The 55200-nt window shown below is 59.4% G+C and carries 57 protein-coding genes, 1 tRNA gene, 4 pseudogenes and 1 riboswitch (2 of these 63 only partly in view); of the genes and pseudogenes, 25 read left to right on the plus strand and 37 right to left on the minus strand.

Annotation, left to right across the window (positions count from 1 at the left end; all coding sequences use genetic code 11):
• The 3 genes from ACVBAU_RS08590 to ACVBAU_RS08600 form a co-directional block, all read left to right on the plus strand.
• Window positions 1-507, plus strand: partial view of a DctP family TRAP transporter solute-binding subunit gene (locus tag ACVBAU_RS08590; RefSeq protein WP_138923527.1) — the 3' portion only. Its footprint begins 495 nt before the window's first position; 507 of the gene's 1002 nt are visible here — the last part of the coding sequence; its start codon lies off the left edge, out of view; the stop codon is at window positions 505-507.
• Window positions 508-619: 112 nt separating this feature from the next.
• The gene (locus tag ACVBAU_RS08595; protein ID WP_335745276.1) at window positions 620-1300 is read left to right on the plus strand and encodes a TRAP transporter small permease; all 681 of its coding nucleotides are present in this window, start codon (window positions 620-622) and stop codon (window positions 1298-1300) included.
• Window positions 1301-1304: 4 nt separating this feature from the next.
• Entirely contained in the window at window positions 1305-2681 is a 1377-nt protein-coding gene (locus ACVBAU_RS08600; RefSeq protein WP_138923525.1) for a TRAP transporter large permease, read from the plus strand.
• A 103-nt stretch (window positions 2682-2784) separates the two neighbouring features.
• Here the strand turns inward: ACVBAU_RS08600 and tpiA are convergent, their stop codons facing one another.
• The 5 genes and pseudogenes from tpiA to rimK form a co-directional block, all read right to left on the minus strand.
• Window positions 2785-3534 (minus strand): triose-phosphate isomerase, encoded by a 750-nt coding sequence (tpiA, locus tag ACVBAU_RS08605; protein ID WP_448325709.1) that lies wholly within the window; start codon window positions 3532-3534, stop codon window positions 2785-2787.
• 99 nt (window positions 3535-3633) lie between these two features.
• Window positions 3634-3978, minus strand: coding sequence for a HesB/IscA family protein (locus ACVBAU_RS08610; protein WP_093733019.1), 345 nt, complete (start codon window positions 3976-3978; stop codon window positions 3634-3636).
• Between the two features lie 137 nt (window positions 3979-4115).
• Entirely contained in the window at window positions 4116-5327 is a 1212-nt protein-coding gene (locus tag ACVBAU_RS08615) for a glycerophosphodiester phosphodiesterase family protein (protein ID WP_254700537.1), read from the minus strand.
• A gap of 126 nt (window positions 5328-5453) precedes the next feature.
• A complete protein-coding gene (locus ACVBAU_RS08620) occupies window positions 5454-5816 on the minus strand; it encodes an SUF system Fe-S cluster assembly protein (RefSeq protein WP_093733017.1) in 363 nt (120 codons plus the stop codon).
• A gap of 86 nt (window positions 5817-5902) precedes the next feature.
• Window positions 5903-7284 (minus strand): annotated as a pseudogene (gene rimK, locus ACVBAU_RS08625) (30S ribosomal protein S6--L-glutamate ligase).
• A 230-nt stretch (window positions 7285-7514) separates the two neighbouring features.
• Here rimK and ACVBAU_RS08630 point away from each other — a divergent pair.
• From ACVBAU_RS08630 to ACVBAU_RS08650, 5 genes are all read left to right on the plus strand, one after another.
• Window positions 7515-7676, plus strand: a complete 162-nt coding sequence (locus ACVBAU_RS08630; RefSeq protein WP_448325711.1) for a hypothetical protein — start codon at window positions 7515-7517, stop codon at window positions 7674-7676.
• Window positions 7633-8640: a tRNA guanosine(34) transglycosylase Tgt gene (tgt, locus tag ACVBAU_RS08635; RefSeq protein WP_448328945.1), complete on the plus strand. Its 1008-nt coding sequence runs from the start codon at window positions 7633-7635 to the stop codon at window positions 8638-8640. Before ACVBAU_RS08630 ends, tgt begins: the two co-directional genes overlap by 44 nt.
• 105 nt (window positions 8641-8745) lie before the next feature.
• Window positions 8746-9843 (plus strand): alkene reductase, encoded by a 1098-nt coding sequence (locus tag ACVBAU_RS08640; RefSeq protein ID WP_448325713.1) that lies wholly within the window; start codon window positions 8746-8748, stop codon window positions 9841-9843.
• Between the two features lie 295 nt (window positions 9844-10138).
• Window positions 10139-12550 (plus strand): endopeptidase La, encoded by a 2412-nt coding sequence (gene lon / locus ACVBAU_RS08645; RefSeq protein ID WP_335745271.1) that lies wholly within the window; start codon window positions 10139-10141, stop codon window positions 12548-12550.
• Window positions 12551-12814: 264 nt separating this feature from the next.
• Entirely contained in the window at window positions 12815-13087 is a 273-nt protein-coding gene (locus ACVBAU_RS08650; protein ID WP_448325715.1) for an HU family DNA-binding protein, read from the plus strand.
• A 209-nt stretch (window positions 13088-13296) separates the two neighbouring features.
• Here the strand turns inward: ACVBAU_RS08650 and ACVBAU_RS08655 are convergent.
• Window positions 13297-13372, minus strand: a tRNA-Val gene (locus ACVBAU_RS08655).
• Window positions 13373-13741: 369 nt separating this feature from the next.
• Between ACVBAU_RS08655 and ACVBAU_RS08660 the strand changes: the two genes are divergently transcribed.
• Entirely contained in the window at window positions 13742-14554 is an 813-nt protein-coding gene (locus ACVBAU_RS08660; RefSeq protein ID WP_448325717.1) for a crotonase/enoyl-CoA hydratase family protein, read from the plus strand.
• A gap of 47 nt (window positions 14555-14601) precedes the next feature.
• Here the strand turns inward: ACVBAU_RS08660 and ACVBAU_RS08665 are convergent, their stop codons facing one another.
• From ACVBAU_RS08665 to thiD, 10 genes are read right to left on the minus strand one after another with little or no spacing between them, the layout of a single operon-like run.
• On the minus strand, window positions 14602-15345 hold the full coding sequence (locus ACVBAU_RS08665; RefSeq protein WP_138923517.1) for an ABC transporter permease: 744 nt from the start codon (window positions 15343-15345) through the stop codon (window positions 14602-14604).
• Entirely contained in the window at window positions 15342-16067 is a 726-nt protein-coding gene (locus ACVBAU_RS08670; protein WP_335745268.1) for an ABC transporter ATP-binding protein, read from the minus strand. Before ACVBAU_RS08670 ends, ACVBAU_RS08665 begins: the two co-directional genes overlap by 4 nt.
• Window positions 16064-16747: a thiaminase II gene (gene tenA, locus ACVBAU_RS08675; protein ID WP_448325719.1), complete on the minus strand. Its 684-nt coding sequence runs from the start codon at window positions 16745-16747 to the stop codon at window positions 16064-16066. The genes ACVBAU_RS08670 and tenA overlap by 4 nt, the downstream gene beginning before the upstream one ends.
• Window positions 16744-17682, minus strand: coding sequence for an ABC transporter substrate-binding protein (locus ACVBAU_RS08680; RefSeq protein WP_335745266.1), 939 nt, complete (start codon window positions 17680-17682; stop codon window positions 16744-16746). The genes tenA and ACVBAU_RS08680 overlap by 4 nt, the downstream gene beginning before the upstream one ends.
• On the minus strand, window positions 17669-18673 hold the full coding sequence (locus ACVBAU_RS08685; RefSeq protein ID WP_448325722.1) for a ThiF family adenylyltransferase: 1005 nt from the start codon (window positions 18671-18673) through the stop codon (window positions 17669-17671). The genes ACVBAU_RS08680 and ACVBAU_RS08685 overlap by 14 nt, the downstream gene beginning before the upstream one ends.
• Window positions 18670-19266, minus strand: a complete 597-nt coding sequence (locus tag ACVBAU_RS08690; RefSeq protein WP_448325724.1) for a thiamine phosphate synthase — start codon at window positions 19264-19266, stop codon at window positions 18670-18672. The genes ACVBAU_RS08685 and ACVBAU_RS08690 overlap by 4 nt, the downstream gene beginning before the upstream one ends.
• Window positions 19263-20036, minus strand: a complete 774-nt coding sequence (locus ACVBAU_RS08695) for a thiazole synthase (RefSeq protein ID WP_448325726.1) — start codon at window positions 20034-20036, stop codon at window positions 19263-19265. Before ACVBAU_RS08695 ends, ACVBAU_RS08690 begins: the two co-directional genes overlap by 4 nt.
• A 1-nt stretch (window position 20037) precedes the next feature.
• Window positions 20038-20235, minus strand: coding sequence for a sulfur carrier protein ThiS (thiS, locus tag ACVBAU_RS08700; protein WP_448325728.1), 198 nt, complete (start codon window positions 20233-20235; stop codon window positions 20038-20040).
• Complete coding sequence (locus ACVBAU_RS08705; protein ID WP_448325730.1) at window positions 20219-21214, minus strand: FAD-dependent oxidoreductase; 996 nt, start codon at window positions 21212-21214, stop codon at window positions 20219-20221. Before ACVBAU_RS08705 ends, thiS begins: the two co-directional genes overlap by 17 nt.
• Window positions 21211-22017, minus strand: coding sequence for a bifunctional hydroxymethylpyrimidine kinase/phosphomethylpyrimidine kinase (thiD, locus tag ACVBAU_RS08710; protein ID WP_448325732.1), 807 nt, complete (start codon window positions 22015-22017; stop codon window positions 21211-21213). The genes ACVBAU_RS08705 and thiD overlap by 4 nt, the downstream gene beginning before the upstream one ends.
• A 67-nt stretch (window positions 22018-22084) precedes the next feature.
• Window positions 22085-22185: riboswitch (TPP riboswitch) on the minus strand.
• 526 nt (window positions 22186-22711) lie between these two features.
• Between thiD and ACVBAU_RS08715 the strand changes: the two genes are divergently transcribed.
• Both ACVBAU_RS08715 and ACVBAU_RS08720 read left to right on the plus strand, forming a co-directional pair.
• On the plus strand, window positions 22712-23902 hold the full coding sequence (locus ACVBAU_RS08715) for a TAXI family TRAP transporter solute-binding subunit (RefSeq protein WP_448325734.1): 1191 nt from the start codon (window positions 22712-22714) through the stop codon (window positions 23900-23902).
• A gap of 89 nt (window positions 23903-23991) precedes the next feature.
• Window positions 23992-25929, plus strand: a complete 1938-nt coding sequence (locus ACVBAU_RS08720) for a TRAP transporter permease (protein ID WP_335745259.1) — start codon at window positions 23992-23994, stop codon at window positions 25927-25929.
• 37 nt (window positions 25930-25966) lie between these two features.
• Here the strand turns inward: ACVBAU_RS08720 and arsJ are convergent, their stop codons facing one another.
• The 3 genes from arsJ to ACVBAU_RS08735 are packed head-to-tail and all read right to left on the minus strand — an operon-like array spanning window position 25967 to window position 29065.
• Window positions 25967-27220 (minus strand): organoarsenical effux MFS transporter ArsJ, encoded by a 1254-nt coding sequence (gene arsJ, locus ACVBAU_RS08725; RefSeq protein WP_138923505.1) that lies wholly within the window; start codon window positions 27218-27220, stop codon window positions 25967-25969.
• Window positions 27217-28215, minus strand: a complete 999-nt coding sequence (locus ACVBAU_RS08730; RefSeq protein ID WP_448325737.1) for an ArsJ-associated glyceraldehyde-3-phosphate dehydrogenase — start codon at window positions 28213-28215, stop codon at window positions 27217-27219. Before ACVBAU_RS08730 ends, arsJ begins: the two co-directional genes overlap by 4 nt.
• A 7-nt stretch (window positions 28216-28222) precedes the next feature.
• Window positions 28223-29065: an arsenate reductase/protein-tyrosine-phosphatase family protein gene (locus ACVBAU_RS08735; protein WP_448325738.1), complete on the minus strand. Its 843-nt coding sequence runs from the start codon at window positions 29063-29065 to the stop codon at window positions 28223-28225.
• A gap of 194 nt (window positions 29066-29259) precedes the next feature.
• Here ACVBAU_RS08735 and ACVBAU_RS08740 point away from each other — a divergent pair, with 194 nt between their 5' ends.
• Together ACVBAU_RS08740 and ACVBAU_RS08745 are read left to right on the plus strand one after the other, a co-directional pair.
• Entirely contained in the window at window positions 29260-29715 is a 456-nt protein-coding gene (locus ACVBAU_RS08740) for a thioesterase family protein (protein WP_448325740.1), read from the plus strand.
• Window positions 29687-30064 carry a hypothetical protein gene (locus ACVBAU_RS08745; protein ID WP_448325742.1) on the plus strand — a complete coding sequence of 126 codons (378 nt, stop codon included), beginning with the start codon at window positions 29687-29689 and terminating at the stop codon, window positions 30062-30064. The genes ACVBAU_RS08740 and ACVBAU_RS08745 overlap by 29 nt, the downstream gene beginning before the upstream one ends.
• Window positions 30065-30140: 76 nt before the next feature.
• Here the strand turns inward: ACVBAU_RS08745 and bioB are convergent, their stop codons facing one another.
• From bioB to ACVBAU_RS08805, 12 genes and pseudogenes are all read right to left on the minus strand, one after another.
• A complete protein-coding gene (bioB, locus tag ACVBAU_RS08750; RefSeq protein WP_138923501.1) occupies window positions 30141-31124 on the minus strand; it encodes a biotin synthase BioB in 984 nt (327 codons plus the stop codon).
• Entirely contained in the window at window positions 31121-31678 is a 558-nt protein-coding gene (locus ACVBAU_RS08755; protein ID WP_448325744.1) for a biotin transporter BioY, read from the minus strand. The genes bioB and ACVBAU_RS08755 overlap by 4 nt, the downstream gene beginning before the upstream one ends.
• Window positions 31679-31762: 84 nt before the next feature.
• Window positions 31763-32434, minus strand: a complete 672-nt coding sequence (locus tag ACVBAU_RS08760; protein ID WP_448325746.1) for a GntR family transcriptional regulator — start codon at window positions 32432-32434, stop codon at window positions 31763-31765.
• 45 nt (window positions 32435-32479) lie between these two features.
• Complete coding sequence (locus tag ACVBAU_RS08765) at window positions 32480-33388, minus strand: nickel/cobalt transporter (protein ID WP_448325748.1); 909 nt, start codon at window positions 33386-33388, stop codon at window positions 32480-32482.
• A complete protein-coding gene (locus tag ACVBAU_RS08770) occupies window positions 33373-34023 on the minus strand; it encodes a DUF1007 family protein (RefSeq protein ID WP_448325750.1) in 651 nt (216 codons plus the stop codon). The genes ACVBAU_RS08765 and ACVBAU_RS08770 overlap by 16 nt, the downstream gene beginning before the upstream one ends.
• A gap of 88 nt (window positions 34024-34111) precedes the next feature.
• Window positions 34112-34846: an ABC transporter permease gene (locus ACVBAU_RS08775; protein ID WP_138923496.1), complete on the minus strand. Its 735-nt coding sequence runs from the start codon at window positions 34844-34846 to the stop codon at window positions 34112-34114.
• The gene (locus ACVBAU_RS08780; RefSeq protein ID WP_138923495.1) at window positions 34843-35778 is read right to left on the minus strand and encodes an ABC transporter ATP-binding protein; all 936 of its coding nucleotides are present in this window, start codon (window positions 35776-35778) and stop codon (window positions 34843-34845) included. Before ACVBAU_RS08780 ends, ACVBAU_RS08775 begins: the two co-directional genes overlap by 4 nt.
• Window positions 35775-36860, minus strand: coding sequence for an ABC transporter permease (locus ACVBAU_RS08785; protein WP_448325753.1), 1086 nt, complete (start codon window positions 36858-36860; stop codon window positions 35775-35777). Before ACVBAU_RS08785 ends, ACVBAU_RS08780 begins: the two co-directional genes overlap by 4 nt.
• A gap of 98 nt (window positions 36861-36958) precedes the next feature.
• Complete coding sequence (locus ACVBAU_RS08790; protein ID WP_448325755.1) at window positions 36959-37150, minus strand: glycine betaine ABC transporter substrate-binding protein; 192 nt, start codon at window positions 37148-37150, stop codon at window positions 36959-36961.
• Window positions 37071-37556, minus strand: a pseudogene (locus tag ACVBAU_RS08795) (glycine betaine ABC transporter substrate-binding protein); the annotation flags it as partial. The pseudogene ACVBAU_RS08795 and the gene ACVBAU_RS08790, both read right to left, overlap by 80 nt.
• Window positions 37523-37873, minus strand: a complete 351-nt coding sequence (locus ACVBAU_RS08800; RefSeq protein WP_448325757.1) for a glycine betaine ABC transporter substrate-binding protein — start codon at window positions 37871-37873, stop codon at window positions 37523-37525. The pseudogene ACVBAU_RS08795 and the gene ACVBAU_RS08800, both read right to left, overlap by 34 nt.
• A 240-nt stretch (window positions 37874-38113) precedes the next feature.
• Window positions 38114-38659: a YaeQ family protein gene (locus ACVBAU_RS08805; protein ID WP_448328947.1), complete on the minus strand. Its 546-nt coding sequence runs from the start codon at window positions 38657-38659 to the stop codon at window positions 38114-38116.
• Window positions 38660-38983: 324 nt separating this feature from the next.
• Here ACVBAU_RS08805 and ACVBAU_RS08810 point away from each other — a divergent pair, with 324 nt between their 5' ends.
• The 3 genes from ACVBAU_RS08810 to ACVBAU_RS08820 are packed head-to-tail and all read left to right on the plus strand — an operon-like array spanning window position 38984 to window position 41757.
• The gene (locus ACVBAU_RS08810) at window positions 38984-39454 is read left to right on the plus strand and encodes a (2Fe-2S)-binding protein (RefSeq protein WP_138923492.1); all 471 of its coding nucleotides are present in this window, start codon (window positions 38984-38986) and stop codon (window positions 39452-39454) included.
• Complete coding sequence (locus ACVBAU_RS08815; protein ID WP_448325759.1) at window positions 39447-40247, plus strand: molybdopterin cofactor-binding domain-containing protein; 801 nt, start codon at window positions 39447-39449, stop codon at window positions 40245-40247. The genes ACVBAU_RS08810 and ACVBAU_RS08815 overlap by 8 nt, the downstream gene beginning before the upstream one ends.
• Window positions 40135-41757 carry a xanthine dehydrogenase family protein molybdopterin-binding subunit gene (locus tag ACVBAU_RS08820; protein ID WP_448328948.1) on the plus strand — a complete coding sequence of 541 codons (1623 nt, stop codon included), beginning with the start codon at window positions 40135-40137 and terminating at the stop codon, window positions 41755-41757. Before ACVBAU_RS08815 ends, ACVBAU_RS08820 begins: the two co-directional genes overlap by 113 nt.
• 75 nt (window positions 41758-41832) lie before the next feature.
• On the opposite strand, the gene ACVBAU_RS08825 is transcribed toward ACVBAU_RS08820, so the two are convergent.
• Both ACVBAU_RS08825 and ACVBAU_RS08830 read right to left on the minus strand, forming a co-directional pair.
• The gene (locus ACVBAU_RS08825) at window positions 41833-42471 is read right to left on the minus strand and encodes a DUF998 domain-containing protein (RefSeq protein WP_448325761.1); all 639 of its coding nucleotides are present in this window, start codon (window positions 42469-42471) and stop codon (window positions 41833-41835) included.
• A 217-nt stretch (window positions 42472-42688) separates the two neighbouring features.
• The gene (locus ACVBAU_RS08830) at window positions 42689-43018 is read right to left on the minus strand and encodes an arsenate reductase family protein (protein ID WP_448325763.1); all 330 of its coding nucleotides are present in this window, start codon (window positions 43016-43018) and stop codon (window positions 42689-42691) included.
• Window positions 43019-43199: 181 nt separating this feature from the next.
• On the opposite strand from ACVBAU_RS08830, the gene rsgA reads away from it, so the two are divergent.
• On the plus strand, window positions 43200-44246 hold the full coding sequence (gene rsgA, locus ACVBAU_RS08835) for a ribosome small subunit-dependent GTPase A (RefSeq protein ID WP_448328950.1): 1047 nt from the start codon (window positions 43200-43202) through the stop codon (window positions 44244-44246).
• Window positions 44247-44311: 65 nt separating this feature from the next.
• On the opposite strand, the gene ACVBAU_RS08840 is transcribed toward rsgA, so the two are convergent.
• Window positions 44312-45730 (minus strand): MATE family efflux transporter, encoded by a 1419-nt coding sequence (locus ACVBAU_RS08840; RefSeq protein ID WP_448325765.1) that lies wholly within the window; start codon window positions 45728-45730, stop codon window positions 44312-44314.
• A 191-nt stretch (window positions 45731-45921) separates the two neighbouring features.
• On the opposite strand from ACVBAU_RS08840, the gene ACVBAU_RS08845 reads away from it, so the two are divergent.
• Window positions 45922-46365: a winged helix-turn-helix transcriptional regulator gene (locus ACVBAU_RS08845; protein ID WP_448325767.1), complete on the plus strand. Its 444-nt coding sequence runs from the start codon at window positions 45922-45924 to the stop codon at window positions 46363-46365.
• Between the two features lie 76 nt (window positions 46366-46441).
• Here ACVBAU_RS08845 and ACVBAU_RS08850 read toward each other — a convergent pair whose 3' ends face one another.
• On the minus strand, window positions 46442-46981 hold the full coding sequence (locus ACVBAU_RS08850; protein ID WP_138923485.1) for an acyltransferase: 540 nt from the start codon (window positions 46979-46981) through the stop codon (window positions 46442-46444).
• A gap of 291 nt (window positions 46982-47272) precedes the next feature.
• On the opposite strand from ACVBAU_RS08850, the gene ACVBAU_RS08855 reads away from it, so the two are divergent.
• Complete coding sequence (locus ACVBAU_RS08855) at window positions 47273-47833, plus strand: hypothetical protein (protein ID WP_448325769.1); 561 nt, start codon at window positions 47273-47275, stop codon at window positions 47831-47833.
• Entirely contained in the window at window positions 47830-48090 is a 261-nt protein-coding gene (locus ACVBAU_RS08860) for a hypothetical protein (RefSeq protein ID WP_448325771.1), read from the plus strand. Before ACVBAU_RS08855 ends, ACVBAU_RS08860 begins: the two co-directional genes overlap by 4 nt.
• 69 nt (window positions 48091-48159) lie before the next feature.
• Here the strand turns inward: ACVBAU_RS08860 and ACVBAU_RS08865 are convergent, their stop codons facing one another.
• Window positions 48160-48387 carry a hypothetical protein gene (locus ACVBAU_RS08865; protein WP_448325773.1) on the minus strand — a complete coding sequence of 76 codons (228 nt, stop codon included), beginning with the start codon at window positions 48385-48387 and terminating at the stop codon, window positions 48160-48162.
• A 910-nt stretch (window positions 48388-49297) separates the two neighbouring features.
• Between ACVBAU_RS08865 and ACVBAU_RS08870 the strand changes: the two are divergent.
• Both ACVBAU_RS08870 and ACVBAU_RS08875 read left to right on the plus strand, forming a co-directional pair.
• A pseudogene (locus ACVBAU_RS08870) lies at window positions 49298-50151 on the plus strand (ATP-binding protein).
• A gap of 749 nt (window positions 50152-50900) precedes the next feature.
• Window positions 50901-51911: a purine-nucleoside phosphorylase gene (locus tag ACVBAU_RS08875; RefSeq protein ID WP_448328952.1), complete on the plus strand. Its 1011-nt coding sequence runs from the start codon at window positions 50901-50903 to the stop codon at window positions 51909-51911.
• Between the two features lie 734 nt (window positions 51912-52645).
• Here the strand turns inward: ACVBAU_RS08875 and ACVBAU_RS08880 are convergent.
• Complete coding sequence (locus ACVBAU_RS08880; protein ID WP_206338727.1) at window positions 52646-53017, minus strand: SHOCT domain-containing protein; 372 nt, start codon at window positions 53015-53017, stop codon at window positions 52646-52648.
• Between the two features lie 240 nt (window positions 53018-53257).
• Between ACVBAU_RS08880 and ACVBAU_RS08885 the strand changes: the two genes are divergently transcribed.
• The 3 genes and pseudogenes from ACVBAU_RS08885 to ACVBAU_RS08895 all read left to right on the plus strand — a co-directional run.
• Window positions 53258-53644 (plus strand): DUF302 domain-containing protein, encoded by a 387-nt coding sequence (locus ACVBAU_RS08885; RefSeq protein WP_138923460.1) that lies wholly within the window; start codon window positions 53258-53260, stop codon window positions 53642-53644.
• 1 nt (window position 53645) lies between these two features.
• Window positions 53646-54317 (plus strand): TVP38/TMEM64 family protein, encoded by a 672-nt coding sequence (locus tag ACVBAU_RS08890; protein WP_448325776.1) that lies wholly within the window; start codon window positions 53646-53648, stop codon window positions 54315-54317.
• Between the two features lie 233 nt (window positions 54318-54550).
• Window positions 54551-55200 (plus strand): annotated as a pseudogene (locus ACVBAU_RS08895) (heavy metal translocating P-type ATPase); it runs 1685 nt beyond the window's last position.

Here is a 55200-nt window from a genome sequence, read left to right on the forward strand (position 1 = left end):
GCAAACGGGCTGAAATTCCGCGTTCAAAACTCTGACGTGTTGAAAGCACAGATGGCAGCAATGGGTGCGTCACCGCAGCCGATGGCCTTCTCCGAAGTCTATGGCGCGCTGCAAACCGGCGTTGTTGACGGTCAGGAGAACACCTGGTCCAACATCTATGGCCAGAAGTTCTTTGAGGTGCAGGACGGGACAACTGAAACCAACCACGGTGTTCTGGACTATATGCTCGTGACGTCCACCGACTGGTGGGACAGCCTGGACGCCGATGTGCGCGACCAGCTGGCGACAATCGTTCAAGAAGTGACCGAGACCCGCAACGCGGAATCGTCCAAAGTGAACGCCGAAGCCAAGCAGGCGATCATCGACGCCGGTGGTGTTGTGCGTGAACTGGACGCAGCGCAGCGCGAAGAGTGGGTCTCTGCTATGAAGCCCGTTTGGGAAGAGTTCACAGCGGACGTCGGTCAGGAAAACATCGACGAAGCCCAAGCGATCAACGCCAAGCACTAAGACCTGTTCTGCCCCGTCTGACTGCAGGCGGGGCATATCACTTGCGTCAGGCCCCGACATGCCCCGCGGCGTGCGGGCCTGATCCACTCTCCTCTCACAGCGGAGCATTTCCATGTCACATGGTGTTCAATCTCATTCTGCGCTCGGGCGCATCGTCAACGAGCTTGAGGAAACGGCGATTGCCCTCATCCTTGGCCTGATGACCCTCATCACCTTTATCAACGTCGTCCTGCGCTATGGTTTTAACACCGGCATCATCTGGGGATTGGAGGCCGTGACGTTTCTGTTCGCCTGGCTGGTCCTGTTCGGCATGAGCTATGCGGTAAAGGTCACGGCGCATCTGGGGGTCGACGCGGTCGTAAACCTGTTTTCGCTGCCCAAACGTCGGATTCTGGCGCTGGTCGTAGCGGTGATCTGTGTGGTCTATGCCGCGTTGCTGATGAAGGGCGCGTGGGATTACTGGGCACCGTTCGCGGGGCTGGATGCCACCACCGGCCGCTGGTTCCCCACAGGTTTTGCCGATAGCCGCGATCAGGCGTGGTATGAAACCGTCGATATCCCAATGCCGGACTGGCTGCGCTTTATCGAGCCGATCATGAACGAGGGCGAAACCTACGGCAAACTGCCACGGTTCATCCCCTATTTCATGCTGCCCTTCGGCATGGCGCTGTTGCTGTTCCGTTTCATTCAGGCCGGTTTGCGTGTCCTTAACGGGCAGGCCACAGCGCTGATCGTTAGTCACGAGGCCGAAGATGATATCGAAGCCGTCAAACACATGAACGCGGAGTCCTAAACGCATGGAAGTCCTTATCCTCTTTACCATGATCGTCGGGCTGATGTTGCTGGGCGTTCCGATTGCCGTCAGCCTCGGCTTCTCGTCGATCGTCTTTCTGCTGGTGCTGTCCGACAGCTCTCTTGCGTCTATCGCGCAGACGTTCTTTCAGGCAATGGCGGGGCATTATACGCTGCTGGCGATCCCGTTCTTTGTTCTGGCGTCTTCCTTCATGTCGACCGGCGGCGTGGCCAAGCGGATCATCCGTTTCTCTATCGCGCTGGTCGGGCATTTTCCCGGTGGTCTGGCGATTGCGGGTGTCTTTGCCTGTATGCTTTTCGCGGCCCTGTCCGGGTCTTCGCCTGCAACGGTCGTTGCCATCGGCTCCATCGTGATCGCGGGGATGCGTGAAACTGGCTATACCAAGGAATTCGCCGCAGGTGTCATCGCCAACGCGGGCACCTTGGGCATCCTGATCCCGCCGTCCATCGTGATGGTTGTCTATGCCTCTGCCACGGATGTCTCTGTCGGGCGTATGTTCCTTGCAGGCGTTATTCCGGGTCTCATGGCGGGCACCATGCTGATGCTGACCATCTACGTCATGGCGCGGGTTAAAAAGCTGCCCCAAGGCGAATGGCGCGGCTGGGGCGAGGTCTTTGCCTCGGGGCGTGAAGCAGGCTGGGGTCTGATGCTGATCGTCATTATCCTTGGCGGTATCTATGGCGGTATCTTTACCCCCACTGAAGCCGCTGCGGTGGCCGCCGTCTACGCCTTCTTGATCGCGACCTTCGTCTATCGGGACATGGGGCCACTGCACGTCGAAGGTGAGGGGCGCAACCTGTCGCTGATGCGCAAGCCGATGGCGCTGGTCACCGTGTTCTTCCACCGCGACACCCGCGACACCTTGTTCGACGCCGGTAAGCTGACCGTGACGCTGATGTTCATCATCGCCAATGCACTGATCCTCAAGCACGTGTTGACCGATGAACAGATCCCGCAGCAAATCTCTGCTGCGATGCTGAATGCCGGCTTTGGCCCGATTATGTTCCTTGTGATCGTCAACGTGATCCTGCTAATCGGTGGCCAGTTTATGGAGCCGTCGGGTCTGTTGATCATCGTCGCGCCGCTGGTCTTCCCGATTGCGATTGAACTGGGCATCGACCCGATCCATCTGGGGATCATCATGGTGGTCAACATGGAAATCGGGATGATTACTCCGCCGGTTGGTCTAAACCTCTTTGTGACCTCAGGCGTGGCGAATATGCCGATGATGAATGTGGTCAAAGCCGCACTGCCATTCACCGCAGTTCTGTTCGTCTTCCTGCTGATGGTGACCTATATTCCGGTCATTTCGACTTGGCTGCCGACATTGATGATGGGGCCCGAAATTATCACCCGCTAGGGGGATGAGGCCCAACACATAGAAGTAGAAAAGGCGGCGTATCCCAGTGGATGCGCCGCCTTTTGTTTATGTCCTGCAGTGAGTTTATTTGGCAAAATGAAGGTCAGGCGGCAGAGAGCGCTTTGAGGATGGGGACGAAATCAGCGGCCTTAAGGCTCGCGCCCCCGATCAGGGCACCGTCCACGTTTTCGACCTTGAAGATATCCGCCGCGTTGTCCGGCTTTACCGAGCCGCCATACAGCAGCCGCAGCGCGCCGCTGACATCGGAGCCAAAGCGTTTGGCAAGTTGGGCGCGGATGAAATCATGCACTTCGATGATCTGATCAAGCGTCGGGATTTTGCCAGTGCCAATCGCCCAGATGGGTTCGTAAGCGACGACGGTATTATCGCCCGTGCAGCCATCGGGCAGGGAGCCCGCGAGCTGCTTGGCGATGATATCCAATGTTGTACCTGCGCTGCGGTCTGCTTCGCTTTCGCCGATGCAAATGATGGCGGTCAGGTCTGCGGCCCAAGCGGCTTGCGCTTTGCGGGCGACGTCAGCGTCGCTTTCGGCATGAGCCTCGCGGCGTTCTGAATGCCCGACGATCACGTAAGTCGCGCCGATGTCCTTGATCATCGGGGCAGAGATATCGCCGGTGAACGCGCCTTTCGGTTCTGCGTGGCAATCCTGCGCGCCGATGCCGACGGAGGAACCTTGCGCAGCAGTGACAGCCGGCATCAGATAGGCGGAAGGCGGGCAGATCACGGCCTCTGCACTGTCGCTGTCCATCGCAGCGGCAACATCGGCCAGCATGTCCAGACCGGCCAGCGAGCCGTTCATCTTCCAGTTTCCAGCGGCAAGCTTGCGGCGCATGTGCATATCCTTCATGTGGTTTTACAAAGGGATACCAGCGCCACCCCGACAGGGCAACGTCAAGCTCACGTCACACGCAGCGCGAGCGGCCGGCTGCCGTTAGCCGAATTTAATGGATTCGCCACACCCGCAGGCTTCGGTCACATTGGGATTGCGGAACTTGAAGCCGGATTCCAGCAGCGAGGTTTCATAGTCGATTTCGGTGCCGAAAAGAAACATCTGTGCCATCGGCGCGATCATCACCCGCGCGCCGTCCTGTTCGACAACTTCGTCGTTGGTGTCGGCCTCGTTCACATACTCCATGGTATATTCCATGCCGGCGCAGCCCCCTTTTTTGATGCCGATGCGCAGACCGGCATGGCCTGCGGACGTCATCAGCTTGGTGATCTGATTGGCGGCTTTGGGGGTGATGGTGACGGCTTGCTTGCCTGGGATCGCGAACATGCTGAATACTCCTGTTACTGACAAGATAAGGCCTTTGGCGCGGTTTCTCAAGCGGGGGTCTGCACAATAGCAAAAGGCCGCCCCCGAAGGGACGGCCCTGTCGTCAAACGCTGCTGCGCACGGTCATATGCTGTTGTTCACAGCCCCATGCAGTTTGCGTAATAGGTTACGGTTGCGGGCCAGTCAGAGAAGACACCCTTTACGCCCGCTTCTTGCGCCAGAACATCAAGCGCAACCAGATAGTCGCTGTCGTCGGTGATGATGTCGCCGACCGACTGGAAGTACCATCCACCGCCTGTGGACAGCGGACCAGAGCGTTCCAGCGTCCAGGCAATCAGGTTCAGACCGGCTTCGCTTGCTTTCATCGCATAGTCAGAGGCGGCCAGTGTGCCGTCCTTGTTGGTCAGCAGCATGTTCAGCGAGGGGGCCAGATACTGCACGCCTTGCTCTTTCAACTGGGCGAAATCCTGCGTCCAGGTGCTGGGGTCCTGCTCGTCAAAACCTTCGCTCCATTCCACCAGATAAACGGCTTGCTTCCCGAACTCGGGCTCGGCCTTGATCCAGTAAAGCACATCATCCAGGTTAAACGACTGCGCCCACACGTCCGAGGCAGGGATGCCTGCGGATTTGTATTCGTCGATCATTTTTTGCGCGTAGTCTTCTTGGCTGAAGCCGTCATGCGGCATCTCGACCGAGGCGGACTTTAGTTCGGGGGTGAACTTTGCACCAAGGGATTTGAACAGCTCGATCGATTCCGCGTGGGTCATCAGATCGGCACCGTCGCTATAAAGCTGCGTGCGGAAGCTGGCGACGCCGCCCTGATACTCTTCGGCAGTCGTGGCTGTCGCATCGGCGCTGTCCATCTTGGGGGTCAGCGTTTCGAACTCGGCCAAGGTGATGTCAGAGGTGCGGCATTCGGCGCTGGCACCATTCTCGCCCGCAGCAGCGGTAAAGCCCGCGGTGCATTTATCAGCAAGATCGGTCAACAGGATGTTGGTGGTGGTGTGCAGATCGTTCTGGGCGTGGCGGCAGACCAGTTCGTGATCTGCTGTAAAGGTCACGTCACATTCTAGAATGCCGGCCCCCATGCGTACCGCAGCAACGTTGGATTGCACGGTATGTTCGGGGAACATCAGCGGCGCGCCGCGGTGTCCGATCGAGAAATCGGTTTTCGACGGCGTCTGGCCCATGCAGGAAGCCAGCTTGTCCTTAAGATCGCCATCGGGGAGCTTGTCTACCAGATAGGCGGGACGGGGGCCGTATTCGACGGGCGTGGGGGTGCTATGGGCATCGGCCAGCAGCGCGGTCGGGGCCAAGGCCAAAGCTGTAAGGGCAGTTGTTAGTCGCATGATCGCTCCAATATAAATCATCTGGCTGCGGTGTGGCTACCGGATGTTACAATGATGCGACCATTGCGTGAAAGTGATGTAAAATCAACCGGGACGTGAGTCACGCCCCGATGTTTGCCCATGAGCTTACATGAATCCCAGTTCAAGACGGGCTTCGTCAGACATCATGTCCATGCCCCATGGTGGTTCCCAAACCAATTCAACGTCGACGGTCTTGACGCCGGGCAGAGGTTCAACCGCATCGGCAACCCAGCCGGGCATCTCACCCGCGACAGGGCAGCCGGGCGCGGTCAGGGACATCTTGATGTTGACCTCGTTTTCCGCGTTGATATCGATCGTGTAGATCAACCCCAGCTCATAGATATTCACTGGAATCTCAGGGTCATATACCGTGCGGCAGGCCTCTGTGATCTGCTCGTACAGCGGATGATCCGTTGACGAGGGCGCGATCAAAGGGGTGCCTTCAAGAGATTGGGTACTGTCAGTCATCAGGGCCTCGCTGCGTTATCTTATCGTTTATATAGGGATTGCATCCAGCACCGTCCAGAGGACAGCCCCATGATCTATGGTTTGATCTATCCTTTGCGCTTGCGCACAGGCTGCGGCTTTACCCGCGCTTCGATCATGTCATAGATCATGCCGACGATATCCTTGCCGGTGGCTTTCTCGATTCCTTCGAATCCGGGCGAGCTGTTGACCTCAAGGACTTTGGGCCCGCTGTCAGAGCGTAGCAAATCCACACCCGCTTTGCCCAGACCAAAGGCCCGCGCCGCGCGCAGGGCGGTCTCGCGTTCAAGCTTGGTGATGCGCACAACTGCGCCGTCCCGCCGCGGTGCAGGTTGGACCGGAAGTCGCCATCCGCGCCCGTGCGCTTCATTGCGGCAACGACTTTGCCGTCGACCACAAGGCAGCGCAGATCCTCGCCCGCCGCCTCCTTGACGAAATCCTGCACCAGAAAGTTCGCCTTGAGCCCGCGGAACGCATCGATCACGGATTCAGCGGCCTTTTTGGTTTCAGCCAGCACGACGCCCTTGCCTTGGGTCGATTCCAGCAACTTGACGATCAGGGGCGCGGTGCCCACCAGCGCCATCAGGTTCGACGTGTCCTTGGGCGAGGCGGCAAAAGCGGTCGTGGGCATGCCGATTTTTTTCGAAGCCAGAACCTGATGCGCGTGCAGCTTGTCGCGGCTGGACAGAATGCCGGCAGAACCGTTGACACAATAGGTGCCGATGGTTTCGAACTGGCGAATGACGGCGCAGCCATAGGGTGTGACCGACGCCCCGATCCGCGGGATCACAGCGTCATAGCGCGGCAGACGTTTGCCGTCGTAATGCACTTCGGGCGCCATGGCGTTGATCGCCATATAGCAGCGGGTGGTGTCGATCACTTCGACTGTGTGGCCGCGGGCTTCGCCGACTTCGACTAGACGCGATGTGGAATAGTTACTGGCTTCACGGCTTAGCACGGCGACGCGCAAGGCCCGCTGCGGCGCTTTGTGACGTACGGCAGCGGTGTGGTAGACGTCATAGCTCAGGTCCGGCTGTAGCCGTTTTTCGGTGGGCGAGATGGTGATGTGATCGGTCAGCGCCTGACGCCCCAGCAACATACGGCTGGTCATGCCGGCACGGTTGGTGAGGGTCACGTCGATAGGCCAGCTTTGACCCGCAACATCCATCTTGGTCGAAATGACATAGCGCAGTTCGGCCTCGCCATTCGAAGAGGTGACTTCGCGCCGGTCGATGATCGGAGCAGAGCAGGTGATGGTGATGTCGTCGTTGCCTGCTACGGGGTGCACGGTGAAACGCACTTTTGGCTTGGACGCGGGTCCAAAGACTTCGATGTCATGGGCATGCAGCGCCGAGGTGCGCGCGCCGGTGTCGATCTTTGCCTTGATCGCAGGCAGGCCCAGATCAGGAAGGGCAATCCATTCTTCCCAGCCAAACGTCAATTCTTGCATGTCACACACTCCGGCACAGCTAAATGATCCCGCCGCCTAGCAGGTCGCCCGCGTCTACTCAAGCCACGACACCGGCTTCCAAATGGCATAAATCCCGGGGTCCGGGGCAGCGCCCCGGCGGTTCGCGCTGGATATAGCGCGGTTTTGCGGACCTTCCATGACAGCCGCCGTGATCGGGCAAATGAACTGCATGATTGCGCCTGTCTTGGTGACATCTTATAGCCGCAGTCATGAAAAAATTCTCGTTTGATCTTCAGGCCCGCGATGGCGCGGCGCGTACCGGTGTCATTTCTACCCCACGGGGCGATATTCGCACACCCGCCTTTATGCCCGTGGGCACCGCGGCCACTGTCAACTATGATGCCCGAAAGCGTCGCGGCCACGGGGGCTGATATCCTGCTGGGCAACACCTACCATCTGATGTTGCGTCCCACTGCTGAACGGATCGACCGTTTGGGCGGTCTGCATAAATTCATGAACTGGGATAAACCCATCCTCACGGATTCCGGCGGGTTTCAGGTCATGAGCCTATCGGATCTGCGCAAGCTGACCGAAAAGGGCGTGACCTTTAAAAGCCACATCGACGGATCAAAGCACGAGCTTACGCCTGAACGCTCGATGGAAATCCAAAAGCTGCTCGGCTCGGACATTGTGATGTGTTTCGACGAATGTCCTGCCTTGCCAGCGGATCGGGCGCGTATTGCTGAATCGATGCGCCTGTCGATGCGGTGGGCCAAACGCAGCCGCGACGCTTTTGGCGACCGTCCGGGCTATGCGCTGTTCGGTATCCAGCAAGGTGGTCTTGAACAGGATTTCCGCGAGGAAAGCGCCAAAGCGCTCATTGATGTGGGCTTTGACGGCTATGCCGTGGGCGGTCTGGCCGTGGGCGAGGGGCAGGAGGCGATGTTCGGCTGTCTGGATTTTGCCACAGATATGCTGCCGGTGGACCGGCCGCGATATCTGATGGGGGTGGGCAAACCCGACGATATTGTCGGTGCCGTTGCGCGTGGCATTGATATGATGGATTGCGTCTTGCCGTCGCGGTCCGGGCGTACGGGGCAGGTTTTCACCCGTCACGGTGTTGTGAATATCAAGAATGCACGCCACGCTGACGACCCGCGCCCGTTGGACGAAGCCTGCACGTGCCCGGCCTGTGCCAACTACAGCCGCGCCTATCTGAATCATGTATTCCGCAGTCAGGAAATGATCTCGGGAATGCTGCTGACATGGCATAACCTGCACTATTTCCAAGAGATCATGGCCGGTATGCGTGGTGCGATTGCGGCGGGCACATTTGATGCGTGGCAGGCTGATTTTCATAGCCAGCGGGCACAGGGCGACATCGACCCGCTTTAGGAAAACCTTCCTTTGATTGGAATAAACCTGCGCCCCGGTCCTTGTGATGACGGGGCGGAGGTTTAGGTGCTGTAGTCAAGAGACAACACCCCATAGGAGCTTTCCATGACTGAGGCATTATTCACCCCGTTGAAAACCGGCGCAATCGAGGCCGCGAACCGCATTGTTATGGCCCCGCTGACCCGCAGCCGCGCCAATGACGACACCGGCGAAGTCGGCGATATGCACGTCGAATACTACGCACAGCGCGCCGGGGCCGGGATCATCATCACCGAAGCGTCCCAGATCAGCGCCGAAGGCAAAGGGTACATCAAAACGCCGGGCATCTACACCGAAGGGCAGGTTGCCGCATGGAAAAAGGTAACCGATGCGGTGCACGCCAAAGGCGGCAAGATCGTGATCCAGCTGTGGCATGTGGGCCGGATCAGCCATGTTGATATCCAGCCGGATGGTCAGAAACCCGTCGCCCCGTCGGCCATCGCGGCGGATGTTAAAACCTTTACCAAGAACGGGATGTCCCCCACATCCGAACCCCGTGCGCTGGAACTCGACGAGATGCCACGCATCGTCGCCGATTATGTCCACGCGACCAAAATGGCGCGTAAGGCCGGTTTTGACGGAGTCGAGGTCCACGGGGCCAACGGCTATCTGCTGGATCAATTCCTGAAAACCTCCAGCAACAAACGTGATGACGCCTATGGCGGATCGGTCGAAAACCGCGCGCGCCTGCTGTTCGAAGTGCTGGACGGTGTCGTTCATGCGTGGGACAGCGATCACGTCGGTCTGCGCTTGTCGCCGTTTTCCCCTGCGAACGCGATCGCCGACGATAATCCGCAAGAAACCTTTGATTACGTTGTCGACGCGCTGAATAAATACAATCTGGCGTATCTTCACATGGTTGAAGGGTCGACCGGCCAGTCGCGCGATCTGGACAGCAACGAAGACCTTGGCAAGCTGCGGTCGCTGTTCGACGGCGTCTATATGGCGAACAACCTGTATGACCGCGACATGGCGATTGACGCAGTTGCCAACGGCAAGGCTGATCTGGTGGCCTTTGGTCGCCCTTATATCGCGAACCCCGATCTGGCCAAACGGCTCGAGCTTGACGCACCGCTGAACGACGGTGACACAAGCACCTTCTACGCAGGTGGGGAAGAGGGCTATACCGATTATCCCTTCCTCGAACAGGTCGCTGCGGAATAAGCTCGCTAAGCGCGAAAAAGAAGATTTCCGGCCCGTTTTTTGTCATTCGGGCCGGTTAACCATGGTTATTGCCGCTTTTCGCCGCTAATCATGCGATCCGCGCTTGTCTGTCCGCCGGTGGCGGTTCATTCTGGGGCGGACCTCACGCCAGATGGCCCGCGTTCGAACGGATCACAGCATAATGGGGATTGAAACAGGCGAGTAGGGTCCCCAAATATCCTACTCAGAACAGGAGATGAACGAACGGTCGCCTAAGATAGGGGCCAGTGTCATCTTGCAGTATAAGGAAAAGAGCATGTTAGAGCCTCTGAACGCATCCTACCCGGTGTTGCCCCTGCGCGATATTGTGGTGTTCCCCCACATGATCGTACCGCTCTTTGTTGGCCGCGATAAATCCGTGCGCGCCCTCGAAGAAGTCATGGCCGATGACAAGCAGATCCTGTTGTCAAGCCAGATCGACCCCGGTGTGGATGACCCCGATTCCGACGGCATTTTTAACACCGGCGTGTTGGCGAATGTGTTGCAACTGCTGAAACTGCCCGACGGCACTGTTAAAGTGCTGGTCGAAGGACAGGCGCGGGTGCGCATCACCGAATATCTTGAGAACGATAGCTTCTTTGAAGCGACAGCCGAATATCTGACGGAAGAGCCCGGTGATGAAACCACAACTCAGGCGTTGCTGAAAACCGTCGCCGAAGAGTTCGAGCGGTATTCCAAGGTCAAGAAAAACGTCCCTGAAGAAGCGCTGTCTGCAGTGACCGAAGCGTCCGAGCCTGCGCGTCTGGCCGATCTGGTCGCCGGGCATCTCGGGATCGAGGTCGAGCAGAAACAAGACCTGCTTGAGACCCTATCGGTGTCCGAGCGGCTTGAGAAGGTCTATGGTCTGATGCAGGGCGAAATGTCCGTCTTGCAGGTCGAGAAAAAGATCAAGACCCGCGTCAAATCCCAGATGGAGAAGACGCAGCGCGAGTATTATCTGAACGAGCAGATGAAAGCCATTCAGAACGAGCTCGGTGATGGCGAAGACGGCAAGAACGAAGTGGCCGAGCTTGAAGCCCGCATTGCGGACACAAAGCTGAGCAAAGAGGCCAAGGAAAAGGTCGACGCCGAGCTGAAGAAGCTCAAGAATATGTCGCCCATGTCGGCCGAAGCCACGGTTGTGCGCAACTATCTTGACTGGATCCTGTCGATCCCGTGGGGCGTGAAGTCGCGCACCAAGAAGGACCTTGGGAAAGCACAAAAAGTGCTGGATGATGACCACTACGGCCTTGAAAAGGTTAAAGAACGCATCGTCGAATACCTTGCCGTCCAGCAACGATCGAGCAAGCTGAAAGGCCCGATCATGTGCCTTGTTGGCCCTCCTGGTGTGGGTAAAACATCGCTGGGTAAATCCGTTGCCAAGGCCACGGGGCGTGAATTTATTCGCATCTCACTGGGTGGTGTGCGTGACGAATCCGAGATTCGCGGCCACCGTCGGACCTACATCGGCTCCATGCCCGGCAAAATCATTCAGGCGCTGAAAAAGGCGAAAACCACGAACCCGCTTATCCTGCTCGACGAGATCGACAAGATGGGTCAGGATTTCCGTGGTGACCCTGCATCGGCCATGCTCGAAGTGCTTGATCCGGAACAAAACGGCACATTCGTCGACCACTACCTTGAGGTGGAATACGATCTGTCGAATGTCATGTTCCTGACCACATCGAACAGCTACAACATGCCCGGACCGTTGCTTGACCGGATGGAGGTAATCCCCCTGTCGGGCTATACCGAGGATGAAAAACGCGAGATCGCGAAGCAGCACCTTGTGGCCAAGCAGATCAAGAACCACGGTCTGAAGGCAAAGGAATTTGCCATCGAAGACAGTGCCTTGACCAGCATGATCCGTTATTACACCCGAGAAGCCGGCGTGCGGAACCTTGAGCGTGAGATCGCCAAGGTTGCACGGAAATCGCTGACCAGGATCGTCAAAAAAGAGGCCGACGCGATTACCGTGACGGGCGACAATATCGAGGATTTCCTCGGCGTGAAAAAGTACCGCTACGGGTTGGCCGAGCTTGAAGATCAGGTCGGTGTTGTGACCGGGCTGGCCTACACGTCGGTCGGCGGCGAACTGCTGCAGATTGAAGCGTTGCGCCTGCCGGGCAAGGGCAGGATGAAGACCACAGGCAAGTTGGGCGATGTGATGAAGGAATCCATCGACGCGGCGAGCAGCTATGTGCGGTCGATCAGCCCCAAGATCGGGGTAAAGCCGCCCAAGTTCGATACGCTGGATATCCACGTCCACGTGCCGGATGGTGCGACGCCCAAAGATGGTCCGTCTGCCGGTTTGGCGATGGTCACTTCGATTGTGTCGGTACTGACGCAAATCCCCGTGCGCCGCGATATCGCGATGACGGGCGAGGTGTCTTTGCGCGGGAATGCGATGCCAATCGGCGGCCTGAAAGAAAAGCTGTTGGCGGCGCTGCGCGGCGGTATCACCACCGTTCTGATCCCCGAGGAGAACGAAAAAGACCTGCCGGATATCCCGGATAACGTGAAAGAAGGGTTGACCATTATTCCCGTCAAACACGTCTCTGAGGTGTTGAAACACGCGCTGGTCCGCGAACCGCAAGCGATCGAATGGGATCAAGATGCCGAGGACGCCGCCGCCGCCGCTGCTTTGGCTCGCCGGAACGCCGCAGGCGACAGTGCCACAGCGCACTAAGCTTGAACGCCAATGACTATAAGTCCGCCCCTCGGGGCGGGCTTTCTAACATAAGCCATATGAATTTTCGCCCGATACGGGTTTGGCTCCAGGCCTTTCTGGATGACCTGCCGCCGCCTCGCTAGGGTTTTGCTAACCTGCTGAAAGGACGAGCAGCTTTATGACTACTCTTAATAAAACCAATACGCCCAATGCCGACATCGCAGACGATACCGCAACACCCGCCGTTGTTGATGCCCCACATCCGGTGATCATGGGGCGGTGATGCGCAAGAAAGAGCTAATCGATACAGTGGTCGAGCGTTCTGGCGTGAAGAAACGCGATGCGAAACCCGTCGTCGAAGCGATGCTTTCTGTTCTCGGGGAAGCCTTGTCAGACAGTCGCGAGCTGAACCTTCTGCCGTTTGGCAAGCTGAAGGTGATCAATGAAAAAGAGTTGAAGAACGGCAAGATGATCCGCGTGAAAGTGCGTCAGGTTACACCGGGGCAGGGCGACGGTTCAGCGCAAGACGCAGATGGCGATTTGCCCGACGTGTGATCCCTTGGCCTGCTGCTTTTCCGGCGCAGATTATTTTTAGTGATACGATAGCGACAATAGCCCTTCACCTTGGTGGGGGGCTTTGCCGTTTGTAAGGCGCGGGCTATCGATCCAAGCGGGGGCAGGCTAATAAGCCTCTGCAAACAAACGCAGAAAACCCTGTCGCCGTTGGCGCAGGTTGCGTTGGTAGAACTGTGTATGTGGTGAAATGGTGGGTCGTGAGAGGCTCGAACTCCCGACATCTTCGGTGTAAACGAAGCGCTCTACCAACTGAGCTAACGACCCGGTAACGCTTCACTACCCTAAGGATCGGGCGGGGTTCAACCCCATTTTTAACGCCCCGACGATTATTTTTGATTTTTTTCTTTCGCGGTGCCCGTTCGCGGTGAACACCCACGGTAACAGTGCGTTTTCAAACGGTTTTGCCGCCTCAAGGTGATCGCCGTAACGCGAATCTTAGCGGGGGCTTTGCCCTAGGGGAACCCGACGTGCTGAAATTAGCGGAACACCGATAGACGGGGTGTCATGGGCAGGTTACTCAATGGGCATTCACGCAAAAGGTGGGAGTGCCTTTTGCTTATATTCAGCAAGACCTTGCAGCAGCGAGGCATCGGGGCCGACCAAAAAACCGGCCCCAAAAGAGGAGGACTTCACATGGCCGTTCAGATTGATCCGACCAGCTACCGCAACCTGGATATCAAGGCGCATGACGATGGCGTCTGGGTGGTGACCCTGAACCGGCCCACCAAGCGGAACGCGCTGGATATCGACACGATCGAAGAGCTGGTGACCTTCTTTTCCACGGCACCCCGTGCCGGTGTCCGTGCCGTGGTTCTCGCAGGCGCGGGGGATCACTTTTGCGCCGGGCTGGACCTGATTGAACACCATGACGCAGACCGCAGCCCGGCCGATTTCATGCACGTCTGTCTGCGTTGGCACGAAGCATTCAACAAGATGGAATATGGCGGCGTGCCGGTGATCGCCGCGTTGCAGGGGGCTGTCGTCGGTGGGGGGCTTGAACTTGCCAGCTCTGCCCATGTGCGAGTGATGATGGATCAAAGCGCGTATTTTGCGCTTCCCGAAGGCCAGCGTGGTCTGTTCACGGGCGGTGGTGCTACGATCCGTGTCACCGATCTGGTGGGTAAGGCGCGGATGATTGACATGATGCTGACGGGCCGCGTCTATCAGGGGCAAGAGGCGGTCGATCTAGGGTTGGCGCAGTATATCGTCGAAGGCTCCAGCATGGACAAGGCGATGGAGCTTGCCCGCCAGGCCGCCCAGAACCTGCCGCTGTCTAACTTTGCGATTTGTAGCGCGGTGAGCCACATGCAAAACATGTCCGCGATGGATGCCGCCTATGCTGAGGCCGTGGTCGCCGGTTTGGTCAATACCCAGCCTGACGCCCGTGCCCGACTTGCGGCCTTTGCCGATAAAAGTGGCGCGCGGGTCCGCCCCAACGCCGAGTAACGAGCTCCTTGGCTCACGCCTCGTCGGCGGGCGTGAGCCAGACCTATTTACATGCGCCCTTCGGCATAACGTGTCAGGCGCAGGGCCAGCTGCCCGACGGCCAGATGCAGCAGGACGGTCAGGCACGCCAGCACGATCAGTGCGGCAAACATCAGGTCGATCTTGGCGCGGCCATTGGCGAGCAGCATCAGATAGCCAAGGCCCTTTGACGCACCGACCCATTCGCCAATCACGGCCCCGATGGGCGCGTAGACGGCTGCCAGCCGCAGCCCTGTTGCAAGGCTCGGCAGCGCCTGCGGGATTTGCACATGGCGCATAAAACGCAAGCGGCGTGCCCCCATCGATTGGGCCAGATCACGGTAGCCGGTGGGCACGCGGGTCAGCCCGTCGTGAAAGGCCGAAGTTACCGGAAAATAGATGATCAGCACCGCCATCACGATCTTTGACCCCATCCCGTAACCAAACCACAGCGTCAGCAGCGGCGCGAGCGCAAAGACAGGCACGGCTTGGGTGAAGACCAACAGCGGCAGCAAAAGACGCTCGGAGGTTTTGGACAGCGACAGCTGGATCGCGGTCGCTGCCCCCAGGCCCGTCCCGATGAGCAGACCCAGCAGCACCTCGACCGTGGTCACCCAGGCATTTTCCAAAAGGCTCACGCGGGCATGATACGCCGCTTGCGCCACGCGCCATGGCGAGGGCAAAATGTAATGCGGTGCATCGGTCAGCAGCACGATGCCTTGCCACAGCGCCAATCCCAGCAGGATCGCAAGCGGTATGTCACTGCGCCTCATGCGGGAACACCGCGTAGATGGGATAACAGCGCGCTCTGGCAGGCCCAGGTCTCGGGGGCGGTGATGGCGCGTGGTGTGGGGGGCGCGGGCACTGGCCAGCTTTGTGCGCCCTCGGCGGACAGGATCAGGATGTGATCGGCCAGCCGCGCGGCCTCTGCCGGATCATGGGTCACCAACAACACTGTGCGCCCGCTCAACAATTCCGCAGCGAGCTCTTGCATAGCGGCGCGGGTGCCGGCGTCCAGCGCCGAAAAGGGTTCGTCCAGAAAGACGACGGGGCGGTCTTCAAGTAAGGTCCGCGCAAGTGCTGCGCGTTGTCGCATGCCGCCCGACAGCGCCAACGGCTTCTTTTGCGCGTGGTCCGCCAGCCCGACGCGCGCAAGCATGTCAATTGCGCGGTCCCTGTCGGGGGGGGCGCCGCGCAACCGGTCGCCGATCATGATGTTGTCGATCACGCTCAGCCACGGCAACAGCAGATCGGACTGCGCCATATAGCTGATCCGCCCGTCCAGCGGCTGCCCGTCCGAGGGGGTGATCGTGCCCGCAAATACCCCGCCGGTTTCCAGCCCGAGCATGAGCCGTAGCACAGTGGATTTGCCCACGCCCGACGGCCCCAACAAACAGGTCCATGTGCCTGCGGGCAAAGTAATGTCGGCCTCGAACAACGGGCGGCTGTCGATCTGGTGCTGCCCGACAAGGCGCAATGCGGGCGGCGGGGTCATGGCAGGTCCAGCCCCATCTGCCAGAACCCGATCTCTAGCCGCGTGGCGGTCGCAAAGCGTTTTTGCAGCGTATCGCGACGGGGTGCCTGTTCAAGATCGCCGATCCGCCGCGCAACCGCTTGATCGACCATCGCGCCGACTGTCTGGCACATTCCCTGATACTCGGGGTCGGCATAGGTATCGATCCACTCGGCATAGGGGGTGTCGGCGCTGCGCGTGCGTGCCAACCGCTGCCCGATCTCGGCATAGCCCATAACGCAGGGCAGCAGTGCTGCCATGAGGTCAAGGAAATCGCCCTGCATCCCCGCATCTAATACATAGCGGGTATAGGCGACGTTCGCGGGGGCTTCGATTGCGTTGAACAGCGCGGCTTCGTTGATACCCGCCGCGGCACAGGTGCGAATGTGCAGTGCCATCTCATGATTGACCAGTGCATCGACCGTGGTGGCGCAGGTCTTCATCTCTTCCAGCGTCTCGGACTTGACCACGGCCATGGACCAGGCGCGGGCGAAATGCACAAGGAAAACATAGTCCTGGATCAAGTAGCTCACGAAGCACCGGCGCGGCAGAGTGCCGTCGCGCAACCCTTCAACGAAAGGATGATGCGTGTAGCCCTGCCAGTCCTCTGCTGCCGCTCCGCGCCAATGCGCGAAGCTGCCGCCATAGTCCGGCGCGGTCATGGGGCGGTCACATCAATGGCGATGGTCGACACAGGCAATACCTCGGGGATCAGTCCCGCGTCGTGCAAGAACGTCTCGAATGTGGCGTAGCGTCCGACATCCATCGCGGTGGGACGCAGCGCAAAGCGCGGCAGCGTATCTTTCCATGCGCGGGCGTTCAGCTCGTCCTGCAAGTCGGCCGAGGTGGCGGCGAAGATCTCCCAGCTTTCGTCGGGGTGGTTCACGATATACTGCGTCGCTTTCTCTGTGGCTGCCAGAAACCGTGCGATCATGTCTTTGTCCATCGTGTCGCGGTTGGCGACGTAGATCAGCTCGTCGTAAGGGGGCAGCCCTTCTTCCTCGACGTAGAAACAGGTGCCATCGACGCCTTCGATATCCATCTGGTTCAGCTCGAAATTGCGGAACGCACCGATGACGGCGTCGACCTGACCGGACATCAGAGACGGCGACAGCGACCAGTTCACGTTGACCAGCTCCACATCTTCCAGCGACAGCCCGTGATGGGTCAGGATCGCGCCGAGCACCGCTTCTTCAACACCGCCAACAGAGAACCCGACCTTTTTACCCGCCAAATCGGCCGGAGACGAAATGGGTCCGTCCGTCAACGCCAGCAGGCAGTTCAGCGGTGTGGCGACCAGCGTGCCGACCCGTTGTAGCGGTAAGCCTTCGTGGATCTGTAGATGCAGCTGCGGCTGGTAAGAAATCGCGAGGTCCGCCTTGCCCGCAGCGACCATCTTGGGCGGGTCGGACGGGTCTGCGGGGGCGATGACGTCGACCTTCAGGTCTTGTTCGGCGAAATACCCTTTTTCCTGCGCGACGATGATCGGCCCGTGGTCCGGGTTCACGAACCAGTCCAGCAGAAGCGTCATCTCGTCTTGGGCCAGAGCAGGGCCAGAGGTCAGTGCGAGTGCAGCCAGAATATTACATATTTTCATTGGTTTTTCCTTTCAAAGGGGATGGTTCGCCCATGGCGAGCAGGGAAACGGGGCCGTTCCAGTAGGTGGCCAGATGGGTCGCAGCCTGCCACGCGCGCAAACCAGACCGGCAAGCGATCACCGCGCGGGTCTGGTGCGAGGGGCGGGGGGTATCTCGGGTAAAATCGGGCAGGGTGATGCGCAGCGCAGTCGGGGTTGCGGCTGTTGGGGCTTCGCCTTGGCCGCGCAGGTCCACGACCCAATCGCTCGTGCGGATTTGGGACGGCGCGATAAAGCTAAAGCCGTGATCGGGTTCTGGCGCGGTGTCGAAGCGAAAGCCGCCAAAGCGGTAGGACGCGAGGTCAAAGCTGACCAATTGTCCCAACGGCGACGGCGACAATCCCAGAATACACGCTAGGGTCATCTGCGCCTGCGCCGCGCCGACCATGGCAACGACCGGCCCCATGACCCCTGCCGTGTCGCAGCTGGCAGCGCGGTCGGGTAGGTCGGGAAACACCGCCCGCAGCGACGGCGCACCGCCACAGAACCCGCCGACATAGCCCCCGAACCCCAACGCCGAGGCGCTGATCAGGGGCAGACCCGCCTGAAGGCAGTGATCTGAGAGCACATAACTGGTCGCAAAACTGTCGGCGCAATCCAACACCAACGTGGCATCTTGGGTGAGCGTCGCGACATTGTCCGGTGCAAGGGGCACAGCATGGCACACAACCGTACAGCTGCTGTTGCGTGCGGTCATGGCGCGGGCGGCGACGGTGACTTTGGCGGTGCCGATATCGGCCTCGGTGAACAGTGTCTGTCGGTGCAGGTTTGACAGCGTCACATGATCGCCATCGATCAAGGTGATATGCCCCACACCGGCACCCGCAAGCAGCGGCAGCACCGGCGCGGCCAGCCCGCCCGCGCCAACCACGACCACACGCGCAGCCGCCAGCGCCTGCTGGCCTGTCGTGCCCACCTCTGGCAGGATCGTCTGCCGGTCGTAACGGGTCATCGTGTGGCCCTCAGCCAATCGGCGATGCGACCTTCGGGGTTGGCGTGCAGGGTGATGTCGGTCACCGCCGCGACGCTATCGGCACCGGCGTCAAAGGCTCCGGCTGCGCGGGCGACGGACATGCCGCCGATTGCCACCAGCGGGGTCTGCCCGACCAGATCGCGCCAGTCACGCAGACGGTCCAGCCCCTGTTCGTGCCACTTCATTTTTTTCAGGATCGTCGGATAGATGGGACCAAGAGCGATATATTCGGGGCGCAGGTCGAGGGCACGGGCCAGCTCTGCCTTGTCGTGGGTACTGACCCCAAGACGCGCACCAGCGTCGCGGATGGCAGACAGGTCTGCGGTATCCAGATCCTCCTGACCCAGATGGATAAAATCGCAGCCTTCCTCTAGCGCGATCTGCCAGTGATCGTTGATAACCAAGGTGCAGTCATGTGCCGCGCAGATCGCTTTGGCCTGCCGGATTTCACGGCGTAGCATGGGGGCGGCTGTGTCCTTTATCCGAAGCTGCACCAGCTTGATCCCCAGCGGCACCAGTCGGTCCAGCCATGCCGCACTGTCGAAAATCGGATAGAAACGGTCGAGGCTCATTCCAGAAACGCCTTTCCGATCAACGGAGTCGAGGGCGCGGCCATATCGCGGGGCGGCATCGGGTCGGCGTCGGCGGCAAGCTGTCCGGCGCGGATCGCGGTGGCAAAAGCTTCGGCCATGGCGGCGGGATCACCTGCATTGGCGACAGCGGTGTTCAGCAGCACCGCATCAAACCCCAGTTCCATCGCCTGTGCCGCGTGCGAAGGCAGGCCGATGCCCGCGTCGATCACCAGCGGCACGTCGGGGAAATGCGCGCGCATGGCACGCAGCCCAAAGACGTTGTTCAGCCCCATGCCCGACCCGATGGGCGCGCCCCAGGGCATCAACACTTCGCAACCCGCCCGCAAAAGTTTGTCCGCGACCACAAGGTCTTCGGTGGTGTAGGGAAAGACCTGAAACCCGTCCTCGGTCAGAATGCGCGCGGCCTCGACCAAACCAAAAACATCCGGTTGCAACGTGTCTTCTTCGCCGATGACTTCAAGCTTGATCCATCGGGTATCAAAGACCTCGCGTGCCATATGGGCGGTGGTGACGGCTTCCTTGACGCTGTGGCAGCCGGCGGTGTTGGGCAATACATGCACATCAAGCGCGCGGATCAGCTCCCAGAAATCCTGACCGGCGCGATCCCGCCCGCTTTCGCGGCGCAGGGATACCGTTGCCACCGCCGCACCGCTGCGGGCAAAGGCGTCGGACAGCACTTTGGGCGACGGGTATTGCGCGGTGCCCAGCATCAGACCATTGGCAAGCGTTTCGCCGTAGAAACTGCGCATCTCAACCTCCCTGCATGGGGGCGAGCACTTCGATGTTGTCGCCTGAGTTAAGGGGATGCGTCGCGCGCAGCGTGGCTGGGACAAAGCTGCCGTTCACGGCCGTGGCGACCTTGGCCCCGCCAAATCCTTCGGCCTCAAGCAAGGCGGCAAGAGTGGTCGCGTCGCTGTCGATCGGGGCACCGTTAAGCTGTAGTTTCATGGAATATCTCCGGTGTTTTGGCGTCAAGGATCAGGTCGGCCACCATCGTTGCCAGCGCGGGGGCCAGCAGAAAACCGTGGCGATAAAGGCCATTGGCGCGGATCAGATTGCCCTGCCGTTCGATGCGCGGCAGGTTGTCGGGAAAGGCGGGGCGGCTGTCGACGCCGATCTCGAGGATCTCGGCCTCGCCAAAAGCGGGCGACAGCGCGTAGGCCGCGCTTAGCAGTTCCAGCACAGACCGGACGCTGGCGTGACAGCCTGCGCGGCCTTCGACCATCGTGGCCCCCAGCATGTAAACACCGTCCCCCCGCGGCACGAGGTAAATTGGCACACGCGGGTGCAGCACGCGAATAGGGCGGTTGATGGAGACGTCGGGGCAGGACAGCAGCGCCATCTCACCCTTCACCCCACGCAACGCGGGCATATCGGCGCGTGCATGGTAGCCTCGGCAGTCGATCACCAACCCGTCTTTCGCGCGCGCATCCGGGTCGGCTTCGCATTGTTCGAAGGTGGCCCCGTCGGCGACCAGTCCGCGCCACAGCTCTGCCAGCGCAGTGCGGGGGGACAGATGAGCTTCGTCCTCGAAAAACAGGCCCTTGGCAAAGCGATCGCCCAGATCGGGCTCAAGCGCTTCGATCTCTGTGGTGGTCAAAGTTTTATGGCTATCCGTGCGTCGCGCAAAGCGCGTCAGATCACTTGTGTCCCGCGCTGGCGAGACGACAAGCGAGCCGCAGCGCTGGAGGGACGTCGTATGCTGCGCCCACCAGTCCGCCGCTTGTTGACCGAGCCGCACCACGGGTTCTTCGGCGCTTTCACCTTCGCAATAGGGGGCGAGCATCCCACCCGCCCACCACGAACACCCCTGCGGGCCGGGCTGGTTGGCACGGTCGATCAGATGCACGCGGGCCCCGCGATCCAGAAGGACGCGCGCGATGCACAGCCCTGCCACGCCTGCGCCGATGACGGTGATGCGGGTCATGGCCAGATCGCGTGAAAATGGTGCACGGGGCCGTGGCCGGTACCGATAGAAAGACGGTCGGCGGCGCGGATAGCCTCGTGGAGATAGCTATGGGCCGCCTGTACCGCGATGGCCAAGGGGGCGCCATGCGCGAGCTGTGCGGCGATGGCAGCGGCGTAGCTGCAACCCGTCCCATGGGTGTTGCGCGTGTCGATGCGCGGTGCAGACAGCCATGCAACACCCTGCGCGGTGACAAGCGCGTCGCTACAGATGTCGCCCGCGCCATGTCCGCCTTTCATCAGTACTGCTTTAGGCCCCATATCAAGCAGACATCGAGCCTGCGCTACCATCTGGTCAGCGGTGGTGGCTTCGGGCTGGTTCAGCAGGCGGGCGGCTTCGGGCAGGTTGGGGGTCAGCAGATCGGCGCCTGGCAGGATATAAGTAATCAGCGCTGCGACGGCTTGGTCCTGCAACAGCGCATCACCGGATTTAGCGATCATCACCGGATCAACCACGACGGCCCCTTTGAAACCGACTAGCGCCTGTGCCACCGCCTGAATGATCTGGGGCGAAAAAAGCATCCCCAGTTTGATCGACTGCACATCCAGATCCGACAGCACGGCGTCGATCTGGGCCGACACAATCTGGGCGGGGATTTCATGAACGGCGCTGACGGTACGGGTGTTTTGCGCGGTGACGGCGGTGATCACGCTGGCGGCATAAACACCATTGGCCGACATCGCCTTGATATCCGCCTGAATGCCGGCGCCGCCGCCGCTGTCCGAACCGGCGATGGTTAGGGAAATGGGGGTCTTCTTGGTCACGTGTTCGCCTCTCAGTGGCGGACAAACGGACGCAAGAATGAGCTTTGCGATATCGACACCAGGCCGCTGCACAAAGATACCCGTTCCCTACGCCGGTATTGCCCGGATCAGGTTCGACGGGTCGGTGCTTGCACCTCTCAGCCCCAAAGGGCACCCCGACGGATAGATGTTAATGCTGCTGCCCAAATGAGGGGCGAACAGCGTCGTTGCCTTAGGCGTAGCCAAGTTCACCGATCGGTGCAAGCTGCAAAATATTCGACCGATAGTGGCGTTTATTTGGGCAAAATCCGGCCTGTTTCGACAGCTCTCCTGACGCTTGTCAGTCGAAATAACACCTCGTAACCCAAAGCAACGTAACGTAACGAAGCCCATATTCGACGCCGTTAACCCTTTGGCATCAGCAAGCTAAGGCGGTTTGCCAAAAACCCATGCCTCGCTGCGGTATCAAGTTCTGTTCTGCGGTATTGGCATCGAAATATCTAACCCCTAGGCTGTTAAATAGATTGAGTCGGACAACCTCGGGAGGAGGGAGTTCGGCACTCGGGAGGACGCGTTTTTTTGCCCGTTCAGCGGGTCATACCGAACGCGTTACGTTGAGCATTGGGAGGTGCCGCGTGACATCTGCATATTCTGCGGCAGCCGTGATGCGGCAATCCCGAACAATCCAAAGATGAAAAACAGGGAGAGAAACCACATGAAAAATATGACACGTTTTGCCAAGGCCGCCGTCGGGTCTATCGCCGTATCCATGGCGCTTTCCGGTGCTGCTATGGCGCAAGACTATGAATGGCCGCGCCTGCTGGTGATCGCCACGCCGGGTACGTCGACGGGCAGCTTTGCCTCGACCAACGGCTGGGGGCCCACGCTGCAAAAAGAAACCGGCACGACCGTTCGGATTGTACCCGAAGACAGCGAACCCATGCGCTACAAGCGTCTGACCGACCGCGAGGATGTCGCAATTGCCTCTGTCTCGGCGTCGGAAATGGCGTTGCAGGCGGAAGGGGTCGGCGGCTATGCCTCGGCCAAACCAATGCCGCAACGCATCATGTGGCACCATAACGATACGCCGTGGGGCTTTGTTGTGGCCGGGGATTCCGATCTGCAAACCCTTGAAGACATTGGTAAAGGCGGCGTGCGCGTCACATCCGGCGTTTTCTCGCCCGCGATTGTGGCCGCGATCACCAAAGCTTTGCCCGCGTTTATCGGCATGACACCAGAGGAAGCGCAAGAAAAGATCGAGTTCGTTCCTGCCTCAAGCTACAGTGAAAACTGCCGCTCGGTCGTCGAAGGTAAATCTGACGTTGCCTATTGTTCGCCGATCTCCTCGGTCCTGTCCGAGATGGAAGGCGCGCCGGGCAGCATTCGCTGGCTGCCGATGGATCCTGCCAACAAAGAGGGCTGGGACGGCTATCTGAGCCACCGCCCCATGACCATCCCGTCGAAGATGTCCATGGGCGTAAGCACCGCCAAAGGCGTTGATTCCATGACATCGAACTTTGTCTACGCCGTGCCGGTCACGGCAGACGAGGACTTCGTTTACAACATGGCGAAATGGATCGATGAATCCCACGACAACTACAAAGGATCGCATGCGTTGGCGACCCGTATGTCGATCGAGCATTTCCGCAACTTCCTGGATGCCAACCCGATCCCGGTGCATGAGGGCACGGTGAAATACCTGCGCGAAATCGGCCAGTGGACCGAAGAAGACGATACCTGGAACACCGCAGCCATCGAAAAGATGGACGCCTGGATCGCCGCGCGTAACGCCGGCATGAAAGAAGCGATGGAACAGGGCGTCGAGATGAACTTTGAGAACCAGGAATACCTCGACATTCTGGCCAAGCACACCGACGGCCTCGAGCCTTTCCGCTCGCGTCTGTAACGCCACCGGACCGACAAAAGGACGGAGTGGTACCGCTGCTCCGTCCTCTTAAAGATATCGCATAAGCGGCTTTAATTGCAGGATTTTCCATGTCAGCGACTCATCAACAACCAGCGGCTGAAGCGGCTGTCGATCCCGCGTCAGAGACGACGCGCCTAGGGGGATTATTTTCATTCACCAGCATTGCTTTTGTGGTGCTGTGTACCTTTGGCCTCGGGTTGGGGCTGGCCTATGTGTTTGGCGTGCCCATTGGCGGGCGGCGCCTGATTGAGGGGCAGTATTACTGGGTCTTTATCGGCACTTTCCTTGCCGCGGCCTATATTGCGCTGCCGGCAAAGCAATCGCACACAAGCGTGCCTATCTATGACATCGTGGCGGCCGCCGTGGGCTTTGGCATCTGCATGTGGTTCTCCATGTACGCATGGGAGATCGTTCAGGCGGGCTGGACCAACTTTTACGCCGGTGTGGTGTTGTGGCTGCTGATGCTCGAGATCGCGCGGCGGTCGGGAGGCGTGCCGTTCTTGTTGGTGGTCCTTATCCTTGGACTCTACCCACTGGTCGCAGATTATTTCCCGGGGCTCCTTATGGGCATCCCCTATACGTTCGAACGCATGATCGAAGCGCATGTCTTTCGCACCGAAGGCCTGATGGGCATCACGACCAAGATCGTGGCCGAGATCGTGCTGGGCTTTCTGGTCTTTGCGGGCGTGTTGATTGCGACGGGAGCGGGGCAGTTCTTTATTGATCTCGCCAATGCGGGCTTTGGCAAATACCGCGGTGGCCCTGCGAAAGTGTCTATCGTGGCCAGCGCCTTTTTCGGGTCGCTGTCGGGGTCGATTTTCTCCAACATCGCGGGCACCGGGTCGATCACTATTCCAACTATGAAAAAGGTCGGCTACCCGGCCCATTACGCCGGCGCAATCGAGGCATGTGCCTCGACTGGCGGTGTGGTGATGCCGCCGGTGATGGGGGCGATTGCCTTTGTCATGGCGATCACCATCGGGGTGGATTACGCGACCGTGATGATTGCTGCGATCCTGCCGTCGGCGCTGTTCTATTTCGGTCTGATCCTGCAGGTTGACGCCTATGCCGCGCGCAAAGGGCTTGTGGGAATGAAACCCGAACACCTGCCTTCTGCCCGCGAGGTAATGAAGCGTGGCTGGCCGTTCCTGCTGGTCATGATCTTTCTGGTCTGGGGTCTGCTGTATATGCGGTGGGAATACTATGCCCCGTGGTACGCCAGTGCCCTGATGATCGCGCTAAGCTTCCTGCAGCGTGAAACCATGATGACACCGGCGCGTATTTTTGAAACCCTGCGCCAAGTCGGCACGCTGGTCACGCAAACGGCGGCGATCATTCTGCCGATTGCCTTTGTTGTCAGCGCGTTGACGATCACGGGCGTCACGGGGTCGATGACATCGGGTCTGGTCGCCTTAGGCGGGGATAACGTCTATCTTGTGATCGCGCTTGGGGTTTTGGCCTGCTTTATCATGGGGATGGCGGGGCTGGCGATTGTGGCCTACATCTTCCTTGCGGTCACGCTTGCGCCTGCGATCATCGAAATCGGCGGGCTGAACACCGTCGCGGTGCACTTCTTTATCGTCTACTACGCGATGCTGTCGGTGATCACGCCTCCCGTTGGCGCTGCGGCGTTTCTTGCGGCGACCATTGCGGGGGCCAAGCCGATGCTGACGTCCTTTACCGCGATGCGGCTTGGGGTTGTGATCTACTTTGTGCCGCTGTTCTTCCTGTTCCAGCCTGCGCTGGTGTTGCAGGGGGACCTGACGCCGCTGATCTATGTGCTGCCGTCGATCATCATTGGCATCACGCTGCTGTCCGGCGGGCTAGAAGGCTATCTGCTGGGCGTCGGCATGGTGCGGCCTTGGCTGCGTCTGCCGCTGGGGATCGCGGGGTTTGCGTTCAGCTTTCCCGGCCTGTTGACGACGCTGATTGGCGGCGTCGCGTCGGCCCTGATCGTCGCGGTGATCTGGCGTGACAACCGCAACGGCGTGGTTGCAGTGCCTTGAAACAGGGCGCGCGGGGGGTGACCTCGCGCGCCGTCCCTTATGAGGTTTGGGTCGGGCGCAGCTGTGCCGTCCCAAAGGCGCTAAGCGCCAACATAACAGCCGCTGTTGCCAGACAAAGCGCCAGCCCGCCAATCTGGTAGGTGAACCCCGATAGCAGCGTGCCCGCCAAACGTCCGGCCGCATTGGCCATATAGTAGAACCCCACATCCATCGTGACCCGCTTGGCCTCTGTGAAGCTGAGGATCAGATAGGAGTGCAGGGCTGAATTCACCGCAAAGATCGCCCCGAACACCAGCAAGCCGCCAACAATCGTCAGCGTCAGCGCGGCGGAGGGTGCAGGCGTGATCCAGACCAGCGCTGCCAACAAGGCCGGCACGACCACAAGCGCGAGGTTCCAGTGACGGGCTTGGGTTAGTGTCTCAAGCTCGGTCCGGCGGTCGGCTCTCAAGATACGCGGGGCCCAGCCTTGCACGGCACCATATAAGATCGTCCACACCGCCATAAAGCTGCCGATCATAAAGAAGGCGTCGCGCTTGCTTTCGACGCTGCCATCAGACAGCACCGCGTAGAAATAGATCGGGATGCCCACGACAAACCACACGTCGCGCGCCCCGAACAGAAACAGCCGCGCGGCGCTGAGCCAGTTGATATTGCGGTTCTTCGACAGCACTTCGGTGAACTTGGCGTCCTTGCGCCCCACGGGCAGGCCCGCGGGCATACCGATGATCACGCCGATCAGGATCACGAACAGGATCGCGGCCATCAACAACGCCGACGGGACAAACCCGAGCAAGGCCAGCATCCCCGCCCCCAGCAGGAAGCCCGCGCCCTTGACCGCGTTCTTCGATCCGGTCAGCAGGGCGACCCAGCGAAACAACCCGCCCCCCGTTGTAGGGGCCAACAGCTTGACCGCGGATTTAGAGCTCATCTTGGCCAGATCCTTGGCCACGCCAGACAGCCCCTGCACCAGCATCACAAACACGACGGAGGCAGTCACGCTCCATGCCGGATCAAGCTGCGTCAGCGCCAGCAGGGCGATAACCTGCAACGACAGCCCCGCATAAAGTGTCGAGGTCAGTCCAAAGCGCGCCGCGATCCAGCCCGCCGACAGGTTGGTCACGACACCTGCGATCTCGTACAACACGAACAGATAGGCCAGCTGCACCGGAGAGAACCCCAGCGTGTGAAAATGCAGCAGCACCAGCATCCGCAGCGCCCCGTCGGTCAGCATGAACGCCCAATAGGCGGCTGTGACGGCAATATAAGCGGTAAATCCGGCAGGGCGTGTCACAGCTTGCCGCCCACCATCAGCGCCACATCCACCAGACGGTGCGCATAGCCCATTTCGTTGTCATACCACGCATAGACTTTGACCTGCGTGCCATTCACCACCATCGTAGACGGCGCATCAACAATCCCGCTGCGGGTGTCATTGGTGTAATCCGACGACACGAGCGGGCGTTCCTCATAGCCCAGAATGCCCTTTAGCGGCCCTTCGGCGGCGGTTTTGAACAGGGCGTTGACCTCTTCCACACTCGTCTCACGCTCCAGCTCGAACACGCAGTCGGTGATCGACGCATTCAGCAGCGGCACCCGCACGGCGTGACCGTTCAGCTTGCCGGTCAATTCAGGGTAGATCAGCGTGATCGCCGTGGCTGATCCCGTGGTGGTGGGGATTAGGTTGGTCAGCGCTGATCGCGCCCGGCGCATGTCCTTGGCGGGGCGGTCCACGATGGTTTGTGTGTTGGTCACATCATGGATCGTGGTGATTGACCCATGCTTGATCCCGATGCCTTCCAGCAGCACTTTGACCACGGGCGCAAGGCAGTTGGTCGTGCAGCTGGCGGCGGTGACGATCGTGTGGGCTGCGGGGTCATAGGTATCGTCGTTCACGCCATAGACGATATTCGCCGTCGGCCCGTCTTTAACCGGCGCTGAGACGACGACCTTTTTCACACCCGCCTCGAAATAGGGGGCGAGCTTGGCCTCGGTCTTGAACGCGCCGGTGCAATCGATCACCACGTCCACGCCGTCCAGCGGCAGGTCCTTGATCGACTTGGTGCTGGTCACAGGAATACGCGTGCCATCGATGGTGATCGCGCTGTCGTCCACGCTGAATGCCGCAGGCCAGCGGCCGTGGACGGAATCGAACTGCAGCAGATGCGCGTGCATTTCCGGATCGCCGACGGAGTCGTTGATAAAGGCGATCTTTACGCCCTGTTCCAGCAAGGGGCGCAGCGCCAGTTTTCCGATGCGTCCAAGGCCGTTCAAAGCATAGGTGGTCATGGTGATTTCATCCTGTGGTCACTTGGGCCGCCCCGATGGCATCAACCCGTTTTTGCAAGGCAGCGCGGTCCAGCGCATCGAAAGGCAGCGCGGTAAAGGCCGAAAGCCGGTTGTGCAGCGCGCCATATGTCTGTTGAAAAGCCAGTCGTCGTTCGGCCTCTGTCCCTTCGGCTTTGACCGGATCGGGCAAACCCCAATGGCCTGACACAGGCTGGCCGGGCCATGTAGGGCATTCCTCGTTCGCGGCGTGGTCACAGACGGTAAAGACAAAATCCATCTGCGGCGCGTCCGCCGTTTGGAACTCGGAGGTATGTTTTGAACGCAGCGTGTCGACGTCATGCCCCTTGGTTTTCAGCATATCAAACGCAAGGGGGTTCAGTTCGGACCGGGGCAGGGTGCCGGCAGAATAGGCGGTGAACCGGTCGCCCGCCATGTCGCGCAGGATCGTTTCGGCAAAGATGGAGCGGGCGGAATTGCCGGTACATACGAAAAGCACGTTGAATTTTGGCTGGGTCATCCTCTGCGCCTTGTTGATGAGGTCAGAGAACGGGGGCGGGCACAGATCGGCGCGCCCCCGACAGCAATCCACGAACAGACCCGAGACGACCTCGCCCGCGGCATCAAGGTTGATGGTATACAAAAGCCGCGTCCCGTCGCGCCGCTGCGTGATCAGACCGACCTGCGTCAGCGCCGAAAGATACACCGACGCGGTGCTGGGTTTGAGCGTTAGTACTTGCCCGATCTCGCCCGCAGGCAAGGCATCGGGATAGCGCCGCATCAGAAGGCGGAATACAGCCAAACGCTGCGGATGGCTCAGGGTGGCGAGTCGATCTGTAAGTAATGATTCCATAATTCGTGAATATGTAAAACACAAAGCATCCGTCAACACCTGTTTGCTGTCCAGCATCAGATTCTCGCCGTGCGGCTTTGTCCGAGGTGACGTGGCGTTTGTGGGGCGGGGTGTCTTGCGCGGCTGGTATATTGCGGTCATCGATTGGCAAGCGGCGCGCCGACGCGTTGCGACAGACTGATAAAGGACCCGACATGACAGATGTGACCCTGGCCGAGGTACTCGCCACAGCAGAGCAAGACGGCGCCGCACCGCGCTATCAGGTGCCAGAGAACTGGGCCCAGGGGCGCACAGCCTTTGGCGGGTTTACCGGTGCGTTGCTGGTCAATGCTGCCCGTCGGGACCGTCCTGAATTGCCCGCGCTGCGGTCTGCCCTGATCAACTTTACCGCGCCCGTGTCACAGGCCCCCACGATCCACTCAGAGGTGCTGCGCGAAGGGCGTAACATCACCACCATCGCCACCCGCGCCGAGATCGACGGCAAGGTCGCCGCGACGGGCACGTTTTCTTTCGGGCATGCGCAGGAAAGCCAGTTGAACGTGGGCCATACCGCCCCAGCAGCCCCCCCCAAGGCCAGACGACACACCGTCCTATTTTCCGCCTGCGTTAAAGCGCCCGCCGGTGCGGTTCTTTGTCAATTTCGAGGTTAAACTGATCGAGGGCAGCCTGCCGTTTTCAGGGTCCGATCGCGGTTATGTCCGGATCTGGGCACGGCACCGCGATCCGGCGATGTGGGGCACGCTCGAGGGGCTGATCGCCATCGGCGACGTGCTGCCGCCCGCTGCCTTCCCGATGATGACACGGCCGGGGCCAAATTCGTCGATGAACTGGATCATCAATCTGTTGTCCGATCACGCCAATACGCGCGACGGCTGGTACATGATGGAGACGCAATTGACGGCGGGCAACGGCGGTTACAGCTCTCAGGTGATGCGCGTCTGGAATACGGATGGCGATATGGTCGCGGATGGCATGCAGTCGGTGATTATCTTCGCCTAAGCGCGAGCCGAGGCGCGACATGACAAAGCCCGACCTGAATATCAGGCCGGGCTTTTTTTATACGTAGGGCTCGGATTTATTGTGCGGCCACTTCCACCGATCTGAATGCGGGTTTCGCAGCGGCCACATGCATGCCGAGGCGCCGAAGCAGATCGTTATCCTTCCACGTGGCCGGATTTTCAGTGGTCAGCAACTGGTTGCCGACAAAAATCGAATTCGCCCCCGCCAGAAAGCACAGCGATTGCAGCTCGTCGCTCATCCCGGTGCGGCCGGCGGACAGACGCACCACAGATGCAGGCATAAGAATGCGCGCCAAAGCCACCAGCCGGACCAGCGCAAAAGGATCGACCTTTTCGGATTTATCCTGTACCGGCACGCCTTTGACCGCGTTCCACAGGTTCACCGGCACACTGTCTGGGTGGCTGGGCAGCGTCGCGAGGGTGACGAGCATGCTGATCCGGTCCGCCTCTGCCTCGCCCATGCCAAGGATACCACCACAGCAGACCTTGATCCCGCCTTTGCGCACATGTTCGACGGTTTCAAGCCGGTCTTCCATCGTGCGGGTCGAGGCGATCTCGGCGTAGTACTCGGGCGAGGTGTCGATGTTGTGGTTGTAGAAATCCAGCCCCGCATCCTTGAGCTTGATCACCTGATCGGGGGACAGCATCCCCAACGTCATGCAGGTCTCCAGCCCCAGATCAGCCACGCCGCGCACCATATCGGTCAGCTTGTCCATGTCGCGGTCCTTGGGGCTGCGCCATGCAGCCCCCATGCAGAACCGCTGCGCGCCAGCGTCTTTTGCGCGTTTGGCGGCTGCGATGACCTCCTGTGCGCCCATCAACTTTGTCGCTTTGACGCCGGTGTCATACTGCGCCGACTGCGAGCAATAGCCGCAATCCTCGGGGCAGCCGCCGGTCTTGATGCTGAGCAGGCTGGCGGTTTCGATCGCGGTGGGGTCAAAATGTGCACGGTGCAAGGTTTGCGCACGGTGCATGAGCTCGGGGAAGGGCAGCGCGTGGATCGATGCCGCTTCGGTCACGGTCCAGTCTGTGCGGATCATTGATCGCGCCCTTTCAGACGGGACAGTCCCGACATCAGTGTCGTTGCCAGCAGGACCTTGATCAGGTCACCCAACAAAAAGGGTGTTAGACCTGCGGTCAGCAGCTTGGGGGCAGGCACGAACAGCGACAGCCACGCCAGACCACCCGCATAGACAACCGCAAGACCCGCCAGCATCGCCAGCACGCGCCCGATCCAGCCGCGCCCCATCGCCAGCCAGCCGGTTAGGCCTGCCGCCACGAGATAGCCCAGCAGGTACCCTCCCGTCGGCCCGACCATATAGCTTAGGCCGATGCCCCGTTCGGGCGTGCCGGAAAATACGGGCAGCCCCGCCGCGCCAGCCCCGAGGTAAGCCGCCATGGCAGCCAGCCCCAGACGTGGGCCCAGGGTGAGGGCGACAAGGAATACGGACAGGGTGTGCAACGTCATGGGTACAGGCCAGAACGGGATCTGAACCTTGGCCCCCAGCGTGATGAGCGCAGCCCCTGCAAGTGCAAGGCCAAGCCCCTGCGCGCGGGACGGGTTACGGGGTAGGGATGTGATCGCAAGTGCCATCTGGTTTCCTCCGACGATAGCTTTTTACATTTCAATCCCAGTAGGAAGAATGCAGCGTCGCGAGGCAATTCAGATTATAGATAATTATCTGAAAAATTCAGAACTGTCTGTTCCAGCTTGATTTTTTAGAGTGCGGGAACGCTTGCCGATCCAACCGACGTGCCGAGAAAGCGTAGAGCAGGCCAGATCGACCTGACCTTTGCGCAGGGCTTCTAGGATTTTTCGGTGGTCGTGATCGGTGCGGGCTTCCCAGTTTGTGCGCCATGCACGTAAGATGAACCGTGCGCTTGCTGCTTGCAGATCGTCGATCGACCGCATCAGGCGCGGCATTTGACAAGGTTCAAGAATTGTTCTGTGAAAACAGCGATTTGCCGCCTCCCATTCATGTACATCTTGGGCTGTGTCGCCCTGTAAGTTGGCCTTGTGGGCCTTCGCGAAGATATCTGGCGTCAGATTGGGGGCGGCGGCGTGCCGTAGCGCAAGCGCTTCGAGGCTGGCGCGCATCTCGGCGACCTCGCGCAGTTCTGCCATATCGAAAAAAGTGACGCGAAATCCGCGTCTTGGAAGGCTTTCTGCAAGTGTTTGGGTTTCTAGTAGACGAAAGGCTTCACGTACGGGCACGTGGCTTGCGCCGAACTCCTGCGCGATGTGGTCTTGGCGCAGCCGCGCTCCTGGGGGCAGCTGACCCGAGACGATACGGTCCGCCAGAATACGTGCGATCCGGGCGGAGTGTGTTTCTGGTTTGGGCTGGTTCATAAATTATAGATAGTTTTGACCGCCCCGCTTGTCGAGCAGTTAAAATCAGATTGCCCGAAGCAGTAGCCCGCCCGCCAGCAACGCTACGCACAGCCCCGCTGCAAGTTCAATCATAGCCGCAATCTGGGCCGCCCGCGGGGTGCTTGCCCACCCTGCCAACACGCCACCGCGCAGTGCGCCGGCCCCTAGGCCCACGGCGATGGTGATGGTCGCTGTGCCGAATGCCATCGCGAATGCGCCCGCAATGCCGACACCCGAAATCCCCATTTGAAGCGTGATAATCAGTACAAACAACGCGCCGGTGCAGGGGCGGATCGCGATAGAGGCGATCAGCACAAGCGTTTCGCGCAGCGTGGTCGCATTTTGCACCTGTTCTGCCGTCGGCCCATGCGCGTGGCCGCAGGTGGCGCAGATGCCATCGTGATCATGAGAGTAGTTATGGTCACCCTGCGACGCGAGCATTGTCGCGCGGAAATGGCGCAGCCCACGCCAGAACAGCCACAGCCCAACACAGGCAATCGCGCCATAGCTGACGGGCGCCATAATCGCCTCTGTCACCGAAATCATACGTTCGCGCCCCAATTGCAGCAGGCTGACGCCGGTATAGACCAGCGCCACCGCCGTAACGGCCTGACCCAGCGACGACAGCAGCGCAATCACCGACAGGCGGCGCATCGGGACGGCTTTGGCCGCGCCATAACCGCCGATGAGGACTTTGCCGTGACCAGGGCCAGCTGCATGCACGACGCCATAGGCAAAACAAGCCGATAGCAGCGCGGTCACTGCCTCTGGCTGGCCTGCGCGCACGGCCCGCAGCGATAGCGCGATGCTGTTTTGAAACTCCCGTTGATGGGTCGCGGCCCACTGCGCCAGCTGGTCGAACCCGCCAGTCCACCACAGCGCGGCGAGGCCGATCACCACGGCGGACGCGATAACCGTCAGGGCGCGGCGCATAAGACGTTCACCGTGGGGGCCATCTGCGCGCCAATATCCGGTAGGCCTGCGTCCGCCGGATCGCTTTGGGCATCAAGCTGGGCAAGCTGCTGTTGAAGCGCCTCCATTGTGGCGCTGACGTTCGGCATTTCGACACGGGCGCGGCAGCTCGGGGCCTGCGCGATGTCTATTTTAGTCGTGATGTCGTAGGCGGTGTAGTAGGTCGCATCATAGGGTTTGATCGTGATCGCTGTGCCGGCTGAAACAGGCGTCTCAAGCGCACGCAGATGCGAGGTGGTGATCTGTCCGGCGTCGAATTGCGTCGCAATCTCGGTTGGACCGGAAAGCGGAATGTTTACCGCCTCGGTGCTGACCACCAGATCGCCGTTGAACCCGTCAACCCACTGCATGTCAAAGCCGTTCAGCGCGGCAAGTTCCGCCTTGGTCAGGATGCCGTCACCGTCAGCATCAAGGCCCATATCCTCGGTTACCAACAGGGAATAAAGCGCGTCATATTGCCATGTCACGCGCACATGGGTCAGCTGTCCTTGGTCATCGGCGACAAGGGCAAGCTGCGTGTCAATAAAGACATGAGGGTGCGCCGTAAGGGGCGCGGCCCAAAGGATGAGGAGAAAGGGTGCAAGCTGTCGGATCATGGGCGATTGATACAAGTCTTGAGCAGGGGGCGCAATTGCGCGGGGGTGGTATCGGCAAGCTTCCACTCGGGTGGGTTCGCGGCGCAGATCAGCCCCCCATGCGAGCGGTAAGATAGCGTTCAAGTTGCGCCATGGCGTCATAGATCAGCACCGCAAAGAGCCCCACGATCAGCCCGCCTTGCAGTACGTATGCGGTGTTATTGGTCAGCAGGCCAGCGATGATCACCTCGCCCAACGTGCGTGCGGCAACGGTTGACCCGATCGTCGCTGTGCCAAGGGCGATGACGACAGACAGTCGGATGCCGGTCAGGATCACGGGCAGGGCGAGCGGAAGCTCCACGCGCCACAGGCGTTGCCAGCGGTTCAGACCCATGCCGCGTGCGGCCTCCATCGTGGCGGGGGGCAGGGTTGATAGGGCGGTGATCGCGTTTTCAAATATCGGCAGCAGCCCGTACAAAAATAGCGCCACCAGTGTCGGCCCCGCCCCGAAGCCCAAGGCAGGCACGGCCAGCGCCAGTACTGCGACGGGGGGGAAGGTCTGCCCGATGTTGGTGATCGTGCGCGACAGCGGAAGGAAAGACGCGCCAACGGGACGGGTGACAAAGATCGCCAACGTCACCGCCACCAGCGTCGCCGCAACGGAAGCAAGGGCCACCAGCCCCAAATGGCTGAGAGATAGTGACAGCAGAGAGCTGCGCGCATAGATCACCGGGCCGCCCGCAGGGGCCAGCGGCGCAAAGAGCGGCGCGAACCAGTCGGGACGCAGGACCAGTGCGAGCAGCAGACCCAGCAACCCAAGACGCAGCAGATTGCCCGCTGTCATGCGTGTACCTCGGCCCGCGCGCGGATGGCGTCCAGCGTCACGCGGCCGATCACCTTGCCATTGTCGCTGATCGGCACCGCGCTGCGTCCGGTCCACAGACAGGCCGACAGTGCGTCGCGCAGATTGGCATCGGGGGGCAGGGGCGTGCCGCTGGCGGGGCCGTCCTCTATCACATCCGCCAGAGGGGTGAGGGAAAGCAGCCGCAGGGGGCGTTCCACATCACCGACCATATCGGCGACGAAATCGGTCGCAGGATGGGTGATAATATCCGCAGGGGTCGCGTATTGCACCAGCTTGCCGCCATCCATCACGGCCACGCGGTCGCCCAGACGAATGGCTTCCTCCATATCATGGGTCACGAGGATGATCGTCGACCCGAGCGCTTGCTGGATGCGGCGCAGGTCCTCTTGCGCACGGGTGCGGATGATCGGGTCAAGCGCGCCGAAAGGTTCGTCCATCAGGATCAGGTCGGGCCGCGAGGCCAGCGCGCGTGCGACGCCAACGCGTTGCTGCTGCCCGCCAGACAGCTCTGATGGATACCGGTTGCGGAAATCCTGTGGGGCCATGGAAAAGAGATCAAGCAGTTCATCCACGCGGGCGTCGATCTTGTCGCGGGTCCAGCCTAGCAGTTGCGGCACTGCGCCGATGTTGCGCGCGACCGTGTGATGCGGGAACAGCCCGTGCCCTTGAATGGCATAGCCGATGCGCCGCCGCAGGATATGCGGTTTGACGTCCAGCGTTGATTGCCCGTTGATCCGCACCTCGCCCGAGGTGGGTTCTTCCAGCCGGTTGATCAGCCGCAGCAGCGTCGTTTTGCCCGAGCCAGAGGTGCCGACGATGACCGTGATCGTGCCGGTATCAATCGTCATCGACACGCCATCGACGGCGCGGGCGCTGTCGTAGATTTTGGTGATATTGTCGATCTCTATCATGGGGTCTCCTTGGGGAGGCGTCGGGTCAGGTCGACCAGAATATCCATTACAATGGCCGCCGTCAGGGCCAGCGCGACTGTGGGCAGCGCGCCGAGCAGGATCAGGTCAGTGGCGGTCTGGTTCAGCCCCTGGAACACGAAAGTCCCAAAGCCGCCGCCGCCGATCAGCCCCGCAATCACCGCTAGCCCGATGTTTTGCACCAGCACGATGCGCAGACCAGTCAGGATCACGGGCAGGCCGATGGGCAGTTCAACGCGCCACAACCGCTGCCCCGCCGTCATCCCTATCCCGCGTGCGGCGTCCAGCGCCTGTGCGGGCGTTGCGGCCAGACCGGCCACGGTGTTGCCGACCACAGGCAGCAGCGAATAAAGGACCAGCGCCACGAAAGCAGGGGCAAATCCGATACCGGCAATCCCAATGCTACGTGCACCGGGCACCGTGGCACCGACCCAACCGAGCAGCGGTATCATCAGTCCGAACATGGCGAGCGAGGGGATGGTTTGAAGAAAACTGAGCACCGGCAGTATTGCGCCGCGTAGGGCGGGCTTGCGGTGACCCACCACGCCGAGGGGAAAGCCGATAATGCCAGCCATCCCAAGCGAGCCGAAGGCCAGCCAAAGGTGACGGGTTGCCTCGCTGGCGAAAGCGTCGCGGCGGGCAGAGAATTCCTGCATGACGGACAGCGGCGACAACACGCCTGATCCCAGCACCGCTGCCAAGGCTGCCAATACGGCAGCCAACAACAGTGCGCGCTGGTAGGGCCCCGGTTTCAGCGCTGTGATCGCATCGGCCATGAGCAGGGCAAAGATTACCAGCAGACACCAGAACCCCGCCGCCGGAGAGACGCGAGCATAATCGCCAGCGCCATCCAGCAGCACAGGTGCGCCTTGAATGACAAGCCACAACAGACCGGCCAACCCGATCAGAGACCCCAACATCCGAAAGCCAGCAAGCCCCGCAGGCACACCCAGTGCAAGCCCAAGCAAGACTGCCCCCAGACCAAGCGCTGTCTGTCCCGGCGACACCACCGACCAGATCGGAACCGCGTCGCCCGCGACAATGCGGTTCGCGGCCAATGTCATAAAGGGGGCCAGCAGTGCTGCGCCCCCCAGGATAGCAAACAGAACCCCCGGCGCAGAAAACCGCGCCCGAGGGGCCTGCAAGGTTACTGTGCCGCGGATCAGTCCAGCACCCCGGCTTGGGTGAGGTAATCACGCGCCACGGCCTCTGCCGGTTCGCCACCGACTTGGATACGACCGTTCAGCTTTTGCAGCGTCGCCAAGTCCAGCCCTTCAAAGATCGGGTTCAGCACCTCGGGGATGGACGGGTATTCCGCCAGCACCTCGGCGCGGATGATCGGGGGCGGGTTCATAGACGGGTTGCACGCCTTTGTCGTCTTCCATCACCACAAGGCCCGTTGCGCCGACGCCACCATCGGTGCCATAGACCATCGCCGCATTCACACCCGACGTACCGCGCGCTGCGGCTTGGATGGTCGCAGCCGTATCCCCGCCGGACAGGATAACCGTCTGATCAGAATTCAGCTCGAACCCATAGGTGTCTTGCATGGCCGGCAGCACCGCGGGGGACGACACAAATTCGGTCGAGGCGGCCAGTTTGACCGTGCCGCCCTGCGCCACCCACGCGCCAAAATCGGACATGGTTTTCAGGGCATTTTCTTCGGCCACGGGACCGGTAACGGCAATCGCCCATGTGTTATTTGCAGGGGCAGAGGTCAGCCATGTCACGTCGTTTTGGTCGGCGTCCAGTTCAGCGGCGCGGGCATGGCCGGCTTTGGCGTCTTTCCAAACGTCGCTTTCGGCCTCATTGAAAAAGAACGCCGCGTTGCCGGTGTATTCGGGTAGATGTCGATCTGACCGGACAGCAGCGCCTCGCGGACAACTTGCGTGCCGCCCAACTGCAAACGACGCTCGACTGGCAGGCCCGCGTCTTCGAGGGCAAGCGCAATGACATTGCCCAACAGCCCGCCTTCGGTGTCGATCTTGGAAGATACGGTGATGTCAGCAGCTGCCGAGGTGGCAAGCGCGGCGGTGAGGGTCGCGGCAGATACGGATACGCGAAGGAAATTCGTCATGGGATGCAGGCTCCTTGATGTGGCTTTCGATGATCGTGCGGAAGTTGAGGATCAAGGTAGCGGGCAAACCGGGGATGCCAAGTGTTTTTATGTGCAAAGCTGTGGCGCATGCGAAAGCACCCCATAGGGGTGTGGGCTTTCTTTAAACTTGAGTACCGAGACGAGGCTATGAGACGGGGCTATGAGACGGGGCTATGAGACGGGGCTATGAGACGGGGCGACAGGTGCAGCAGTGGCGCGTCAGGCGGCGTCTTTCCAGAGCGTCGGCGTAAGGTAGACAACGCTATCATCCACGCTGACCATGACATCACCATCCTGAATATGGACCTGCAGCTTCATCGCGCGGCTGGCAAGTTTAGCGAGCGCGGCTGTGTCGCCCTCTGCCAGGTTGACCACCACAAGATTGTCAAACCGCGCAGTGCCGTTGCGGGTTTTGTCCCACCAGACCTCTGCGGTTTTGCCGCCATAAGGGTATAGGACCACCCGCTCGGCCTTGTTACAGGACTGGCGGATGATCTTTTCGCTGGGCAAACCAAGAGCGACCCAAACGTCGATCTCGTCGCTGAGGCTTTTTTGCCAGATATCAGGTTCGCTGTCGGTCGACAGGCCTTTGGTCATCTCCAGATGCTCGTGGGCATTCAACGCATAGGCCAACAATCGCACCATCAAACGTTCGTCGGTTTCAGAGGGGTGTTTGGCCACGGTAAGCTTGTGCGTCTCGTAATAATGGCGATTCATATCCGAGACCGACAGCTCGACTTTGTAGATCAGTGAATTTTGCGCCATGACGTTCCCGAACCCTTGGTGACCGCAGTGCATGATACGCTCCGGTGATTAGGGGGGCAGTACCTGCCGGCCCGCGGACTAACAAGCGCTGATCGGACTGTCAGAGATCGTGCGAGCATGAAGGTGGGGCGAAATTATCTTTCGCGAAACGCGTGTTCCGTGTAAGATCGGCAAACGCGTGTGGCGCATTGACGTCTGACAATTTCGTGATCAGCTGGGGCGGCACCTGTAAAATGGTAGCATGAAACTTATATTGACCGTCCAGTCAACGCTGCTATACGCGCGCTCCGCCTAGGCATAATTTACCCAAGGGACAACGACTTAATGATTGAATTCGAATTAAACGGACGGCAGGTTTCTGTCGACGCAGAGCCGGATACGCCCCTGTTGTGGGCGATCCGTGACGAGATCGGGCTGACAGGGACCAAGTTTGGCTGCGGCATCGGCGCGTGTGGCGCATGTACCGTACACATCGACGGCGCTGCCGTCCGGTCCTGCATCACCTATCTTTCCGACGTCGAAGGACTGAAAGTCACGACAATCGAAGGGTTGGACGAAAACGGTAGCCACCCTGTGCAAGAAGCCTGGCGCAACCTGCGGGTGCCCCAGTGTGGTTACTGCCAGTCCGGCCAGATCATGCAGGCGGCGTCGTTGTTGCAAGACACGCCCAACCCCAGCGATGACGACATCGACGCGGTGATGACCGGCAATCTGTGCCGCTGCATGACCTATACCCGTATCCGTCAAGCCGTGCGCGATGCCGCCACCGCTATGGGAGGCTCCGACAATGGCTAATTTGATTTCCCGCCTCACAGGCGCAGACACGCAACGACAGTTGACCCGCCGTGGGTTCCTTGTGTCCATGACTGCCGTTGGTGTTGCCTTTGGCTTCCCGCAGGCGTCGAACGCCGCGATGAACCCTGCAGTGCCAGACGGCACGCCGGTCACCCCCAATGGCGACACGTTCGAGCCGTCAATGTGGTACTGGATCGATGCTGACGGTCAGGTCAACGTCAATATCATCCGCGCCGAGATGGGCCAACACGTCGGCACAGCCATCGCGCGTATTCTGGCGGACGAGCTGGAAGTCGCATGGGAAAATGTACACATCACCCACGTTGATACAGACGAGAAATGGGGCTTGATGGTCACAGGCGGCAGCTGGTCGATCTGGCAAAGCTGGCCCGTCTACCGCCAAGCAGGTGCCGCTGGCCGTACCGCATTGATCGAAGCTGCGGCAGCCAAATGGGGCGTAGACGCTTCCGGCCTGACGGCGCGTGACGGTGCTGTGACCGACGGTACCCAAACCATCAGCTATGGTGATCTGGTGGCCGAAGGGCTCGACCGGAGCTTCACCGACGAAGAGCTGGCAGCTCTGCCGCTCAAGCCACACGCCGATCTGCGCCTTGTTGGTCAGGACGTGCACCCGCTTGATTTGGATGCAAAAACCACGGGTCAGGCGATCTATGGTCTGGATGCAGGTCGACGGAATGGTTTACGGCGTGCCGATGCTGCCGCCGACGCGCTATGGCTCCAAGGTGAATTCCGTGGACGATACCGCCGCCAAAGACATCAAGGGCTACCTTGAAACTGTGGTGCTCGAAGATCCGTCGGGCACAGTGCCGGGTTGGGTTGTCGTTCTGGGCAAAACGCTGCACGCAGCGCGCAAGGCGACCTATGAGATCAGCGTCGACTGGACCTCGGGCGAGACGGCAAATGTGTCGGAGGAAGACATTCAGGCGCGTTCACGCGAGCTGATCCAAGGCGAAGAAGGGTCGATCCTGCACACAGAGCAGCCCGACACCACGGCAGCCTTTGATGGGGCGGCGGACACGCTTGAGGCGGAATACACCACGCAATCCGTGTTGCACTTCCAGATGGAACCGGTGAACGCCACTGTCTTCCAGAACGCTGATGGCGTTTGGGAAACACACGCGGGGAACCAGTGGCAATCGCTGATCTTGCCGACGCTGGCCGCTGCCTTGGAGGTGCCTGCCGACAAGATCGTGATGCGCAGCTATATGTTGGGTGGGGGCTTTGGCCGTCGTCTGAATGGCGATTATATCGTACCTGCAGCGCTGGCGTCCAAAGCTGTTGGCAAGCCGGTGAAGCTGGTATTCTCGCGCGAGGAAGATGCCCAGTTCGACAGCATCCGTTCGCCGTCCGTGCAGAAACTACGCATGGCGTTTGACGATGCCAAATCGGTCATAGGGATGGAGCACCACGCCGCAGCCGGTTGGCCGACGCAGGTGATGGCACCGGGCTTTATGCCCAAAGGCGTCAACGAAGAACCTTATGATCCCTTTGCCATCGATGGTGCCGATCACTGGTACACGGTGGGCGCGCATCAGGTGCGGGCGATCTCGAACGATCTGGCGAACGCGACCTTCCGTCCCGGTTGGCTGCGGTCGGTTGGACCGGGCTGGACCAACTTTGCGGTCGAAAGCTTTATGGATGAAGCCGCGCATAAAGTCGGTGCCGATCCGTTGCAGTTCCGTTTGGATCACCTGAAGGCCGAAGGCATCAACGCGGGCTCTGCGCCCAATGCGGTTGGTGGTGCATCGCGTCAGGCTGCTGTTTTACAGCGCGTGGCCGAGATGTCGGGCTATGGTAACGCAGATCTGCCCGAGGGCACCGCAATCGGTATTGCCACCACCTTTGGCCAGTCGCGCAGCATGCCGACCTGGACAGCGGCGGCGGTCAAGCTGGCGGTGGATGCCGAAACGGGCGAGGTGGATGTCCAGAAGATGTGGCTGGCGTTCGACTGCGGCACTGTTGTGGACCCCGACGGGGCGCGCGCACAATGCGAAGGTGCGGCCCTTTGGGGACTGTCCTTGGCGCTTCACGAAGGTACACGGATCGAGAACGGCAACGTTATTGACCTGAACCTCGGGGCCTATACGCCGCTGCGTCTGGCCGATGTGCCCGAGCTCGAGATCGCCTTTGTCGAAAGCACCGAAGTACCGGTTGGTCTGGGCGAGCCTGGTACGACCGTGATTGCACCGGCGATTGCCAACGCGATCTTTAACGCGACCGGCGCACGTGTACGTCACCTGCCGATCACCGGCGATGCTGTGCTTGCAGCAAAGAAGGCCTAAAATAAGACGGGCGGGCGCAATCTTGCGCCCGCCCGTTTGCACTTGCTTCGGCGTCGGACCGCAAAGCGATCTGATCTAGCGGCCCAATGCGTGCCCGCGGCGAATGAAAAAGATCGCCAAGGTGATCAGGATCCCGCTCGCAAGGACCCCCAGACCTCGTTCATAAAGACCATCGATATCGTTTGGCAGAAAGAAGAACACCGGCGCGCCGACGACCCAAAGTGCGCCAAACCCCTGCAACGCATAAGAATACCGCGCGTCCGCGCGTTTCAGGCCTTTGGCCATCGCAAAAGCAACGGTCGCGACCGCCGCGCCAAGGGCATAGACGAGATATTTGTGAATAACCCAGCCGTCACTGTCGGCATCACCGTATTCGTTGCGCGCACCAATCAGAAAAACGGTTAAGCCAAAGACGAGCAACGCAAGGATACCGATGCTCCACCCGCGGTCGCCCATATGCACATGTGCCGCAAGTAAGGTGGCTGACAGCACCGCCGCCGAATAGGTATACAGCCCGATGTCGACGATGAATTCAAAGCGTCCGGCACCCAAATCGCTGATCGTGTCGGCGATCCAATCGTGATCAGGCACAACAAAATCCGCGATTAGGATTGATAGCGCAAGCGCCGCGCAACCGAAGATTACGAACCAGCCTAAAAGGATCATCAACTGCGGTTGGTCCTGGTGGGCAGGGGGGACACCCTCGTTGCTCATTGTCGGCTCCTGCGTTGTTTCGATCGCTGCTTGTCTAAGGCTGTCGTTCGCGTCGGCGGCGGTATGATTGCGTGATTGTGAATAGGGCAATCCGCAGGAAGGGGCCTATCCGACTTTAGCCCATCAGACCGCCATGATGCCGTCTCAAATTGGGCCCGTTCGTGCAGCCTTCAGCAGATCAACTGGATTGGCCTACTGTTCGTTCCAATTGGGTGCGTCAGTCCCCAAGCAAAGCTTCCTGAACAGCATCGTCCCAGCCTAGAAAGAATGTGTCCCCGTCACGAATGACCGGACGCGCCATGACCTTGGGCTGTGCCGCGATCTGTGCCTCTGCTTCGGAATTCTTCAGCCAGTTATTGAGCGCGCGGTAGTCGTTCGATTTGCGGTCCACCAGCCGATCTCCGAACTCTGCGATCAGCTCCGACAATTCTGCCTCGCTCAGCGGATCTGCCCGAACATCACGGAAAGCGACAGTAATTCCATTGGCCTCCAATGCTTTGCGGGCATTTTGGCAGGTAGCGCAGGTCTGTAAGCCGTAGATCATCATCTTGTAGTCTCCTATGCTTTCGATCCCGCAATCTCGTGCATCGACGCGTTCAGCGCAACCATCCGATCGGTTGTGTGCGTCGGGTGACGTGAGCTCTCGGCCGGATCTGCCGCGTCATCGGGGTTGCGCTGGCCTTAAGGAAAGCTTGCAACAAGGTGATTTCACCGCCATTCAGATCGCCATGACACATTCATCAGATCAGGCATCAGATCAGGGCGCAGTTTCATTGGACGTTCTTGGCTGGTCGGCATTTTACGACGCGCAGTTGGAGCCCGACGAAGCCGAGCTTGCCCCCATGCGCATCGCGACCGTACACCGCGACCGGGTCACTGCGATGTCCGAACTTGGCCCTGTGAGGCTGAAACTTTCCGCGCGGACGAACACGACGGACTTCGCCGTGGGGGACTGGGTTCTTGTGGCCCGCGAAGACCGCTTGCTGGTCCGGCGGCTGGAGAGACGGATGCAGTTACAGCGCCAAGCCGAAGGCCGCCGGCAAGCGCAGCTTATTGCTGCAAACGTTGACACGCTTTTGATCGTCACTTCCTGCAATGACGACTTTAATCCGGCACGACTGGAGCGGTATCTGGCGCTGGCCAACGAGGCGGGGGCGGTTCCGGTGATCGTCCTAACCAAGATTGACCAGACGTCTGATCCCGCACCCTACGTTCAGCAGGCGCAAGCGCTTCAAGTCGGGTTGGATGTCGTCATGCTGAATGCGAAAACACCGGATGCGGCATTGATTTTGGCGCGTTGGTGCGGCCCGGGTCAGACCGTCGCCCTTGTCGGATCGTCTGGGGTTGGAAAGTCGACCTTGCTGAATACGCTGTCGAATAAGTCATCCGAGGACGCCCAGCCAACAGGCGATATTCGCGCGGACGACGCTAAGGGGCGTCACACAACCACATCGCGCTCTCTCCATGCGATTGCGGGTGGCGGCTGGGTGATCGATACGCCCGGGATGCGAACGCTGCATGTCAGCGATGTCGCGGACGGGCTAAATACGCTGTTCGCAGAGATTGTCGAGCTCGCGACCCAGTGTCGTTTCCGCGATTGCACCCACGCTCATGAACCCGGTTGCGCGGTTCAAAGTGCGGTCGCCAGCGGGACAATCGACCCAGCACGCCTTGACCGATGGCGTAAGCTGACGGAGGAAAACCTGACCAATACCGTCACCCCGTCGGGTCCTCGTGGGAACAAGATTATAAAGGCGCCAGGCAGACGTCGCTGACCGATGGGTCCAGCACCGCGCGCAGCCTTTCCGGCCCTTGGTGTATCGTCCCGTTACAGTCGCTGTCAGGGCTTCCCCTTTCGCCAGCCATTGTGCCGTATGGCTAGCGCGATGATCAGCCCGTAGGCCAGCATGGCGCAGCCTATGGCAACGAATATCCCTTCAACTCCCATGCCTGCGTATGTAGTGAGTATAAGGGCCCCGACCAGAGCAATGGCCATGCGGCTCAAGCTGCTGATTACCGGCCACACCATGCGGCCCGCCCCCTGCGACGCGAAATACAGCGCCAGACCCAACCCGAAGAACGCATAGAACGGTGCGACGAGGCGGAAGTAGCTGCGCCCGGCTTCAAGTGCCACGGTATTAGAGGGGTCAAGGAACATCCCCAGCCAGAGGTCCGGAAAGACCGCCAGCAGCAGGCCGATACTGCCCACAATACCCGCCGCGGCCAGAGAGCCGGTCCAGGCCACGCGCAGGGCGCGGTCGGTGCGGCCGGCCCCGATGTTGGCTCCGACCATGGCGGTCATCGCGGCACCAATGCCGAAAATTACGGGGATCATCAGGAACTCAAGCCGCGCGCCAAGGCCGTAACCTGCCAGCGCACCCTCGCCATAGCGGCCGACCAGCCCCGTCATCATGATGATGGTAACGGTTGTCAGCACCGTATTAATCGCCGCCAGCGCACCGACACTTAGTATGTCGCTGAAGATGCCGAGATTGAGCCGTTTTACTGCGCCGCGAAAGGACAGACCCGTCCGACCCAAGACAATATAGCCGATGGAAACAAACGCGCCTGCCGAGAACGCCACTATCACGCCAAGCGGCAGTCCGGCCATGCCAAGGGCAGGCAACGGCCCCCATCCAAGGGCAAAGCCGCCCGAAAGGGGGATGGAGATGACCGATACCATCAGCAACAGCAGCGCAGGCATTTGCATGTTGCCGGTGCCGCGGATCACGCTGAGCGAAGCATTGCAAAGCCATATCGCCGCGCAGCCGGGAAAAAAGACCAGCGCATAGGTCGTCGCTGCGGCGACTGTGTCATCTCCACCGCCCAGCATCATGAAAAATCGTGTGCCAAATAATGCGACCAGCACCGCCATGAGGGCAGCGAAACTTATGGCGATGATCCAGGCGGCGAGGGTCAGCGTTGCGGCCCGGTCCACGTCCGACGCTCCGAGGGCGCGCGCGGTGGCAGCGGATATGGCCCCGCCAATCGCCCCGGCCGAAAGCATCTGTGTGAGCATCACCAGCGGGAACACCAATGCCAGCCCTGCCAACGCAGTGACGCCAAGGAGGCTGGCGAAATAAGCCTCAGCGATGCTCTGCGCGGCCTGCACGAACATTGCGAGCACGTTGGGTGCCGCAAGCCTTCCCAAAGTGGGTGCAATCGGTGCTTCGAGCATGAGGCGCGTGCGCGAGGCACGTGCAGCAGCCCCTGCATCAGCGAGAGTTGCGGCCGCAGTAGGTGTCGCGCGGGGGATCATAGTCTTCTGTCTTTCTGGCACATCCGGAGCACCATTGAAGTTCGAAATGGTCCCAGGGCTCTTTACGGTCAAGGCCACCCTTATTGACCACTCAGGTGCCTTATCACACGGCCACGAACTGAGTTCTTTTATGGAACTAACTATGGGTAAGTTCTCTTTCGGAACCTGTCAATCCCTGCTATGGTATAGAGATGAAATGGAACGATCTTCACAAAGAAGCCTGCCCCGTCGCCCGCGGTCTGTCTGTCGTCGGCGACCGTTGGACCATGCTGGTGCTGCGCGACTGCTTCCTAGGCGTCCGCAGGTTCGAGCAGATGCAGGAGAGGCTTGGCATCACCCGCCATGTTCTCAGCGACCGCTTGCGCAAACTCGAGGCGGCTGGCGTGCTGCGCCGGGAGCTCTACCAACAGCGTCCGCAGCGATATGAATATCGACTGACAGAGCGGGGCAAAGCGCTTTATCCAATGCTTGTGACTTTGATCGAATGGGCAAACGCGCATGTCCCGCCCGAGGGCGAGCCCTCGGTCAAGCTGTTGTCACGCGAGACAGGCGACCCGGTCGCGCCGGTATTGGTCGACGCGAACACCGGTCAGAATATCAGTCACCGGAACGTCACAGCCGTGGTGGCTGAATAAGCAATCTACCCGTCCTGCACGGCGTGCCTGCGATCAGGATCGACATTACAGCCGAGAGCCAAGTCCGCTTTGCAGACTAAGCTGTCGTTCCGCGCTTTTTGATAAAGCGCGCGGGTACTCCCGCATAGATCCCGAAGGGTTCGGTCGACTTGCTAACGACGGAGCCCGCGCCAATGACGCATCCTTTAGCGATACGAACACCATCAAGTATCGTACAGTTGGCACCGATCCAGACATCATCCTCAATCACGACACCTTGGCCGGTAGATTTCTGTTTGAAAATCGGTTGGGTTAGATCGTCAAAGCCGTGGTTGGAGGGGACTATAACGGTATGAGCAGCGATCCGGACCCCGTTGCCGATTTTCAGTCCACCTTGGCCATAGAGTATAGAGTAGGGGTTCAGGCTACAGTCGTCGCCCAATTCGATAGAACCGCCCGTCGGAGCGAGTATCGTTCCAGCTTGCAATGTGCATCGTGCCCCGAGCGTTATAGTGCCGCCAAGTTTGAAATTGAAACGCACACCCCGTGCAATTCTCGGATCTGCTCCAATCCTTACTTTTCCGCGACCGATCAACCTGCGCCACGCGGCGCGAATCTCGCGTGTTCTTATCTTCATTGCGGGAAAACCCTTTTAAAAAATGAAATCGATTATTCGTACGGGGTAGACGCACATTTCACCAGACAGTCCGTGTCATATTCGAGGTTATACTAAAATGTACGTGCGGCAGCGTCGGTCAGTCTGGGCTCGGGGCTGACCTTTGATGCAAACATATGTGTCAGAACTACTCAGCAGGTGGGACCGCGCCCTTGGGAAATGAATTCTGCACTGCGTCTAGCCAACTGCTTCTTATCTGTACTTCGTGTTCGAAGCCCGAGACCCCGGCAGCTCGCAAAGGCGTAATAAGAAATGCCTATTTATCACAATGAAGATCATAGGCTACATTTTCCGCAGGCCGAATTGTCGGTTGGGGAAATCATTGCCGCTAATGTACCCGTGCGCGGCATGCACATGGGCAAAACCCGCACAGATATTGATGGCAAGGTCGGCTATTACTGTCATGCATCTGAGACCGCGATGACGCAGGGCACATGGGCTGCTGCGCTTAGCTCAGTCGCTTGCGCGGAAGCCGCGCAGCGTCATGTTGCGGCAGGAACGGACTGCGCTTTCGCCCTATGTCGCCCGCCAGGCCACCATGCCACGGCAGATCAGTACGGCGGCGACTGCTTGATCAATAACGCGGCTGTTGCGGCAAAAATGTTTTGTACATCGGGTACGCACCGGGTTGCGATCCTTGATATCGATTTTCATGACGGCAATGGATGCGACGTCTGGTCTACTGCATTGGATGACGCGATTGCCAAAATTACCGCTTGGGGCGCCGAGGCGCTGGTGCAGGACGGTCTATCAGCTTTTTCAAACTGGAAAGTGACGATTTCACCGATGCCGGTCGGCGGATCGGGCGTATGAAGCTTCCCGCCGTGATGTGCATGGAAGGCGGTTATACGATCGAGGCGGTTGGCATCGACATGGTAAACCTGCTGGAGGGTTTTAAGACGCGTAGCGATATCTTCGGCGTTGGAAAAATGCCATTACCGCGCTTGGGGACGTCGCCATCGTCATCGAAAAAGGTGAGCTTTTTCAAGGTCGAAAATCTTGCTTATGTTACGTGTCTCGACAGCTATTTTTATGCTAGATTTGCGTATCCCCCGACGCCGACCGTGTAACGTCTTCTGCTCAAAGGAAAGCAAACGGTCAGCGCCGCGGGGCTGGGGTGGCTCAAGCGTGAATCGTGCTCATTTTCTCTCTAATGGGCTCTCAAGGCCGATGTGATCCCCGAAGCTGTATGCGTTTAAATTTAAGCGGAAGGGGAAATGCAGAGCGATGCCGCCGATGGGCATGAAACGGTGGTCTGAGCTGGACGATGAAAATTCCAGACGCAGAAAATCGCCGCGGTTTTGGTGCTCGATAAAGAGACGCTTCGGGATGTGCTCGAACGAAAGCTTTAGGGTCAGTTCGGACACGGTCGCTGTTGGATAGGGTCACGCAGCGGCCGCCGGGCCATATTAGAGACGGCAACGGGTAAAGGCTGCGCAGCGCAATGGTGGCAAGCTCCCCGCAGCACCGATGCTGCTTCAAGGAATATCCAGCCGGACTGTATGATCAAACTGCGTAAAATCTGGCGCTGAACGGGGACGCTTTGGGCGGCACACCAGTTCGCGACAGGAGTGCTGAACCTAGGGCCAAGAAACAAATTGGGGAAAACCACTTCAACTATCAAAAAAGCCCTCAAGTTTAAGACTTGAGGGCTTTCTACGGTTCCGACGGTAGGGCTCATAGCTTCAATCCTAACGAACTGAAATTAAATGATATTCTCGGCGTGAGTCCTGACCGAATCCACTGTGTGCCACAATCGATTTACTGATTTATGCCAGTACCCAAGAAGTTTTTTCATCAAGCCGTTGGAGGAAGTCATTCTGCCCAATTGGTGTATGGGTGGACCCACGGTTTTATACGGCTGTTCAAAAACGGGCTGGCTCCGTACGGTTTTCCTATTGCACTGATCACTCTCCGCGCTCCAAGCGCAGGAAAACCTTGTAGGTGGCAGTCTCCGTAATCAGCACATAATCACCTTCTTTTGCTTTCGACGCTTCAAAGAAGCGCCGTACCCACCCGCGTCCTCGGAAGATGGCTTTGGATCCATCAATATCGATCAGGATCGGTTGCGGTCCGCCCCAGTCAATCTCAATCTTCCGTGGAGCTCCATAAGATTTATTTTTCCTCCAATCACGTTGGTCCTGTGGAAAGGTATTCAAGAACTCTGAAAGATTGATATGATTGTTCCGTACGTTCCCACCTGTCAGGCGTCTCCGGCCAAGCACTCTAAAATTGCCCTCTGGCAAAGGTGGTAAAGGAGCATTTGCCGACCTGCTAATGGCGGGTTTCGTAAAAGGGCGTACCACGCCTGTTGGGGATCTGCTTGAACAAGGGGCATCTGCGTTTGATGCAGCGGTCCCGATACTCTCGCAACGCCTCAAAGGTGAGATGGCTGAGCGCGAAGTGCGCTCAATCGCTTATCATATGAAGGCCGCCCGCTTCCCAGCCCACAAGGATCTCTCTGGCTTTACCTTCGCGGCCAGTGAGAACAACGAGGCCCTCGTGCGCCAACTGCATCGTAGCGAGTTCACGGACGCGGCTGAGAATGTCGTCTTGATCCACTGCCCGGCAGGGTATGCGCAGCATGCCCGAGAGGGGGCTGTCCTGGCACGGGCAAATCGCACGTCGCGGTCGTGCGATCCGCACGCCTTCGGCGTAAGCCTTGGCGTTCAGGCCATAGAACATCACCGCAAGCCCGTGCGCTTCTTCTCGACGGTCGAACTGGTCAATACGCTGGAGCAGGAAAAGGTTCAGGGCAAAGCCGGGAAGATCGCTGAGGCACTGATCAAGGCGGATTTGGTGATCTGGCCCTCCCAGCGGATTGCTACGCAATCGCCTGCCGGGTGATAGACGAGCTGGGCGATCTGCCTTTCAGTACCTCAGGCGGTGCTTTGTTGTTCCACCTTCTCAGCAAGCTTTACGAGCGAACCAGCGCTATTATCACCACCAACCATAGCTTCAGCGAAGGAGCACCAGCCTTCGGTGGCACCAAAATGACCACTGCCTTGCTTGACCAACTTACCTATCGCGGCCGCATCCTCGAGACTGGAAACGGCAGCTACCGTTTCAAAGCCAGTTGCGAAACCGCGAAACAGAAACGAAAGGACACACCAGCTTTGACCATATCATGACCAACAAAGCATAACGACTGAGCGGATTAAATCTCTGTAACAATAATCGGGTCAATTTTAGGTGACAGCCAACACATGAGGTTCATCTTGCCGTTTTGTGGGCCGGCCAGCAAGAACCTGAACGGCTACATCCGATGGCACGAGGTGCGACTGGCGGGGCTTCGACCCGCGGAGATTGTCCGCGCATCGTAAATCTGGTGGCGTGGCAGAGGTCCGCTTCAAGCCCTCTTTATTGACTTTCTTCAGTGCAGCTAATGTCTACTGACACGAGAGAGCCAAAAACCTTCAACAACTGCTTGAGTTTTTAATGGGGTTTTTGGCAGCCTAAAAACGACCCTTCTCAAGCCGTTCCAGAAAAACGGGTTTATTGAGCGCTCTTGAGTGGGAGCACCGCGGAATACCTTACCGTTGAGCCGGTAGTCGCCTGCACAAATCTTGTCTATGTGCAGGATCTTGACGACGCGTCGGCTGAGGTCGCCGTAAGCGTGTAGCTGGATGACAGCGCCTTGACCCTATGCCGCCTAAGCAGGTCACGGATATCAAACACCGACTCGCCCATCTTGATCCCAAGAGCCAATGCAGACGTTAGAGATCGATTGGTGGGGTGCAGGTGCTACAATCCCAGCCGCTCGCTTTCGTAATCACATAGCACGTCATAGAACAGACAAGCGCTGCGAGTTGATTGTTGCCTTGAAGTGTTTTGTGCGAGTATGCCAAGAAAAAATTGAAACAAAAGGAAAGAGGTGACCATGCTGAACTTCGCACGATACGCATTCATTTTGGCTCTTGGCGCCGTCGCGCCCCAAGCCGTGTCCGCTGCCGAACCGGTGAAGGTGAAGGTTTTCATCGGGACCATGTTCGAGATTGGTGAAAACACAGGCGATCGGGCCGGCGAGTATCAGCATTGGTTCGAGAAATACTGGCAAGGTGCCCAACTCATTGCAGTCCCGGGTGCACTGCGGGGCGTCCATTGCAACGATGATGGCGTATGCGGTTCGGTTCTTGGGATGGGCAAAGTTAACTCTTCCGCTTCGATGCAGGCCATCCTGCTGAACCCACACTTCGATTTCTCAGAAGCCTATTACGTGCTTTCAGGTGTTGCTGGGACGCCTCCATCGCGCGGCACAATCGCGGACGTAAGCTGGGCAACCTGGCTGGTCGACTATGACCTCGGCCATCGCTGGGCACCCGAGGAAGGTATTGCCGACGCGCCGGTTTTCATTCCCCGCAAGGGATATGAAGCCTATCGCTTGTTCGAAATGAACCCCGCTTTGGTATCTGCGGCCGTTGACCTTTCCAACGACGTTGAGCTTCAGGACTCGGAGTCGGCGCAGGCTTACCGGATGCGGTATCCCGATGCTGCGGCGCAGGCTGCGCCCTCGGTGAAGACTGGAACCCACATGACCGGCGATACCTTCTTCCATGGACCAGGCCTGTCGAACGAAGCTCAGTATATCGCGAACCTTTATGGGGCGGATGATTATCTGATCACGGAAATGGAAGCGGCGGCCTTGGCTTTGGTCATTAACCGCACTCACGGTACGGAGCGGATTCTCAGCCTTCGCGGCGCAGTGAACTTCGACCAGGGCCACCCGAACGAAACCACGCAGCAGCATCTTGATCCCGCCCCGGGGGAAACGGCGGGTGGTTTCGCTGAAACCGTTGCCAACATCACTCTTGTAGGTGCGCCGGTGGTGGATGCGATTGTGGCGGATTGGGACAACTGGCGGACAGGCGTTCCAGCACGAACACACAACTGAACGAGCTTTTTTCAAAGTGTGCGGGCAGGCAGGCGAGATAAATTTCGCCTGCCTGCATTAGGCTTGCACTGTAGTTGGAACATACAGTGGAAAAACGCCAAATGGCCGTGTCGAAGCGTACTTTGGCGCGATAGCCACTATTATACGCTAATTCGTGACAAAGCGAATGTCAGCTTCGTCCGCACAACGAATCTAAAATACCTTTAACGCCTTATCTTTTATCTGCAGGTGCGGCGAAGGTCGGCTGTGAGCCTAAACTGACCACGTGAGGAGCGCAGGCCTTCGCATTTGCAGCATAAGCTGGTCCGGCAAGAACGGCCCGAAGCCGACATTCAGACCTGGCTCCGATGCCGCACGGCGGCTTCCCGAGACCGGCCATTCATGTATCGTTCAGCATTATCGATTGGTGAAAGTCAGCTGTGCGGACAAAATGTGAGTTCGCAGCGCTAGCGCTAATGGACTTTCCTCGGATGGCGGCTCGTTTCAGTTCGGCGAAGGGCTCCTCCACCAGTGAATGGCTGAACAACGGATGGGTTGTAACGTCACTCGACATGCAAACAAGTCTTAGATTCTGTTCTTCCTCGAACATTCTTGAAATTTGGTGGTCAAACTGAACCTTTCCAGCGGAGTATTAGCTGTTGCGCCAAGACCAAACCGCAGACTGACTCCCAGCTTTCAAGCCTCACGCAGAGCCGCGGTTTTGCCTATCGCGACAAAACCGGGCGCGTCGTGGATCAGTCAGTAAGTAGCTTCTTGCGCTCGGTAAACTCGGTCGAGTCGATCTCACCTGTGGCATAACGTTCCTTGAGAACCGACAGGGCTCGGTCGTGCGCCGCATGACTTTTCGAACCGGGTCTGGTCGCGCCGGACAACCCCAAGAGGTATATGATCCCCGCAACGATCCCGACCACAATCAGAATCATAAAGATAGGCCCAACAATCATTCCAAACCCTCCCCACTGGTTGCCGCCCCACATCATGTCATGGCCATGATCGTAAAAGCCGTTTCGGCTCGGAATTTCTCCGACTTGTGCCATAGCCGACGTGGCTGCCACGCTGAATGCTGCCACTATACCCGGGACATATACCCTGTTCTTGAGTTCCATTTCATGCCTCCGTTCGATTAACAGCAACTCGGACGACCTGCTGAGCATCAAGCTATACGCGAAGAATGGGGCTCGGGTTGTGATCTGGATCAATACAGTGCCAACAAAATGCTGTAGAACATTGCAGGATACCGATGCGCAATTCGCATTTCGAAAGAATCTAAAGCGATCAAACAAGTGCTTACATGGTGCCGGGTTCCCGGTTCTGCGTCTATCACGCCAATAAAGGAGTGCACGTTCGTGAGTTACACAATCAATCGCATGTTCAATGACAGCTCATTTGACGATATCGACGCCCGAACCCGAAGCGCCCTTGCGGACCATGGTTTTGGTATACTGACCGAAATCGATGTAAAGACGACGATGAAGAAGAAGCTTGATGTCGAGATGGCGTCCTATCGCATACTTGGTGCCTGCAACCCGAAAATGGCCTACTCTGCCATTGGGCTAGAGCCGCGGGTTGGCGCGATGCTGCCCTGCAACGTCATCCTACGCGAAGCAGAGGGCGGTGTTGAAGTTAGCGCCGTCGACCCGGTGGCGTCGATGCAGGCTATCGAAAACGCTGAACTGACTGCCATAGCGGGCGAGGTCCGTGAACTTCTAACGAAGGCAGTCGAGGCGATTTGAGGTGAGCCTGCGCGCCGGCATTCTCTCAGCGCTGGCGATCCTTGGGGTCGCTCTGCTCGGTTTATGGCAGTTCGCGCCTTCGGTGTTCGTAAAGGCACGCGAGTTGATGGACGCCGAGCGTCTTAATATGCTGGTAGAACGCGCAGGTATGTGGGGTCCTGTGGTGATTATCACGCTGATGACTGTCGCGGTTGTGGCGAGCCCGATCCCGAGCGCCCCGATCGCACTGGCCGCGGGCGCTGCCTACGGGCATCTCTGGGGGACGGTGCAGGTCGTAATTGGTGCCGAACTCGGAGCACTGATCGCGTTCGGCCTCGCGCGCGTTCTGGGGCAAGATGTCTTGCGGCGGGTGTTCGGTGATCGGGTTGATGCCGGTCTGCTCGGCTCGCAAACCGCTTTGACAATGACGGTGTTTGCGAGCCGCCTTATGCCATTCGTGTCATTTGACATGATCAGTTACGCGGCAGGTCTCAGCCGCCTTCACCTCTGGCGCTTCGCGCTCGCGACACTGGCAGGCATCGTTCCGGCGAGCTTCTTGCTTGCCCATTTCGGTGGGGAGGCGGTCAGCGGTGACCTCGGGCGGGCGACATGGGCGGTGCTCGGGCTCGGTCTGGTCACCGGATTACCCCTGATCTGGATAGCGACCCGACGCAAAACCCCAAAGAAATCCTGATTGCGGACGCCTACAGGAAGACAGCATCACACTTTCCGGCGGGGTGGCCATGGGCACCAAAGTGATGATCGGCGCGGGCATCTTCGGGCTGTCGGGCCCTTTGCGGAACTCGCCGGGCGTTCCTCGCGCGTCGTCCTATCAGGGCATACGCTGCAGGCCACCATCAAAAATAACTTGAGCTTCCAGTCACTGGACGCGTGAAACTACAACAGACTCATAAAGGTTGCCACATCATGGACCACGATCATCATCACGCCGCGCCCGACATTCCGACGGGAGCCGAGACGGTAAAGGACCCGGTCTGCGGGATGACGGTCGCGGTCAAGCCCGATGGGCGCCACGCTGCGTTCGGAGACGAGACCTTCCATTTCTGCTCCGAGAAATGCCAGACGAAATTCAAAGAAGACCCGTGGTTCTATGCAACCGGCCGAAGCGCAGAGCGCCCAAAGGTGGCCCCTGCGGACGCGCAGTATACCTGCCCGATGCATCCTGAAATCATCCGCGACGCGCCCGGTGCCTGCCCGATCTGCGGCATGGCGCTGGAACCGATGGTTCCTTCGGATGAGCCCAGCGAGGAGCTGACCGACTTTACCCGCCGTATGTGGATCTCGGCTGGTGCAGCAGTGCCCCTGATCGTCCTGACCATGGGGGGGGTGGTCGGATTGCCGGTTCGCGACTGGATCGGGCATCAGATGGCCAGCTACCTTGAGTTTGTGCTGGCCACGCCCATCGTGCTCTGGGCAGTATTTGCCGTTCTTCAAACGGGGGTGGGATTCGGTCGTGAACCGCTCGCCCAACATGTGGACACTCATCAGTCTTGGCGTTGGTGCGGCCTATCTCTATTCGATCTTCGCGACCTTCCTGCCGGGCCTCTTTCCGGAAC

This window comes from Sulfitobacter sp. M13 (assembly GCF_053474885.1).

Bases quoted from the DNA above. Each gene is read 5' to 3' on its own strand.
- ACVBAU_RS08825 (WP_448325761.1), bottom strand. From the start codon at position 42,471: ATGAGCAACGAGGGTGTCCCCCCTGCCCACCAGGACCAACCGCAGTTG.
- ACVBAU_RS08790 (WP_448325755.1), bottom strand. From the start codon at position 37,150: ATGAACCCGCCCCCGATCATCCGCGCCGAGGTGCTGGCGGAATACCCG.
- ACVBAU_RS08715 (WP_448325734.1), top strand. From the start codon at position 22,712: ATGAAAAATATGACACGTTTTGCCAAGGCCGCCGTCGGGTCTATCGCC.
- ACVBAU_RS08770 (WP_448325750.1), bottom strand. From the start codon at position 34,023: ATGATCCGACAGCTTGCACCCTTTCTCCTCATCCTTTGGGCCGCGCCC.
- tpiA (WP_448325709.1), bottom strand. From the start codon at position 3,534: ATGCGCCGCAAGCTTGCCGCTGGAAACTGGAAGATGAACGGCTCGCTG.
- ACVBAU_RS08740 (WP_448325740.1), top strand. From the start codon at position 29,260: ATGACAGATGTGACCCTGGCCGAGGTACTCGCCACAGCAGAGCAAGAC.
- ACVBAU_RS08815 (WP_448325759.1), top strand. From the start codon at position 39,447: ATGGCTAATTTGATTTCCCGCCTCACAGGCGCAGACACGCAACGACAG.
- ACVBAU_RS08755 (WP_448325744.1), bottom strand. From the start codon at position 31,678: ATGGCACTTGCGATCACATCCCTACCCCGTAACCCGTCCCGCGCGCAG.
- ACVBAU_RS08680 (WP_335745266.1), bottom strand. From the start codon at position 17,682: ATGAAAATATGTAATATTCTGGCTGCACTCGCACTGACCTCTGGCCCT.
- ACVBAU_RS08780 (WP_138923495.1), bottom strand. From the start codon at position 35,778: ATGATAGAGATCGACAATATCACCAAAATCTACGACAGCGCCCGCGCC.
- ACVBAU_RS08670 (WP_335745268.1), bottom strand. From the start codon at position 16,067: ATGACCCCGCCGCCCGCATTGCGCCTTGTCGGGCAGCACCAGATCGAC.
- ACVBAU_RS08665 (WP_138923517.1), bottom strand. From the start codon at position 15,345: ATGAGGCGCAGTGACATACCGCTTGCGATCCTGCTGGGATTGGCGCTG.
- tenA (WP_448325719.1), bottom strand. From the start codon at position 16,747: ATGACCGCGCCGGACTATGGCGGCAGCTTCGCGCATTGGCGCGGAGCG.
- ACVBAU_RS08730 (WP_448325737.1), bottom strand. From the start codon at position 28,215: ATGACCACCTATGCTTTGAACGGCCTTGGACGCATCGGAAAACTGGCG.
- ACVBAU_RS08785 (WP_448325753.1), bottom strand. From the start codon at position 36,860: ATGACATTGGCCGCGAACCGCATTGTCGCGGGCGACGCGGTTCCGATC.
- ACVBAU_RS08820 (WP_448328948.1), top strand. From the start codon at position 40,135: ATGCAGGTCGACGGAATGGTTTACGGCGTGCCGATGCTGCCGCCGACG.
- ACVBAU_RS08845 (WP_448325767.1), top strand. From the start codon at position 45,922: ATGAAATGGAACGATCTTCACAAAGAAGCCTGCCCCGTCGCCCGCGGT.
- ACVBAU_RS08695 (WP_448325726.1), bottom strand. From the start codon at position 20,036: ATGCGCAGTTTCTACGGCGAAACGCTTGCCAATGGTCTGATGCTGGGC.
- ACVBAU_RS08650 (WP_448325715.1), top strand. From the start codon at position 12,815: ATGCGCAAGAAAGAGCTAATCGATACAGTGGTCGAGCGTTCTGGCGTG.
- ACVBAU_RS08630 (WP_448325711.1), top strand. From the start codon at position 7,515: ATGAAAAAATTCTCGTTTGATCTTCAGGCCCGCGATGGCGCGGCGCGT.
- ACVBAU_RS08690 (WP_448325724.1), bottom strand. From the start codon at position 19,266: ATGAGCCTCGACCGTTTCTATCCGATTTTCGACAGTGCGGCATGGCTG.
- ACVBAU_RS08840 (WP_448325765.1), bottom strand. From the start codon at position 45,730: ATGATCCCCCGCGCGACACCTACTGCGGCCGCAACTCTCGCTGATGCA.
- ACVBAU_RS08595 (WP_335745276.1), top strand. From the start codon at position 620: ATGTCACATGGTGTTCAATCTCATTCTGCGCTCGGGCGCATCGTCAAC.
- ACVBAU_RS08875 (WP_448328952.1), top strand. From the start codon at position 50,901: ATGCTGAACTTCGCACGATACGCATTCATTTTGGCTCTTGGCGCCGTC.
- ACVBAU_RS08640 (WP_448325713.1), top strand. From the start codon at position 8,746: ATGACTGAGGCATTATTCACCCCGTTGAAAACCGGCGCAATCGAGGCC.
- ACVBAU_RS08860 (WP_448325771.1), top strand. From the start codon at position 47,830: ATGAAGCTTCCCGCCGTGATGTGCATGGAAGGCGGTTATACGATCGAG.
- ACVBAU_RS08810 (WP_138923492.1), top strand. From the start codon at position 38,984: ATGATTGAATTCGAATTAAACGGACGGCAGGTTTCTGTCGACGCAGAG.
- thiS (WP_448325728.1), bottom strand. From the start codon at position 20,235: ATGAAACTACAGCTTAACGGTGCCCCGATCGACAGCGACGCGACCACT.
- ACVBAU_RS08830 (WP_448325763.1), bottom strand. From the start codon at position 43,018: ATGATGATCTACGGCTTACAGACCTGCGCTACCTGCCAAAATGCCCGC.
- ACVBAU_RS08720 (WP_335745259.1), top strand. From the start codon at position 23,992: ATGTCAGCGACTCATCAACAACCAGCGGCTGAAGCGGCTGTCGATCCC.
- ACVBAU_RS08775 (WP_138923496.1), bottom strand. From the start codon at position 34,846: ATGACAGCGGGCAATCTGCTGCGTCTTGGGTTGCTGGGTCTGCTGCTC.
- lon (WP_335745271.1), top strand. From the start codon at position 10,139: ATGTTAGAGCCTCTGAACGCATCCTACCCGGTGTTGCCCCTGCGCGAT.
- ACVBAU_RS08850 (WP_138923485.1), bottom strand. From the start codon at position 46,981: ATGAAGATAAGAACACGCGAGATTCGCGCCGCGTGGCGCAGGTTGATC.
- ACVBAU_RS08735 (WP_448325738.1), bottom strand. From the start codon at position 29,065: ATGGAATCATTACTTACAGATCGACTCGCCACCCTGAGCCATCCGCAG.
- ACVBAU_RS08800 (WP_448325757.1), bottom strand. From the start codon at position 37,873: ATGACGAATTTCCTTCGCGTATCCGTATCTGCCGCGACCCTCACCGCC.
- ACVBAU_RS08685 (WP_448325722.1), bottom strand. From the start codon at position 18,673: ATGACCCGTTACGACCGGCAGACGATCCTGCCAGAGGTGGGCACGACA.
- ACVBAU_RS08705 (WP_448325730.1), bottom strand. From the start codon at position 21,214: ATGACCCGCATCACCGTCATCGGCGCAGGCGTGGCAGGGCTGTGCATC.
- rsgA (WP_448328950.1), top strand. From the start codon at position 43,200: ATGACACATTCATCAGATCAGGCATCAGATCAGGGCGCAGTTTCATTG.
- ACVBAU_RS08805 (WP_448328947.1), bottom strand. From the start codon at position 38,659: ATGGCGCAAAATTCACTGATCTACAAAGTCGAGCTGTCGGTCTCGGAT.
- ACVBAU_RS08660 (WP_448325717.1), top strand. From the start codon at position 13,742: ATGGCCGTTCAGATTGATCCGACCAGCTACCGCAACCTGGATATCAAG.
- ACVBAU_RS08610 (WP_093733019.1), bottom strand. From the start codon at position 3,978: ATGTTCGCGATCCCAGGCAAGCAAGCCGTCACCATCACCCCCAAAGCC.
- ACVBAU_RS08765 (WP_448325748.1), bottom strand. From the start codon at position 33,388: ATGCGCCGCGCCCTGACGGTTATCGCGTCCGCCGTGGTGATCGGCCTC.
- ACVBAU_RS08620 (WP_093733017.1), bottom strand. From the start codon at position 5,816: ATGACTGACAGTACCCAATCTCTTGAAGGCACCCCTTTGATCGCGCCC.
- bioB (WP_138923501.1), bottom strand. From the start codon at position 31,124: ATGATCCGCACAGACTGGACCGTGACCGAAGCGGCATCGATCCACGCG.
- ACVBAU_RS08855 (WP_448325769.1), top strand. From the start codon at position 47,273: ATGCCTATTTATCACAATGAAGATCATAGGCTACATTTTCCGCAGGCC.
- ACVBAU_RS08760 (WP_448325746.1), bottom strand. From the start codon at position 32,434: ATGAACCAGCCCAAACCAGAAACACACTCCGCCCGGATCGCACGTATT.
- ACVBAU_RS08600 (WP_138923525.1), top strand. From the start codon at position 1,305: ATGGAAGTCCTTATCCTCTTTACCATGATCGTCGGGCTGATGTTGCTG.
- ACVBAU_RS08880 (WP_206338727.1), bottom strand. From the start codon at position 53,017: ATGGAACTCAAGAACAGGGTATATGTCCCGGGTATAGTGGCAGCATTC.
- ACVBAU_RS08615 (WP_254700537.1), bottom strand. From the start codon at position 5,327: ATGCGACTAACAACTGCCCTTACAGCTTTGGCCTTGGCCCCGACCGCG.